This is a genomic window from Pseudomonas sp. ML2-2023-3 (assembly GCF_037055275.1).
Lineage (GTDB): Bacteria > Pseudomonadota > Gammaproteobacteria > Pseudomonadales > Pseudomonadaceae > Aquipseudomonas.
The window spans coordinates 3,806,954-3,863,977 of record NZ_CP146343.1 but is presented as its reverse complement, the minus strand read 5'-3'; the positions used below and the strand labels follow the sequence as shown (position 1 = coordinate 3,863,977).

General features: G+C 59.1%; 52 protein-coding genes (2 of these 52 only partly in view). 28 read left to right on the top strand and 24 right to left on the bottom strand.

Annotation, left to right across the window (positions count from 1 at the left end; translation table 11 throughout):
* Positions 1-1,463, top strand: partial view of a malate dehydrogenase (quinone) gene (gene mqo / locus V6P94_RS17695; protein ID WP_019828430.1) — the 3' portion only. The gene continues 184 nt to the left of window position 1, outside the view; only the last 1,463 of its 1,647 coding nucleotides appear in the window; the start codon falls outside the window, past its left edge; the stop codon is at positions 1,461-1,463.
* 99 nt (positions 1,464-1,562) lie between these two features.
* Here the strand turns inward: mqo and V6P94_RS17690 are convergent, their stop codons facing one another.
* The 7 genes from V6P94_RS17690 to V6P94_RS17660 all read right to left on the bottom strand — a co-directional run bounded on the left by V6P94_RS17690 (position 1,563) and on the right by V6P94_RS17660 (position 6,251).
* Positions 1,563-2,414: a CAP domain-containing protein gene (locus V6P94_RS17690; RefSeq protein WP_019828428.1), complete on the bottom strand. Its 852-nt coding sequence runs from the start codon at positions 2,412-2,414 to the stop codon at positions 1,563-1,565.
* A gap of 49 nt (positions 2,415-2,463) precedes the next feature.
* Positions 2,464-3,144: a GNAT family N-acetyltransferase gene (locus tag V6P94_RS17685; protein WP_338647941.1), complete on the bottom strand. Its 681-nt coding sequence runs from the start codon at positions 3,142-3,144 to the stop codon at positions 2,464-2,466.
* A 142-nt stretch (positions 3,145-3,286) separates the two neighbouring features.
* Entirely contained in the window at positions 3,287-3,841 is a 555-nt protein-coding gene (locus tag V6P94_RS17680) for a UPF0149 family protein (protein ID WP_046808643.1), read from the bottom strand.
* Positions 3,842-3,902: 61 nt separating this feature from the next.
* Positions 3,903-4,247 carry a hypothetical protein gene (locus tag V6P94_RS17675; RefSeq protein ID WP_338647938.1) on the bottom strand — a complete coding sequence of 115 codons (345 nt, stop codon included), beginning with the start codon at positions 4,245-4,247 and terminating at the stop codon, positions 3,903-3,905.
* Positions 4,248-4,372: 125 nt separating this feature from the next.
* Complete coding sequence (locus V6P94_RS17670) at positions 4,373-4,774, bottom strand: hypothetical protein (RefSeq protein WP_322149496.1); 402 nt, start codon at positions 4,772-4,774, stop codon at positions 4,373-4,375.
* Between the two features lie 26 nt (positions 4,775-4,800).
* The gene (locus tag V6P94_RS17665; RefSeq protein WP_326397761.1) at positions 4,801-5,256 is read right to left on the bottom strand and encodes a GNAT family N-acetyltransferase; all 456 of its coding nucleotides are present in this window, start codon (positions 5,254-5,256) and stop codon (positions 4,801-4,803) included.
* A 23-nt stretch (positions 5,257-5,279) separates the two neighbouring features.
* On the bottom strand, positions 5,280-6,251 hold the full coding sequence (locus V6P94_RS17660; RefSeq protein WP_338647935.1) for a threonine dehydratase: 972 nt from the start codon (positions 6,249-6,251) through the stop codon (positions 5,280-5,282).
* Between the two features lie 85 nt (positions 6,252-6,336).
* Between V6P94_RS17660 and V6P94_RS17655 the strand changes: the two genes are divergently transcribed.
* The 3 genes from V6P94_RS17655 to V6P94_RS17645 all read left to right on the top strand — a co-directional run bounded on the left by V6P94_RS17655 (position 6,337) and on the right by V6P94_RS17645 (position 8,828).
* A complete protein-coding gene (locus V6P94_RS17655) occupies positions 6,337-7,674 on the top strand; it encodes a PLP-dependent aminotransferase family protein (RefSeq protein WP_326397762.1) in 1,338 nt (445 codons plus the stop codon).
* Between the two features lie 218 nt (positions 7,675-7,892).
* Positions 7,893-8,117 carry a hypothetical protein gene (locus V6P94_RS17650; protein ID WP_338647933.1) on the top strand — a complete coding sequence of 75 codons (225 nt, stop codon included), beginning with the start codon at positions 7,893-7,895 and terminating at the stop codon, positions 8,115-8,117.
* A gap of 108 nt (positions 8,118-8,225) precedes the next feature.
* Positions 8,226-8,828 carry a hypothetical protein gene (locus tag V6P94_RS17645; protein ID WP_019828415.1) on the top strand — a complete coding sequence of 201 codons (603 nt, stop codon included), beginning with the start codon at positions 8,226-8,228 and terminating at the stop codon, positions 8,826-8,828.
* Between the two features lie 45 nt (positions 8,829-8,873).
* Here the strand turns inward: V6P94_RS17645 and V6P94_RS17640 are convergent, their stop codons facing one another.
* The 3 genes from V6P94_RS17640 to V6P94_RS17630 form a co-directional block, all read right to left on the bottom strand.
* Positions 8,874-9,536 carry an RES family NAD+ phosphorylase gene (locus V6P94_RS17640; RefSeq protein WP_326399047.1) on the bottom strand — a complete coding sequence of 221 codons (663 nt, stop codon included), beginning with the start codon at positions 9,534-9,536 and terminating at the stop codon, positions 8,874-8,876.
* Positions 9,537-10,286: 750 nt separating this feature from the next.
* Complete coding sequence (locus tag V6P94_RS17635; protein ID WP_338649456.1) at positions 10,287-11,363, bottom strand: DUF1615 domain-containing protein; 1,077 nt, start codon at positions 11,361-11,363, stop codon at positions 10,287-10,289.
* A 65-nt stretch (positions 11,364-11,428) separates the two neighbouring features.
* Complete coding sequence (locus V6P94_RS17630) at positions 11,429-11,770, bottom strand: FKBP-type peptidyl-prolyl cis-trans isomerase (RefSeq protein WP_326397763.1); 342 nt, start codon at positions 11,768-11,770, stop codon at positions 11,429-11,431.
* Between the two features lie 304 nt (positions 11,771-12,074).
* Here V6P94_RS17630 and V6P94_RS17625 point away from each other — a divergent pair, with 304 nt between their 5' ends.
* The 4 genes from V6P94_RS17625 to V6P94_RS17610 all read left to right on the top strand — a co-directional run bounded on the left by V6P94_RS17625 (position 12,075) and on the right by V6P94_RS17610 (position 16,626).
* Entirely contained in the window at positions 12,075-14,333 is a 2,259-nt protein-coding gene (locus tag V6P94_RS17625; RefSeq protein WP_019828409.1) for a FepA family TonB-dependent siderophore receptor, read from the top strand.
* 130 nt (positions 14,334-14,463) lie between these two features.
* Positions 14,464-14,754, top strand: a complete 291-nt coding sequence (locus V6P94_RS17620) for a hypothetical protein (protein ID WP_019828408.1) — start codon at positions 14,464-14,466, stop codon at positions 14,752-14,754.
* Positions 14,751-16,289 (top strand): PepSY domain-containing protein, encoded by a 1,539-nt coding sequence (locus tag V6P94_RS17615; protein ID WP_048351655.1) that lies wholly within the window; start codon positions 14,751-14,753, stop codon positions 16,287-16,289. The genes V6P94_RS17620 and V6P94_RS17615 overlap by 4 nt, the downstream gene beginning before the upstream one ends.
* A gap of 1 nt (position 16,290) precedes the next feature.
* On the top strand, positions 16,291-16,626 hold the full coding sequence (locus tag V6P94_RS17610) for a DUF3325 domain-containing protein (protein WP_326397764.1): 336 nt from the start codon (positions 16,291-16,293) through the stop codon (positions 16,624-16,626).
* Between the two features lie 43 nt (positions 16,627-16,669).
* On the opposite strand, the gene V6P94_RS17605 is transcribed toward V6P94_RS17610, so the two are convergent.
* The 8 genes from V6P94_RS17605 to V6P94_RS17570 all read right to left on the bottom strand — a co-directional run bounded on the left by V6P94_RS17605 (position 16,670) and on the right by V6P94_RS17570 (position 26,303).
* A complete protein-coding gene (locus V6P94_RS17605) occupies positions 16,670-17,344 on the bottom strand; it encodes an amino acid ABC transporter permease (RefSeq protein ID WP_338647926.1) in 675 nt (224 codons plus the stop codon).
* Between the two features lie 3 nt (positions 17,345-17,347).
* On the bottom strand, positions 17,348-18,076 hold the full coding sequence (locus tag V6P94_RS17600) for an amino acid ABC transporter permease (protein WP_326397766.1): 729 nt from the start codon (positions 18,074-18,076) through the stop codon (positions 17,348-17,350).
* Between the two features lie 134 nt (positions 18,077-18,210).
* Positions 18,211-19,017: an ABC transporter substrate-binding protein gene (locus tag V6P94_RS17595; RefSeq protein WP_046808650.1), complete on the bottom strand. Its 807-nt coding sequence runs from the start codon at positions 19,015-19,017 to the stop codon at positions 18,211-18,213.
* A gap of 425 nt (positions 19,018-19,442) precedes the next feature.
* Entirely contained in the window at positions 19,443-20,465 is a 1,023-nt protein-coding gene (locus tag V6P94_RS17590; RefSeq protein ID WP_326397767.1) for an ABC transporter permease, read from the bottom strand.
* The gene (locus V6P94_RS17585; RefSeq protein WP_338647922.1) at positions 20,465-21,535 is read right to left on the bottom strand and encodes a microcin C ABC transporter permease YejB; all 1,071 of its coding nucleotides are present in this window, start codon (positions 21,533-21,535) and stop codon (positions 20,465-20,467) included. Before V6P94_RS17585 ends, V6P94_RS17590 begins: the two co-directional genes overlap by 1 nt.
* A 1-nt stretch (position 21,536) precedes the next feature.
* Positions 21,537-23,411 carry an extracellular solute-binding protein gene (locus tag V6P94_RS17580; protein ID WP_405046697.1) on the bottom strand — a complete coding sequence of 625 codons (1,875 nt, stop codon included), beginning with the start codon at positions 23,409-23,411 and terminating at the stop codon, positions 21,537-21,539.
* An 842-nt stretch (positions 23,412-24,253) separates the two neighbouring features.
* A complete protein-coding gene (locus V6P94_RS17575; RefSeq protein ID WP_326397768.1) occupies positions 24,254-25,642 on the bottom strand; it encodes a HAMP domain-containing sensor histidine kinase in 1,389 nt (462 codons plus the stop codon).
* A complete protein-coding gene (locus V6P94_RS17570) occupies positions 25,620-26,303 on the bottom strand; it encodes a response regulator transcription factor (protein WP_019826485.1) in 684 nt (227 codons plus the stop codon). Before V6P94_RS17570 ends, V6P94_RS17575 begins: the two co-directional genes overlap by 23 nt.
* Positions 26,304-26,521: 218 nt before the next feature.
* Between V6P94_RS17570 and V6P94_RS17565 the strand changes: the two genes are divergently transcribed.
* The 9 genes from V6P94_RS17565 to V6P94_RS17525 all read left to right on the top strand — a co-directional run bounded on the left by V6P94_RS17565 (position 26,522) and on the right by V6P94_RS17525 (position 38,599).
* Entirely contained in the window at positions 26,522-27,877 is a 1,356-nt protein-coding gene (locus V6P94_RS17565; RefSeq protein ID WP_019826483.1) for an MATE family efflux transporter, read from the top strand.
* A gap of 635 nt (positions 27,878-28,512) precedes the next feature.
* The gene (locus V6P94_RS17560; RefSeq protein ID WP_326397769.1) at positions 28,513-29,493 is read left to right on the top strand and encodes a YCF48-related protein; all 981 of its coding nucleotides are present in this window, start codon (positions 28,513-28,515) and stop codon (positions 29,491-29,493) included.
* Entirely contained in the window at positions 29,490-31,916 is a 2,427-nt protein-coding gene (locus V6P94_RS17555) for an RND family transporter (RefSeq protein ID WP_019826479.1), read from the top strand. Before V6P94_RS17560 ends, V6P94_RS17555 begins: the two co-directional genes overlap by 4 nt.
* A gap of 158 nt (positions 31,917-32,074) precedes the next feature.
* Positions 32,075-33,319 carry a helix-turn-helix transcriptional regulator gene (locus tag V6P94_RS17550; RefSeq protein WP_019826478.1) on the top strand — a complete coding sequence of 415 codons (1,245 nt, stop codon included), beginning with the start codon at positions 32,075-32,077 and terminating at the stop codon, positions 33,317-33,319.
* Between the two features lie 93 nt (positions 33,320-33,412).
* A complete protein-coding gene (locus tag V6P94_RS17545; RefSeq protein ID WP_019826476.1) occupies positions 33,413-34,180 on the top strand; it encodes an SDR family oxidoreductase in 768 nt (255 codons plus the stop codon).
* 16 nt (positions 34,181-34,196) lie between these two features.
* Positions 34,197-35,030 (top strand): SDR family NAD(P)-dependent oxidoreductase, encoded by an 834-nt coding sequence (locus V6P94_RS17540; RefSeq protein ID WP_046808653.1) that lies wholly within the window; start codon positions 34,197-34,199, stop codon positions 35,028-35,030.
* Between the two features lie 232 nt (positions 35,031-35,262).
* The gene (locus tag V6P94_RS17535) at positions 35,263-36,300 is read left to right on the top strand and encodes a Rieske 2Fe-2S domain-containing protein (protein WP_046808654.1); all 1,038 of its coding nucleotides are present in this window, start codon (positions 35,263-35,265) and stop codon (positions 36,298-36,300) included.
* 28 nt (positions 36,301-36,328) lie between these two features.
* Positions 36,329-37,504, top strand: a complete 1,176-nt coding sequence (locus V6P94_RS17530; RefSeq protein ID WP_322149489.1) for an MFS transporter — start codon at positions 36,329-36,331, stop codon at positions 37,502-37,504.
* 81 nt (positions 37,505-37,585) lie between these two features.
* Complete coding sequence (locus tag V6P94_RS17525) at positions 37,586-38,599, top strand: AraC family transcriptional regulator (RefSeq protein ID WP_326397770.1); 1,014 nt, start codon at positions 37,586-37,588, stop codon at positions 38,597-38,599.
* Here V6P94_RS17525 and V6P94_RS17520 read toward each other — a convergent pair.
* Positions 38,585-40,114, bottom strand: coding sequence for a SulP family inorganic anion transporter (locus tag V6P94_RS17520; RefSeq protein WP_046808657.1), 1,530 nt, complete (start codon positions 40,112-40,114; stop codon positions 38,585-38,587). The two genes, V6P94_RS17525 and V6P94_RS17520, sit on opposite strands and share 15 nt — an antisense overlap.
* Positions 40,115-40,197: 83 nt before the next feature.
* Positions 40,198-40,926 carry a carbonic anhydrase gene (locus V6P94_RS17515; protein ID WP_019826465.1) on the bottom strand — a complete coding sequence of 243 codons (729 nt, stop codon included), beginning with the start codon at positions 40,924-40,926 and terminating at the stop codon, positions 40,198-40,200.
* A gap of 1,031 nt (positions 40,927-41,957) precedes the next feature.
* Between V6P94_RS17515 and ltrA the strand changes: the two genes are divergently transcribed.
* Positions 41,958-43,325: a group II intron reverse transcriptase/maturase gene (ltrA, locus tag V6P94_RS17510; protein WP_326397458.1), complete on the top strand. Its 1,368-nt coding sequence runs from the start codon at positions 41,958-41,960 to the stop codon at positions 43,323-43,325.
* Between the two features lie 343 nt (positions 43,326-43,668).
* Here ltrA and V6P94_RS17505 read toward each other — a convergent pair whose 3' ends face one another.
* A complete protein-coding gene (locus V6P94_RS17505; protein WP_046808658.1) occupies positions 43,669-44,445 on the bottom strand; it encodes an IclR family transcriptional regulator in 777 nt (258 codons plus the stop codon).
* 170 nt (positions 44,446-44,615) lie between these two features.
* Here V6P94_RS17505 and V6P94_RS17500 point away from each other — a divergent pair, with 170 nt between their 5' ends.
* From V6P94_RS17500 to V6P94_RS17490, 3 genes are read left to right on the top strand one after another with little or no spacing between them, the layout of a single operon-like run.
* Positions 44,616-45,377, top strand: coding sequence for an ABC transporter substrate-binding protein (locus V6P94_RS17500; RefSeq protein WP_046808659.1), 762 nt, complete (start codon positions 44,616-44,618; stop codon positions 45,375-45,377).
* A gap of 59 nt (positions 45,378-45,436) precedes the next feature.
* Positions 45,437-46,093: an amino acid ABC transporter permease gene (locus V6P94_RS17495; RefSeq protein ID WP_048351662.1), complete on the top strand. Its 657-nt coding sequence runs from the start codon at positions 45,437-45,439 to the stop codon at positions 46,091-46,093.
* Entirely contained in the window at positions 46,090-47,382 is a 1,293-nt protein-coding gene (locus tag V6P94_RS17490) for an FAD-binding oxidoreductase (RefSeq protein ID WP_198822413.1), read from the top strand. The genes V6P94_RS17495 and V6P94_RS17490 overlap by 4 nt, the downstream gene beginning before the upstream one ends.
* A gap of 28 nt (positions 47,383-47,410) precedes the next feature.
* On the opposite strand, the gene V6P94_RS17485 is transcribed toward V6P94_RS17490, so the two are convergent.
* Together V6P94_RS17485 and V6P94_RS17480 are read right to left on the bottom strand one after the other, a co-directional pair.
* Positions 47,411-47,632 (bottom strand): YgdI/YgdR family lipoprotein, encoded by a 222-nt coding sequence (locus tag V6P94_RS17485; protein ID WP_046809879.1) that lies wholly within the window; start codon positions 47,630-47,632, stop codon positions 47,411-47,413.
* Positions 47,629-48,567 carry a LysR substrate-binding domain-containing protein gene (locus V6P94_RS17480; RefSeq protein WP_198822414.1) on the bottom strand — a complete coding sequence of 313 codons (939 nt, stop codon included), beginning with the start codon at positions 48,565-48,567 and terminating at the stop codon, positions 47,629-47,631. Before V6P94_RS17480 ends, V6P94_RS17485 begins: the two co-directional genes overlap by 4 nt.
* A 269-nt stretch (positions 48,568-48,836) precedes the next feature.
* Between V6P94_RS17480 and V6P94_RS17475 the strand changes: the two genes are divergently transcribed.
* The gene (locus tag V6P94_RS17475) at positions 48,837-49,775 is read left to right on the top strand and encodes a DMT family transporter (RefSeq protein WP_048351665.1); all 939 of its coding nucleotides are present in this window, start codon (positions 48,837-48,839) and stop codon (positions 49,773-49,775) included.
* A 16-nt stretch (positions 49,776-49,791) separates the two neighbouring features.
* Here V6P94_RS17475 and V6P94_RS17470 read toward each other — a convergent pair whose 3' ends face one another.
* Positions 49,792-50,466: a histidine phosphatase family protein gene (locus tag V6P94_RS17470; RefSeq protein ID WP_046809882.1), complete on the bottom strand. Its 675-nt coding sequence runs from the start codon at positions 50,464-50,466 to the stop codon at positions 49,792-49,794.
* A gap of 259 nt (positions 50,467-50,725) precedes the next feature.
* On the opposite strand from V6P94_RS17470, the gene V6P94_RS17465 reads away from it, so the two are divergent.
* From V6P94_RS17465 to V6P94_RS17440, 6 genes are all read left to right on the top strand, one after another.
* Positions 50,726-51,430 carry a YoaK family protein gene (locus V6P94_RS17465; RefSeq protein ID WP_046809883.1) on the top strand — a complete coding sequence of 235 codons (705 nt, stop codon included), beginning with the start codon at positions 50,726-50,728 and terminating at the stop codon, positions 51,428-51,430.
* A 134-nt stretch (positions 51,431-51,564) separates the two neighbouring features.
* Positions 51,565-52,317, top strand: coding sequence for a histidine utilization repressor (gene hutC, locus V6P94_RS17460; protein WP_046809884.1), 753 nt, complete (start codon positions 51,565-51,567; stop codon positions 52,315-52,317).
* A 318-nt stretch (positions 52,318-52,635) separates the two neighbouring features.
* Positions 52,636-54,312, top strand: a complete 1,677-nt coding sequence (gene hutU / locus V6P94_RS17455) for a urocanate hydratase (protein ID WP_046809885.1) — start codon at positions 52,636-52,638, stop codon at positions 54,310-54,312.
* A 139-nt stretch (positions 54,313-54,451) separates the two neighbouring features.
* On the top strand, positions 54,452-55,612 hold the full coding sequence (locus V6P94_RS17450; RefSeq protein ID WP_198822415.1) for a CaiB/BaiF CoA-transferase family protein: 1,161 nt from the start codon (positions 54,452-54,454) through the stop codon (positions 55,610-55,612).
* Positions 55,609-56,751 carry an acyl-CoA dehydrogenase family protein gene (locus V6P94_RS17445; RefSeq protein ID WP_046809887.1) on the top strand — a complete coding sequence of 381 codons (1,143 nt, stop codon included), beginning with the start codon at positions 55,609-55,611 and terminating at the stop codon, positions 56,749-56,751. The genes V6P94_RS17450 and V6P94_RS17445 overlap by 4 nt, the downstream gene beginning before the upstream one ends.
* Positions 56,752-56,882: 131 nt before the next feature.
* On the top strand, positions 56,883-57,024 hold the start of the coding sequence (locus V6P94_RS17440; RefSeq protein ID WP_046809888.1) for a cytosine permease. It continues 1,286 nt past the right edge of the window; 142 of the gene's 1,428 nt are visible here — the first part of the coding sequence; the start codon lies at positions 56,883-56,885; the stop codon falls past the right edge of the window.

Genomic DNA, 57,024 nt, shown 5'->3' with positions numbered 1-57,024 from the left:
TCGATGGCGTTGCCCAGGAAAGCTCCAACGGCTGGAACAACGCCGGTACCGGTCACTCGGCCCTGGCCGAGTTGAACTACACGCCAGAAGACAAGAACGGCAACGTTGAAATCCCGAAGGCCATTGAAATCAATGAAGCTTTCCAGGTGTCGCGTCAGTTCTGGTCCTGGCAGGTCAAGAACGGCGTTCTGAAAGACCCGCGTTCGTTCATCAACTCCACTCCGCACATGAGCTTTGTGTGGGGCGATGACAACATCAAGTTCCTGAAGAAGCGCTACGAGGCCCTGCAGGCCAGCCCTCTGTTCGCGGGCATGGAATACTCCGAAGACCCGGTGCAGATCAAGAAGTGGGTTCCGCTGATGATGGAAGGGCGTGACCCGGCTCAAAAAGTCGCGGCCACCTGGTCTCCGATCGGTACTGACGTGAACTTCGGCGAAATCACGCGCCAGTTCGTGGCTTACCTGCAAACCAAGCCTCAATTCTCGCTCAAATTGTCGAGCGAAGTTGAAGACATCAAGCGCAATGAAGATGGTTCATGGCGTGTGGTGTACAAAAACCTGAAAGACGGCACCAAAACCGAGACTGATGCCAAGTTCGTATTCATTGGCGCAGGCGGTGGTGCTCTGCACTTGCTGCAGAAGTCCGGCATTCCTGAAGCCAAGGAATACGCAGGCTTCCCGGTTGGCGGCTCGTTCCTGGTCACCGAAAACCCTACCGTTGCTCAGCAGCACCTGGCCAAGGCCTACGGTAAAGCATCGGTTGGCGCACCGCCGATGTCGGTTCCTCACCTGGACACCCGCGTGCTGGATGGCAAGCGCGTGATCCTGTTTGGCCCGTTCGCGACCTTCTCTACCAAGTTCCTCAAGGAAGGCTCGTACTTCGACCTGCTGACCAGCACCACGACCCACAACATCTGGCCAATGACCAAAGTCGGCATCGAACAGTACCCACTGGTTGAGTACCTGGCTGGCCAACTGATGCTGTCTGACGAAGATCGCTTCAATGCTTTGAAAGAGTACTTCCCGAACGCTAAATCTGAAGACTGGCGCCTGTGGCAAGCCGGTCAGCGTGTTCAGATCATCAAGCGTGATGAAGAGAAGGGCGGCGTGCTGAAACTCGGTACCGAGATTGTCAGCGCCAAAGACGGCAGCATCGCAGGTCTGTTGGGCGCATCGCCTGGTGCATCCACCGCTGCACCGATCATGCTGACCGTGCTCGAAACCGTGTTCAAGGACAAGGTTGCGACGCCAGAGTGGCAAGCCAAGCTGCACCAGATCGTGCCGAGCTATGGCACCAAGCTGAACGGTGATCCTGATCGCGTTGCTCAAGAGTGGGCCTACACAGCTGAAGTCCTGCAATTGACTCCGCCGCCGGCGATCCCGGCTGCAACTCACACTGCAGCCCCTGCTGCCGCGCCGGCCAAGCCTGCGCCAAGCAACCCAGCGGCTGACATGGCGCTGTAAAAAAAACGGCCCCACCCGACGCTGTTCGGGTGGGGCTGCTTTACCTCGCACTACCCCCTCCTACATTCGCCTCGCACCATACGCACCGGGTATCGGCCCTTACTGCGTGCCGAACAAGGCCGTCCAGTAAATGCCTGCGTCACTTTTGGGGTCTACCGCGTAGGCTGCGCCGAGCTCGCGAAACTCAGGGTTCATTACGTTGGCGCAGTGGCCAGGGCTGGCCAGCCAGCCGTCGACCAGTTTGCGCGTGGTGTCTTGCCCGGCCGCGATATTTTCGCCGATCTGCTGGGCGATATAGCCCGCCAGTTCAGCACGGTCGCCTGGTGTCGAGCCGTCGCGCCCCTTGTGGTCAAAATAGTTGTTATTGGCCATATCCCGCGAATGGGCTTCAGCGGAGGTTGCCAGGGTGGCATTCCAGGTCAGCGGTCCGGCCGGGGCAAAGGCCTGTGTGCCGCATTGACGGGGCTGGTTGCGGGCGCTGTTGAGCATCTCAAGGACTTTCTGGCCTTCGGCCTGCCAGTCACCCAAGCGTGCCGCCAGCAGAGGGCGGGCCAGGACGATGCGCCATTCGCGCTGGTCATGGCTGACGCCGATATCGACGAACTGCGGGTCCAGCACCACGCGGCAGAAGCTTTCCTGCACCGCTTTCATGGCGGCCTGCGCATCACGGGGGCCGGAGAGATTGATCGCCTGTACGTTTACCATCGGGTATGCCGCCCGGCCAAGGGCTTGCTGCAAGTCGCCGAAGCTGCTGGCGGGCAGTATCAGCCGGGTATCAGCGGACAGCGGCGGCAACTCTTGCGAAGCCTGGCCTGCGCACAACTGGATCTGGCTGCGATACGCGTTGATCGAATCGATCAATTGCGATTCTTCGCTGGCGAGGGCCGGAACGCTGAACGCCAGCCCCAGGGTCAAGGCACCAAGACGGGCCAGGGTTAAGTGAGTACGCATATAGGTTCCCTCTAAACGTAATACCCCCATGATGCGTTATTTCGGCTTGTTAGTCTTTTGCCTGGGCCACAAAGGCTTTTGCCCTGGCGGTCAGCTGATCGATCTGGCGGTCGCGCTTTTTCTCGGCGTCGAGCATTGCCTTCTTGCCGTTGCGTTGCAGCAGGTAGGTATGGATCTGGCGCACTTCGGTGGAGTTGTAGATCGCTGCGACATCGAGTACGCCCGTCAGGCCGTCGGTGCTGTGATCACGGGTGTTCATCAACACTTGGGGGCCACGGGTACCGATGACTTGCAGGCCCATGGCTTCAAATGCCGGCACTTTGGTCACGCTGCAGGTCAGTTCGGTATGGGGGTAACGGCGCACCACTTCCTGCACCATTGCCTGGGTTACACCCAAATGACGATGGCTGGCCAGTTCGGCCATGTACGCGATGCCGCAAGCATGCGGATCATCCTTGACGGGCAGGTAGAGGGCGAAGCCGGTCACTTTTTCCGGGTCTTGAGCGTCGGTCGCCACAATCAGCTCAACCGCAATCCCCTTGGAGCCGTCGAGTGCTTGCAGATAAAGGTGCACTTCAAAACCAATTGCATATTGGTAGATGCTGTACAGCAGATTGCTCGGCGCGATTTCCATGGCGCTGATGTCGGTGAGGTGGTCGACGACGATCTGCAGAATCTGGCTGTTGATCGGCTCGCTGACCGGAGTATCGAAGTAGGTAAGGGTGGTCATGGGGCTTTGTCCGCGAGGGAGAGGTGAATCTCTGTGGGAGCGGGCTTGCTCGCGATAGCATCACCTCGGTTTTTGGATAAACCGAAGTGGCGCCATCGCGAGCAAGCCCGCTCCCACACTGGATCTGAGTTTGATCGGGTGATCAGCGCTGGCTTAACCAGAAGTCATGCAGTGCACGTGCCGCTGGTGCAATGGCGGCAACACTGTGCTGATGAGCCGCTACGTCCAGGTCTTCAGGCAGTTCAAAGTTGTCCTGCTCGGCGCATTCGGCAATGGCTTGCAGAAGGTTCGCTTGCGGCAGAGGCAATGCCGGCCAGTTGCAGATAGCGACTGCACGGGTGTAACCGAAGCACCATTCTTCAGCCAGCGTCACGTCTTGACCCAGATGCTCGGTCTGTTCGAAGCGCGGTGAAAATGCAGCGCTGTCCTCGGCCAGTTGCCGTGCAAGGGTATTGATGTGGCGAACGCTCAACTCGATGAACTGCTTGGCTTCTTCCGGGGTTTGCCAGGCCGGATTCTGGCCGCCCCAGATCGCCGGGAACCATTCGGCGATGTCCACTCGAGTCGGGCTCGACACCAGAGCCGTGAAGTAGCCGTCCAGCTCCGAAGGGTTGAGCACAGAGTGATCGTCGCCGTATTTGAGCAGCGTGTTTTCGAGCACGTCAAAGTCGCTGGCGTTCAGGGGTTGCGATTGCATGTTCGGGCTCCTTGGATGGGGCGCTAAAGCGGGCGGTCGATGGCTGACCGCCAGTGCGAAGTCAGTCCACTGAAACGATAGACTCAAGCTCGAAGTATTTGAAGCCGGCTTTGGCCAGGGCTTTTTTGGCCTCTTGCTCAGCGTTGAATCGGCTCAAATCCTTGGAGTCGTGCACAAACTGGGCTTCTTCGCCGTCAAAGACCTTCGTCACACGCATGGTGACGCGAAGAACCGGGCCACTGCGCTTTTTCGGCACAGGTGACTGAGCCTTGGCAGGTGCCGGAGCTTTCTTCGGGATTGGGGTGGTTTTTGCAGGGGCAGGTTCAACTTCAGGTTGAACAGGGGCAGCAGGTATATCAAGGCCGAGCGCTCTGCGCATGTCGTCCTCGGTGAATCCGGCACTCATTGATAAGACTCTTGTAATATAAAAGACGCGCTTATAGGGCAGCGATTCGGGTTATGGCAAGCAAATTTGTTCATAGGCTGCATATTATGGCCTTTTAATGGCTAAAAGTCCTTATCTGAACCGATTCAGGTGTCGCGCAGCAAGTCGTGACCGTCCAGCAACTTGTAGGCAATTTCCGGGCGTTTCTCCAGGGCTCGGCGAATGGCGGCGGGAATGGCCTGCCGGGTTTTTCGGCACAACCCCGGCTGCTCGACAAGGCGGATTGAAATACCGCGCATGGTGCGAACTTCGTTAAACCCCGGGTCAATCTGCACCTCAATCCCCAGTTGCTCGTGCATGCGGCGCTGCATGTGTTCCAGATCGCTGAGGCTTTGAATATTCTCCAGTCGCTCCAGCAGCACCTTTTCGGCCTGGCGGGTCAGGCTGAAAATGCGCAGGTCGGTATCCGGTGTCGCCAACAGTTGTTCCCGCTCGCAGATGCAGGCGCCGGGTGGGCAGGGTGAGCGAGTCGCTGCTATGGGAGTCATGGGGCTCAGCATAGCTGCGCTACGATTTAAGCGTCCAGCCGCAGCGCCATAATCACGGTGCGTTCGGCACCGTGAAACTCATCGCGCACGGAGTGAAAACCCAGTTGTGCGTAGAACGATTCAGCGGTCAGCGAGGAGGGCACCCTCAGCTCTTCGACCTGCGCGGCAATGGCTGCCTCCATAAGGCGGGCCATCAATTGCTGACCAATACCGCGCCCCTGATGGCGCGGGCTGACAAAAACGCTACGCACCACCGCCTGATCGAGGCTGGCCGTACCCACCACATGCTGTTCAACCACTGCCACATACATTTGGCGTTGTTTCATCAGCGCCATGATCGAAGTCGGGCAGAAGTTCTGCTCTACCTGGGCGATCACCTCGGGGGAATAGTCCCGGGCGTTGGATTCCTGCAAGGCGGCAATCACCACCTTGCTGATGGCTTGGGCATCGACCGGCAGGGCGCGGCGAATCTGACACTGCATACAGGCTCCTTGTTTTTCCAGGGTCAGGCTGCGGGGTCAGGGCCTTCGGCCAGAATCCCGGCATACAGCTGACGGTCAATATTGGCACCGCTCAGAATGAGCGCCACCCGACGGCCTTGCTGGCTTGACTGCTCGCTGATCAACCCGGCCAGTGCCGCAGCACCCGCACCTTCGGCGGTGTTGTGGGTGGTTTCATGGTAGACCCGAATGGCGTGGGAGATCTGTTGATCGCAGACCCGAATCACCCGTGCCGCACCTTTGGCGATAATGTCCAATGCCTCGGGCAGCGGCTGACGACAGGCCAGGCCGTCGGCGAAGGTGTGGGCCGAGTCCGTGCACACCACGCGGCCTTGTTCGAAGCTTTGTGCAAAGGCATCGGCATGGGATGACACGACACCCACGATATCTGTATCCAGGCCCAGCAGATCACGGGCCTGAATCAGTCCGCAAATCCCGGAGCCCATGCCGATGGGCACATACACCGTGTCCAGTTCCTCCACCGCTTCCAACAACTCCAGAGCATAAGTGGCGACCCCGCGGATCAGGTCGTGATGGAACGCGGGCACCATATGCCATTGATGGGTGGCGGCCAGTGTGCCGGCTTCGGCCCGCGCTTCGTCGAAGTCCTTGCCGCATTCAATGACGGTTGCGCCCAGCGCCCGCATGGCCGCATTTTTTTCCTGAGAATTACCTACAGGCACCACGATACGGATCGGCAGCCCCATGCGCCGAGCCGCCAGCGCCAGGCTTTGCCCGTGATTACCGCGGGTTGCGGTGACCAGGCCTCTGGTATTCGGTTCCCGTGCCAGCAAGCCCTGGACATACAACAACCCGCCGCGCACTTTGAACGCACCGGTGGGCAAGTGGTTTTCATGCTTGACCCACACCGTGCAGCCCAGGCGCTGAGTCAGCAAAGGCCAGGCCAGTTGCGGTGTTGGCGCCAGGGTCTGGTAAACGGTTTGTGCTGCAAGGCGAAGGGCATTCAAGTCAAACATGGCGCACCGTCATCGAGGGGTTTGACTCGATTCTAGGCACAACGCATTGTATGGGCCGATCCTTATATTGCATGGCCAACAATAAATGTGGATACCGACGCTCAGCGAAAAGGACCAGCCGCGCTATTTGGCGCTGGTCGATGCAATCACCCAGGCCATAGCCTGTGGCGAGCTGCAACCCGGCGCACGTTTGCCGCCACAGCGGCGTCTGGCCTGGGCGCTGGGCTGGAACCCCAGCACGACCATGCAGGCCTATCGCGAGGCGGCACGCCGGCATCTGGTCTCGGGCGAGGTGGGCCGTGGCACTTATGTATTGGCCAGCAGCCAGGAAGCGACCCTGTTCAGGTTGCAACAGGCCGATGAAAACGCCGCGCGCATCGACCTGCGAACCAACGTGCCCGCCATTGATCACCTCGGTGAGCATGATGCGCAGGCGTTATCATGGCTACTCGACAGTCGCCAGGCAATCCGTTTGCAGGGTTACTTGAGCGCGGCGGATTTACTGCTGGCACGGGTGCAGGGCGCGGCCTGGTTCAAGGGGCGCGGGCTGGACCTGAACGTGGATCACATCATGCCGTGTACCGGCGCCCAGCAAGGGCTGTTCACGGTGCTCTTGTCATTGTGCCAGGCAGGCGAGCCGGTGCTGGTCGAGGCTTTTACCGCTCCCGGGATCAAGGCTGCCTGCGCACAACTGCGCCTGCCCATGCACGGTGTAGCGCTTGACCGGGAAGGCATCGTGGAGGAGGACTTCGACCGGATGATTCGAGCGACGGGGGCGCGGATTGCCGTACTGACGCCGACCCTGCAAAACCCTACATCGGCAGTCATGAGCATTGAGCGCAAACAGGCCATTGCCCATGTCGCCCGGCGTCACGGTGTACTGATCATTGAGGATGACGTGTACGGGGCTCTCACCGACAGCCCGCCGTTGTACCGGTTTTTACCCGAGCTATCGGTGCTGGTCAGCAGCTTGTCCAAGACCGTTGCGGCAGGCGTGCGTTTGGGGTGGATTGTCGCAAGTCCTGAATTGCTGGCCCGCATTGATCCCTATGCGCAGTCCGCGCACTGGGGGGTATCGCCCCTGTGCATGGCCATTGCTTGCCAATGGATTGGCGACGGCACTGCGCAAGCGCGTGTGCAGTGGCAAACCGGGGAAGTCGCCCGGCGCTGGCGGCTGGCAAAAAAGATCCTGGGCCCCGGGATGTACCAGACACAAACGCCATCGCCTCATATCTGGCTGACGGTGGCCGACAGTGAGATTCCGCTCGCCGAGGCTTGCCGCGCCGCGGGGGTTGACGTGGTGCCTGCGGACGTATTTACGGTCAAACCCACCGCGACCAATGCAGTGCGCATCAGCCTGACAGCGGCTGCGAGTATCCAGGTTCTGAAGGTGGCGCTGGAGCGGATTGCGGGTAAGTGCTAAAGGGTACTCGCGATCCGTAGCAGCACCTGCGTTCGACCTTCTGTGATGGGCATTTGTGGCGTTCAGGTAATCGAATGGCTACAGCAAAGGCAAAGGCGATAAACAGTAAAAACCCTCGCCCACCCCTCTGCCTGATAAACCGAAGAGGCTTATCTTGTGACCGCTGCGCCCAAAGGTCTTGTGTATCCTTTACCGCCCGAACTGTCCAAGGAACCCTCATGCGCAGAGAAATTGGCTACTGGCACCGAGAAGGTCGCGAGTTGTTCTATTACCTGGAATTCAAGCCCGAAACCGCCGAGTTCTACCTCACGTGCGAACACACGCCCCGGGAAGGCGAGGGCAGCGTCCGTTCGGTGTTGCTCAGCGAAGCCCGGGGTGAGCGCTATTACGAAGATGCGTTGTTGATCATCAAAGAGGAACTGTTCAAGCAATACAACCTCTGAGTGGGGTCGCGATCAATGATCTGGTTTGAGGCCAGGGCAAGATGTGTCGATAATGCCGCGGGCCCGGCAGGTGCCGGGTCAGGAAGTTGCAATTCAAAGGAGCTGTAGATGCGCGTGTTTTATATCTTTACCCTGTTGGGCACCTTGTTGTTGGCCGGTTGCGCAAGCAACCCCATGGACCCGGTAGCTGACCAGACGGTGCAGCCACCTGCGCCAGGCATGTCACAAGTCGTGTTCATGCGCGATGCCTACACCGGCAAAGCCATTGTTTCCTCGCTGTATGACGTGACCGATGGCAAGACCCAATTCATTGGTGTAATGGCCAACGGCACGAAAATCGTTCATCCCGCCACCCCAGGCAAACACACCTACATGGTGGTGTCCGAAGCGGCTGACTTTATGGAAGCCGACCTTGTGGCAGGCAAAACCTATTACGCGCTGGTAACGCCGCGCATGGGTTTGTGGAAAGCTCGCTTTTCACTGTGGCCGATCAGCAATGATCCCGAAGCGTCACACAGCCTGAAGTCCAAGAACTTCAAAGAATGGGTTGAAGACACGGAGATGGTGACCAACTCGCCGAAGTCTCTGGCCTGGTATGAGCGAGTCAAAGCCAGCGTCGAGAAAAAACGCGCTGAATACTGGCCGGTCTGGCAGGAAAAAAGTGCTGACGCAGTTGCCGAGCGTACGCTCAAGCCAACCGATGGTTTGTAACACCTGAGCCGAGGGCAGGGTGGTGTCGTTGACATTGCCCTGCTCTTATCTCACCACTTCACTGACCTGCAACACCCAGGCAATCGCCTGCGTCTTGTCATCCCACACATACCGAAAATGCTGGCCTTGCACCGGTAGCGACAGCGCAGGTGGACGGAACGCGGCCACGCATTCGTGTCCCTCAAGGCGCACGCTCTTGTAGAGCAGCCCCCAGGCGCCGTTTTCCCGCAAAGGCCGGGCGAATGCCTGAGACAGACCATATGCGCACGGTGACGGTTGATGCAGCTGCGGGTCGCCACGCACATCGATCATCGGCTGCACCACGCGGTTGATATAGGTACGCATGGTGATTTCGATACTGGGCTCCTGTGTCGCCCGCCAGAATTGCTCCTGATGAAAACAGGTTTCTGCGATTGCCGCGTCAACGCTGTTGGCGCAGTAGTACACGCCGTAGCTGCCATCGGTAAAACGGCTGGCACGGCCAATATGGGTAAAAGCCGCCATCACGGGCGTTGAGCCTTCTCCACACAGGCGGTCTTCAGGCCGGACCCTGTTCAGCACTCCCGCCTGATCACGCAACCTGTCATTGGTCAGGCTTTCGAGGGCGAAGGCGATCTCCAGATCGGCCGGGTCCAGGGTGTCTTCAAACACTGAAATGGGCGGGAAGGCGCTGCAGGCGACGCGGTTTATGCGAACGATCGCGGTGATGCTTTCGCGAGCAGGCTCGCTCCCACTGGGACTTAAGCGCCCACAGAACTCGAGCCTTGCAGGGATGATTGTGGGAGCGAGCCTGCTCGCGATGCAGGCGACGATGCGAACGATCGCGGTGATGCCTTCGCGAGCGGGCTCGCTCCCACAGGGACTTCGGTGCCCACAGAATTCGAGCCTTGCAGGAATTATTGTGGGAGTGAGCCTGCTCACGATGCAGGGGACGCGGTTTATCCGAATGATCGCGGTGATGCCTTCGCGAGCGGGCTCGCTCCCACAGGGACTACGGCGCCCACAGAATTCTAGCCTTGCAGGGATTATTGGGGGAGCGAGCCTGCTCGCGATGCAGGCGACGCGGTTTATCCGAATGATCGCGGTGATGCCTTCGCGAGCGGGCTCGCTCCCACAGGGACTTCGGCGCCTACAGAATGTGTGCCTTGCAGGGATTGTTGTGGGAGTGAGCCTGCTCACGATGCAGGGGACGCGGTTTATCCGAATGATCGCGGTGATGCCTTCGCGAGCGGGCTCGCTCCCACAGGGACTTCGGTGCCCACAGAATTCGAGCCTTGCAGGAATTATTGTGGGAGTGAGCCTGCTCGCGATGCCGGGGACGCTGTTTATGCGAACGATCGCGGTGATGCCTTCGCGAGCGGGCTCGCTCCCACAGGGACTTTGGCGCCTACAGAATTCGAGCCTGCAGGGATGATTGTGGGAGCGAGCCTGCTCGCGATGGCAGCACAGAACTACCACTCAGTCCATTGGCAAGGCCTTTGCCCGGTTCATGCACCGCGCCCGCCGTTCATCCACCCGCTTGGCAAACCAGGCGGTGGTCAGGTTGCGGGTGATCTTGGGACTTTGCAGAGTGATGCCCGGCAGCACGGCGCGGGGCAGGGGTTTGCCTTGCTGGCGGTCGGCGAGGGCGAAGACGCTCTGGTAAAGGTCCGTGTCGTTAAATTCCAGGCTGTCACCTTTTTCGAGTTGGCGGCGGATGGCGTTGTTGCTTAAGCCCACCTGTTTGCCAAGCGCGCGCACCGCCAATTCGGTGGAGCCAAGTTTGTAGGACCCCGGGATGGTCAAGTCGCCATCCAATGCCAGCGAAATGCCGGACGCGCGGCTAACAGCATTCTGAAAAGCGGCATTGCGACTGGCATACCAGCCCGCATTAAAGTCGGCAAAACGGTACAGCGATTGTGTGTAGTCCACCGGGTAGCCCAGCAAGTGGGCGATACCAAAGTACATACCGCCGCGTCGGGTGAAGACTTCCTGACGGATCGAGTGTGCAACGGGGTAAGGGTAGTCCCGCGCCCGTTGCTCGGCGAAGGCGATGCTGACCTGCATAGGGCCTGCGGTGTGCACCGGGTTCAAGCCGCCAAACAGGCTTTTGCCTAATGGCACCATGCCGATAAAGTCATCAAAAATGGCGCTCAGCTGGCCTTCGGTGCGGGCCGTGTCCAGTCGTTGATTGTAGGTCTTGCCATTGGGCGAGGTGATGCTCAGGGCGCTGCGCACCAAAAACTCGGGGATATGCAGTGTGCTGGCGCGGCGGTTGATTTCCGAGCGGGCGATGGTGGCCAGCCCAGGCACCGGCGGATCAGCTTGAAAGGTCGACTCCTGCTCGGTCACCGCCAGCACGGAGCACAGGTTCTCATCGGTGGGGGCCAGCCCCTGAGTGGTAAACGCGACCTGGATATCCGCCGCCCAGCCCTGGCGGTCCGCGGTTTTCACCGGGAGCAATTGCACAATGCGTGCCCGTGCCTGGTCGGGGGTGATATCCGGGGTTGTCCGCGACCCCTGGGTACCGCAACCCGCCACTACCACCAGGGGCATCACCGATAAAAAACACCTGAAGAATCGATTCACCCGATACAACTCCTTTAAATATGCCCTGCCAATCAATCGTCGCGCATGAGCACTTCCAGCAGTTCGATCTCAAACCGGAGGTTGGAGTTCGGTGTGATGTGCGCGCCCATGCTTCTTTCACCATAGGCCAGGTGTGCTGGTACCTGCAGTGCGCGTTTGCCGCCGACCTTCATGCCCATCAGACCGATATCCCAGCCTTTAATCACGCGCCCTGTGCCGATAACGCACTGGAACGGCTTACCGCGCTCAAACGATGAGTCGAATACCGTGCCATCTTCGAGCCAGCCGGTGTAGTGCGTAGTGATCAATGCACCTTTGGCCACGGCCTTGCCGTCGCCCGGCAAGAGGTCAGTGATTTGCAGTTCGTCTGTCATGGTGGGGGGACTCAAAAAGTAGGATGAACGATTGTTCCGGGCAGGGTTTTTCTCAATTTGAAGGCGGTTTTGCAATTGTTTTGATTCTTTTTATGTAGGAAAAGGCTCTAAAACAAAGGGATCGGGGAACCTTGCAATGAGGATCATTGTCAATTGCGCTTTACTCTCAACTGAGAATGTTTATCATTGCAGCCCTGGCAGTGCCGGGGAACGCTAAACACGTAGGTCCTTTCAAGGTCGTGCGTCAGCAATTTCCAGCCCTTGGCCTGCTGAGCACACTCCATTGTTAAGGGATCAACTGGACATGTCGTCTCGATTCAACCGCAGTCATCTTTCACTGGCTCTCATGGCCGCACTGGCTTCGCCAACCCTGCTCGCCGATGCACTTGAGCGTGAGCGTGACGAAGTACCGGTAGAGGCCGCCGATTTGCCGGTGGATGGCACCCGACAGGCGCTGCAACTTGAAGAAACCCGCGTACTGGGCACCGCAGCCCAGGAACTGAAGCAGGCACCGGGTGTGTCGATCATCACCGCCGAAGATATTAAAAAACGGCCGCCAGCCAACGACCTCTCCGACATCATTCGTCGGGAGCCGGGGGTCAACCTGACGGGCAACAGCTCCAGCGGCGCTCGCGGCAACAATCGCCAGATCGACCTGCGTGGCATGGGCCCGGAAAACACCCTGATCCTGATTGACGGCAAACCATCCTCTTCACGCAACGCCCAGCGCTATGGCTGGAGCGGCGACCGTGATACCCGTGGCGAAACCAACTGGGTGCCGGCCGAAGAAGTCGAGCGCATCGAGATCCTGCGTGGCCCGGCAGCTGCTCGTTACGGTTCCGGCGCAATGGGCGGGGTGGTCAATATCATCACCAAGCGCCCTTCGGACAAACTCAGCGGCTCGGTCACTGCGTACTACATGTCCCCTGAAGACGATTCTGAAGGCGTCAGTAAACGCACCAACTTCAACCTCAGCGGGCCGATCACGGACGATCTGGTGTTTCGTGTATATGGCGGCCTGAACAAGACCGATGCCGATGATCCGGGCATCAACACCGCCGCTCAGGCGTCTCCTGACAGCGTAGTGGCTGGTCGTGAAGGCGTGCGCAACAAAGACGTCAACGGCTTGCTCAGCTGGCAGTTCACCCCGGAGCAGTCACTTGACCTGGAAGCCAGTTACAGCCGTCAGGGCAATATTTTTGCCGGTGACACCATGCTCAACAGCGGTGGTGATTTCGTTAACAGCCTGACCGGTAAAGAAACCAGCGTACTGCAGCGCAGCAGCTTTTCGGCGACCCATAATGGCTCGTTCGACTGGGGCTCCACCATGGCCTCGCTGACCCACGACCTGACCCGTAACGCTCGCCTCAACGAAGGCCTGGCCGGTTATGGTGAAGGTGCGCCGTCTGAAAGCGCGGGCAGATTTGAATCGCGGTTGCGCAACACCCGCGCCACCGGCGAAGTAAACCTGCCGTTGACCCTGGGCACCGCACAAGTGCTGACGCTGGGCGGCGAGTACCTGTACGAATCGCTCAATGACCCGGGTTCGTTGCGGCCGCAAAGCTGGGACCCAGGCACTGACGGCACTCCAGGGCTGCCGGGCACGGACCGTACGCAAACCAAAACCACGGCCAACAGCTATGCGTTCTATGTTGAAGACAATATCGAAGTCGGCGCCAAGACCATCGTGACCCCCGGCGTACGTTTCGATCACCACAGCGAGTTTGGTGCCAACTGGAGCCCGAGCCTCAACGCTTCGCACCAGATCACCGATGAGCTGAGCATCAAGGGCGGTATTGCCCGGGCCTACAAAACCCCGAACCTGTACCAGTCCAACCCCAACTACCTGCTGTACAGCCGTGGTAACGGTTGCAGTTCAGTAGAAGTGAATCTGGGTGGTTGCTACCTGGTGGGTAACCCGGACCTCAAGCCTGAAATCAGCGTCAACAAAGAGATCGGCCTGGCGTACGACAAAGGCACATGGCGCACCAGCGGTACGTATTTCCGCAACGACTACCAAAACAAGATTAATGCCAGCAACGAATCGGCATTCCGCCTGCCAAACGGCCGTCGCGTGCTGCAATGGGAAAACAGCGGCAAAGCCATCGTGCAAGGGATTGAGGGTAATCTGTTCGTCAGCTTGCGCGACGATCTTGACTGGAACACCAACCTGACCTACATGATCGAAAGCAAGGACAAGGAAACCGGTGATCCGCTGAGCATCATTCCCAAGTACACCCTCAACACCATGCTGGACTGGTACGCCACAGAAAAACTGTCATTCCAGGTCAGCGGTACTTATTACGGCAAGCAGGAAGCGCCCAAGCGTAATAACCGAGCCAACGAAGAACTCGACAAATCGGTACAACAGCCGGTTGACCCTTACGGTCTCGTGGGCCTGAGCAGTGGTTATGAGTTCAATAAGAACTTCAGCGTGCGGGTCGGCATCAACAACCTGTTCGACAAGCAGTTGTACCGCAAGGGCAACTCTGACGAAGCGGGAGCGCAAACCTATAACGAAGCAGGCCGTGCCTACTTTGCGTCGGTGACCAGCTCCTTCTGATAAATAACCCGGGCCTGATCGCTGTTACCGGTGCAGGCACATCCAGGCGCGACATCCGTGAATAACGGGTGCCGCGCCGTTGTCGCATCTGGTGCAGGCAAAACGCAGAGCTCGATGAGGAATTGAAAACATGAAACTCGCTACGTCGGCCTGGGCGCCGATTGTGTCCCGCACCCTGGCTGCACTGGTCGGCGGTTATGTCTTTACCTATGCCTTTACCGCTGCATTGGCGCGGCTGCTGCCGCTGGACAATGTGGACTCGATGATCGTCGCCAGTTTGCTGTCGTTTGTGATCTACACCTTCGCCATCCTGTGGGCGTTTGCCGCCCGTCATCAGTGGTCGGCCTGGATGGGCGCGGTACTCGCCGTCCCTTTGGCCGCCATCGGCTTTTGGCCACAACTGCTGGAGCAACTGGGATGAAACAGACCCTGACCCAATCCATGGCCTGGCTGCATACATGGGGCGGCCTGATCGTCGGCTGGTTGTTGTTCGTGATCTTTTTGACCGGCAGCCTGGCGGTGTTCGATCAAGAGATCGACAACTGGATGACACCCGAACTGCCTGCGCACCACTTGACGGATGAGCAAGCCGCGCAACGTGCGCTGGATTACTTGCAAGCACACAAGGCCGACGCCAAGCAGTGGGGTATCCGCCTGCCTTATGAACGTTCGCCGCAGCTGCAGGCTTCGACCGGCGGGCGCCGTGACGGGGTGTCGGTGACACTCGACCCCGATACCGGCGAGGTGATACCGGTGCGCGAGTCGGTGGGTGGACGGTTTTTCTTCCTGTTTCACTTCACCCTGCATATGCCGCGCATGATCGGGATCTATCTGGTTGGCGCACTGGCCATGGGCATGCTTGCAGCGCTGGTCAGCGGGATCGTGATTCACAAAAAATTCTTCAAGGAATTCTTTACCTTTCGTCCTGCCAAGGGTCAGCGTTCATGGTTGGACGCTCACAACGCCAGTGCCGTGCTGTTGTTGCCGTTTCACTTGATGATCACCTACAGCGGGCTGGCTATATTTCTGGTGATCTACATGCCAGCGGCGATGGATGCGTTGTTCGATGGCAACCGCGAGGCCTTTTTCAAAGCCCAGGACGCGGCGCCACCCGCGCTTGAGGTCAAGCGCCCGGCGACGGTCGAACCGGCGCCGCTGGTGGCACTTGGGCCGTTGCTGACCAAGGCCCGTGAGGTGATGGGGCCGTTGAGCGGGGTAAACATCAGCAACCCCGGGCAGAGCAATGCCGAAATTCAGGTTCGACCGATTCTGGGTAACCGCATCGCCCTGACCAAAGGGCAAGGCATGCGCTTCGACGGGGTCACGGGTGAGCAGATTTCCGGGCCGACAGAAATGCGTCCTACAGTGCTGACCCATCGGGTGATTTCAGGGCTGCACTTTGCCCAGTTCGGGGGGTATCCGATGCGCTGGCTGTACTTCGTTTGCGGTCTGATCAGCAGCGCCATGATCGCCAGTGGCCTGGTGTTGTTCACCGTCAAGCGGCGACGTAAATACGCCAGCGAAAGCCGCGTCGCGCAGGTCCTCTACCGTGTGGTTGAAGCGCTTAATATCACCGCCATGGCTGGTCTGAGCCTGGCCTGCATCAGCTTGCTGTGGGGCAATCGCTTGTTGCCCTCAGGGCTGGCAGAACGTGCCGACGCTGAACTGAACGTGTTCTTCGGTGTGTGGGCCCTGAGTCTGGTTCATGCGTTGATCCGGCCACGCATGCAGGCCTGGCGCGAGCAGCTTGGGTTAGCGGGGTTGATGTGCCTGGCCTTGCCACTGCTGAGCATGCTCACGGTCAGTCGGCCTTGGGCGCTGCCTACCAGCATGGGCGTGGAACTGACTGCGATGGCACTGGGTGCCTTGTTGTTGTGGGCGTGCTGGAAGGTATCGCAACCGGCGGTTGAGCGAGTGCCGCGCAAAAAGACCGCTGTCATGGCTGAGGTGAATTGAGATGCTGGCTCATTTTTTTGCTGCGCTGGCGTTCGCCTACCTCGGCATGCTTGCCCTGTGTCAGGGGCTGGACCGCCATTACAAACAGGTGTGGGGCAAACCCCCATCGCCTCGTCTGAGCCGCTTGCTGCGGGTTTCAGGCTGGGCGAGCCTGGGGCTGAGCTTCTATTTTTGCGGGCTGGCCTGGGGCTGGGCGATGGGGCCGGTGGGCTGGCTCGGCATGCTTTCGTTGAGCGGTTTTGGGCTGCTGATGCTGTTGCCGTACAGGCCTCGCCTGGCCGTGTGGTTGCCGATGGGATTTGTGCCGGTTTGGGCGGTGATCGAAACCCTGACGTGAACCCGTAGCAGCTGCCTTGTTCCTTCGGCAGCTGCTACAAGCTTTATGCAGGTTTTCGAACCCAGCGATTGGCAATTACATCCAGACTGCTGCAAAACACGAAATACACAAAGGCGACGAACAGGAATATTTCAGTCGGGTGCACCATCACCCGATTGCTGACCTGGGTGGCGACGAACGAGAGCTCGCCAACCCCGATCACATACGCCAACGAGGTGTCCTTGATCAGTGAAATCCATTGATTGAGAAAGGAGGGCAACATCATGGGCAAGGCCTGAGGCAGGATGATCAGGCGCAGCACTTGCCAGGTGCCCAGGCCCAGCGCCTTGCCTGCAGCCCATTGCCCGGCCGGCAAGCTGCTGATCCCGGCATACACCGAGTGCGCCAGGTACGCGCCACCAATCAACGACAACGCGCACACCACGGTGGCCAGTGCGGGAACATCGACCTTGAACACAATGGGCAGCAGGAAGTAACTCCAGAAAATCAGCATCACCACCGGGATCGCCCGTAAAAAGCCCAGTACGGCAAGCAACAGCCAGCGCACTTTGCCGCGAATCATCACCAGCGCAATACCCAGCACCAGCCCCAGCAGTGCCGAGATGATCCCCGACAGCAGACTCAGCACCAGCGTCAGTGCCGCTCCGCCCAGAGGTCCGTTGGGCCAGGCGCCGAGCATAAAGTACGAAAAATTGTCGCTAATCACCGAAAAGTCCATGTCTTACACCACTCCCTGGCGATACCACTTGCTGCGTGCAATCAGTTGGCCGATCACTTCGATCAGCGCAATGCTGGCCACATACAGCAAGGTGGCAAAGCCAAAGGCCTGAAACGTCTTGAAGGTTTCAGTCTCGACCTGGCGCGAAGCGTAAGACAATTCGGCCAGGCCAATGGCCATGGTCAGCGACGAATTTTTCAGGGCATTCATGTATTGCCCCAGCAACGGCCCCAAAGCCGTGCGCAGTGCCTGTGGAAAGACGATATAGCACCACACCTGTGCAGGCTTGAAGCCCAGCGCCAGACCGGCCGCCCGTTGTTCAATACGCACCGAGCTGATGCCCGCGCGAAACTCTTCACAAATAAAGGCAGCGGTATACAACATCAGGCCCCAGAACCCGGCAATGAACTCAAAGGACGGCCATTCAATTTCAAACAGGCCCACTGACAGGCTGCGCGGCTGGTTGAGCCACATCACCAGCCCTTCGGGCAGCATCGCCGTCACTGCGAAGTACCAGAAAAACAATTGCACCAGCAGCGGCGTATTGCGAAACAGGGCGAGATAAGCCCGTGCTGGCCACGACCACACGCGCGAAGGTGAAATGCGCGCCAGGCACAGCAAAAAACCCAGCCCGGTGGCTACCAGGCAGGTCAGAAGCGAGAGGATCAGGGTGAGGATAAAACCGTCGAGCAGCCAGTGCAGGTAGTGCGGGGCAAGCAGTTCACCAAACATAAAAACAGCGTCCATCTATAAACGAACAAACCCGTCCGGTTATCCGGGACGGGCTGAAGGAGGCAGGAGCCGTGGGAGCGAGCCTGCTCGCGAAAAGCCTTCGCGAGCAGGCTCGCCCTCACACAGGCAGTGGCTCAGCTCTTGTCGCCGATTTTGTACAGGCGAGTCAGCGGGGTCTTGGTGGTCGGACCGAACCAGGCGTCATAAATGCCTTGTGCCTTGCCCTGGGCTTCCAGGTCGGTGAGGGTCTGGTTGACCACTTCGGTCAGGCGCGCTTCTCCTTTTGGAATACCCACACCGATCAGGTCATTGGAAATGGTGAACGGCGGCACTTCGTATTTGTCCTTGTCCGGCACATTGGCCAGCAGGCCGATCAGCTTCGGGCCGTCCTGGGTGATGGCCTGGACGTTGCCGTTGCGCAAGGCGGTGAAGGCGAAAGGGGTGTCATCGTAGGCAACCACTTTGGCACCGGGGAATTTCTCGCGCAGCACACCTTCATTGACAGTGCCCTTGTCCACCCCGACACGCCACTTGTTCAGTTCCTCCGGGGATTTAAGCGTGCCTTTCTTGACGATAAATTGCTGACCCGATGCGAAGTACGGAATGCTGAAGTTCACTTGCTCGGCGCGCTCAGGGGTGATGGTGAAGTTGGCCAGCACCAGATCCACCTTGTTCGCGACCAGCAACGGCACACGGTTGGCCGGGTTGGTCGGTTGCAACTGCAATTTCACGCCCAGCTTATCGGCAATGGCCTTGGCGTAGTCCACGTCCAGGCCTTCAATTTGCTTGCTCTTGGCATCAACAAAGCCAAACGGCGGATTGCTGTCAAAAGACGCCACGCGCAGCACACCGGACTTTTTGATGTCGTCCAGACGATCGGCGTGGGCCAGGCCAGACAAGACAGCCAGGGTCAAAGCGGTGAGGGCAGTGATTTTTTTCATTTCGTTCTCATCATGAGTTGGAAGAGTTATGACGAGAGTCTTGCAGGAAATTTAGCTTTTAAAAAAGAATATAAAACGATTTAAATATTCCTTTAAGGAATATGACGTTGCGATGATCGCTGTGGGAGCGGGCTTGCTCGCGAGGGCACCGCCGAGCCTTGGCGAGGCGTCCGTTGTCACGGGACAGGCCCATGGTTACTTTTTCGGCGTTTGGAAAAAGTGACCCGCCGTAAGGGCGGAACCCGTAGAAAGTCGTGACACATCGAATGGATATGTTCTCGTCTGCTTCCACGGTTTATCAGATATGCCATGCGTACCGGTTTTACGACCGCTGCGCCGCTGCGTCGCAGTGGCGCACTCTCTCAAACGTAGCCTCGTTCTACTCGTCAACTACTACGCAACGGTGTGCGAGGCTGCGCCCAGGTTCACGCCCGTGGATCAAAAGCATCACGGTAGGCTTCGCCGATGAACACCAACAGCGACAGAATCAGCGCCAGGGCACAGAACGCAGTCAGGCCCAGCCAAGGAGCTTGCAGGTTGCGCTTGGCCTGGCCGATCAGTTCACCCAGGGACGCGGTGCCCGGCGGCATGCCAAACCCCAGAAAATCCAGGGCGGTGAGGGTGGCAATCGCGCCGGTCACTATAAAGGGCAGGTAGGTGAGGGTGGAGGTCATGGCGTTGGGCAGGATGTGCCGTCGCATCAGTTCCATATCGCTGAGGCCCAGTGCCCGCGCAGCCTTGACGTATTCTAGGTTGCGCCCGCGCATGAACTCGGCGCGCACCACGTCCACCAGTGCCAGCCAGCTGAACAGCGCCATGATCCCCAGTAACCACCAGAAGCTGGGCGCCACAAAACCTGACAGGATGATCAGCAGGTACAGCACCGGCAGCCCTGACCACACCTCTTGCAGGCGCTGGCCGAGCAAGTCCACCAGCCCGCCGTAATACCCTTGCAGGGCACCGGCGCTGATGCCCACCACTACGCTGATGGCAGTCAGGATCAAGGCGAACAGAATCGAAATCCGGGCACCGAAAATCACCCGCGCCAGTACATCCCGTGCCTGATCGTCGGTGCCCAGCCAGTTTTGACTGCTGGGCGGGCTCGGGGCGGGTTCCTGAAGGTCGTAATTGACCGTGTCGAAGCTGAACGGGATCGGCGCGAAGAGCATCCAGCCATCCTGATCGGTAATCAGCTTGCGCACGTAATCGCTTCTGTAGTCGGGCTCGAAGGGCAGCTCGCCGCCAAACTCGGTTTCAACGTAGCTGGACACCACCGGGAAGTACCAGCGGTCCTTGAAGTGAATGGCCAGCGGTTTGTCATTGGCGATCAGCTCGCCGCACAGGCACAGGACGAACAGCGCGATAAAAATCCACAGCGACCACCAGCCACGGCGGTTGGCCTTGAAACGGGCAAGACGCCGACGGCCCAAGGGGGAAAGATTGAGCATCAAACTTCCCTCCCCGAGAAGTCGATGCGGGGATCGAGGAGCGTGTAGCAAAGATCGCCGATCAGCTTGATCAGCAGGCCAAAAAGGGTAAACAGAAACAGCGTGCCGAACACCACCGGGTAGTCCCGCGAAACGGCCGCTTCGTAGCTCATGCGCCCGATGCCGTCGAGGTTGAAGATGGTCTCAATCAACAGTGAGCCGGCAAAGAACACTTCGATCAGGGCCTGGGGAATCCCTGCGACCACCAGCAGCATGGCGTTGCGCATGACGTGACCGTACAGCACCCGCCGCTCGGTCAGGCCCTTGGCCCGTGCCGTGACCACGTACTGGCGGCTGATTTCATTGAGAAAGCTGTTTTTGGTAAGAATGGTCAGGGTGGCAAAACCGCCGATCACCAACGCCGAGACCGGCAGCACCATGTGCCACAGGTAATCACCGATTCTGGCAAAAAAGCCCAGGCTGTCGAAGTTCTCCGAGACCATCCCTTGCACCGGAAACCAGCTCATGTAGCTACCACCGGCAAATACCACAATCAACAAAATGGCAAACAGAAACGCTGGCATGGCGTAGCCGATGATGATCGCGGTGCTGGTCCACACATCGAACGCGCTGCCGTGGTGGATGGCCTTGCGTATGCCCAGCGGGATCGAGATCAGGTAAGTAATCAGCGTCGCCCACAGCCCCAGTGAAATAGTCACCGGCAGTTTTTGCAGGATCAGGTCTGTAACCTTGGCGCCTCGAAAGAAACTGTTGCCGAAGTCCAGTTGCGCGTAGTTCTTGAGCATCAGCCATAACCGCTCGTGCATGGGTTTGTCGAAGCCGTAGTGCCGGGTGATTTCTTCGACAAGCGCCGGGTCCAGGCCCCGGCTGCTACGGCTGGCAAGGCCGGTGCCGCCTGCCATGTCACGGGCTCCACCGGCGACGGCAGTGCTGCTAAAGCCCTGCAAGCGGGCAATGGCCTGCTCCACCGGACCACCGGGGGCGGCCTGCACGATCATAAAGTTGACCACCAGAATGCACAGCAGGGTGGGGATGATCAGCAGTAAGCGTCGACTGATGTAATGCAGCATTTCAATGCCCCTCCGACGCTGTGCCCGTAGCGTTCATGGCGGCGTTGGTTTGTGCGGTTTTGCTGACTTCCCACCAGGTGTTCAGCCCCTCGTCATACTTGGGCTCCAGCGCCGGACGGGCGAAGCGGTTCTGGTACACGGTCGGGGTGCCCACCGAGTAATAGTTGGGAATCATGTAATAGCCCCACTGCAGGACGCGATCGAGGGCGCGGGCGTAATGCACCATTTCGTCACGGGTGTTGGCTTGTACCAATCCGTCGAGCAGCGTGTCCACTGCCGGGTCGCGCAGCACGAAGGCGTTGGAGGCACCGGGCTGGGTGGCGCTGCGCGAGCCATACATGTCGTAAAGCTCCCGGCCCGGGGAGACAATGGGGTCGCCGCTGCGCGGAAAGCCCACCACGATCATGTCGTAGTCACGGGCATTGAGCCGGTTGACGTATTGCGCCGAATCTATCTTGCGGATTTCCATGTTAATCCCGATCTGCGCCAGGGTCCGTTTGTACGGCAGGATCATGCGGTCGAATCCGCCCTGTCCATCGAGGAATGTGAAGCTCAGCGGCTCGCCCTGTGCATTGACCAAGGTGTTGTTTTTCGCGCTCCAGCCCGCCTCCTTGAGCAGCGCCAGGGCTTGCAGTTGCTTGTCGCGGATGTAACCGCTGCCATCGGTTTTCGGCGCCTGGTAGACCTGCGTGAACACCTCATCTGGAACCTTGCCGCGCAGGGGTTCAAGGATCTCCCGTTCGCGGGCGTCGGGCAGGGCAGTGGCAGCCATTTCGCTTTTCGGGAAGTAGCTCTGCTGGCGCACATAAAAACTGCGCATCATCTGCTTGTTGGTCCATTCAAAATCCCATAACAGGCTGAGCGCCTGGCGTACCCGGCGGTCCTGGAAGAACGGATTTTGCAGGTTGAAGGCAAAGCCCTGTGCCGCCCCCGGCTTTTGCTTGGCGAATACCCCTTTTTGCAGGCGGCCATCGGTCAGCTTGGGGCTGTCGTAGCCGATGCTGAACCCGGTGGCCGAGAATTCGCGGTTGTAATCGAAGGCTCCACCCTTGAGCAGTTCGCGGGCCACGTCCGTGTCACCGTAAAAATTCACGGTCAGGCGGTCAAAGTTGTATAGCCCCTTGCTGACCGGCAAGTCCCTGGCCCACCAGTTTTTGTTGCGCTCAAAGCTGATGCTGCGCCCAGGATCGACCTGGGACACCGAATACGGGCCGCTGCCCAAAGGGGGCTCAAAACCGCCACCGTTGCTGAAGTCACGGGTTTCCCACCAGTGTTGCGGCAGGATGCGCATGCTCGCCAGATCCAGCGCCAAGGTTCGGTTCTGGTTGCTCTTGAAGTCGAAGCGCACTTGCAGCGGGCCTTCGACCTCCATGCCCTTGACCTCGCCATAGAGCATGCGAAAGCCCAGGCTGCCCTTGGTCATCAGCAGGTTGTAGGTGTAGGCGACGTCCCGGGCGGTGATTGGTGTGTCGTCCGCGAAACGTGCCTTGGGGTTCAAGTAAAACCGTACCCACAGTCCTTCGGGGTCGCGCTCCATTTTTTGCGCTACAAGGCCGTATACGGTGTAGGGCTCATCCAGTGAACGAAAGGCCAGTGGCGAGTAGACCCAGTCGTTTACTTGAGCGACCCCGGTGCCTTGATCGACGTAGGGCGTGATGTAGTTGAACTGGCCGATTTCCATGGCCGCCCGGCTCAGGGAGCCGCCTTTGGGGGCGTTCGGATTTACAAAGTCGAAGTGCTGGAAGCTGGCCGGGTATTTGGGCGCTTCGCCATAGACGGTCATGGCCTCGCTGGGTGCTGCACTTACGTTCAGGCACATGCAGGCCAGTACGGGCGCCAGCATGGAGCGGAGCAGGGGCAGGAATCGTAAAGGCATGCCGGGAGATCCTTGTGCCGCGCGTTGAAAACCCCCACACCCGCACAGCCAATGCTGTTCATTTAAACGAGCGGTGTTTTTGTGGGAGCGAGCCTGCTCGCGAAGGTCATTCACGATAGCGCGTATCCACTGGATAATCGCGTCGCTTTTGAGACCTTCGCGAGCGGGCTCGCTCCCACTTCAACTTTGGCGCCCTGAAGAGTTGAGCTTGCAGGGGTTACTGTGGGAGCGAGCCTGCTCGCGATGCAGGCGATGTGGTTTATCCGAACCATCGCGGTGCTGCCTTCGCGAGCGGGCTCGCTCCCACTTCAACTTTGGCGCCCTGAAGAGTTGAGCTTGCAGGGGTTACTGTGGGAGCGAGCCTGCTCGCGATGCAGGCGATGCAGTTTATCCGAACGATCGCGGTGCTGCCTTCGCGAGCGGGCTCGCTCCCACTTCAACTTTGGCGCCCTGAAGAGTCGAGCTTGCAGGGATTATTGTGGGAGCGAGCCTGCTCGCGATGCCGGCGATGCGGTTTATCCGAACGATCGCGGTGATGCCTTCGCGAGCGGGCTCGCTCCCACTTCAACTTTGGCGCCCTGAAGAGTTGAGCTTGCAGGGATTATTGTGGGAGCGAGCCTGCTCGCGATGCAGGCGATGTGGTTTATCCGAACGATCGCGGTGCTGCCTTCGCGAGCGGGCTCGCTCCCACTTCAACTTTGGCGCCCTGAAGAGTTGAGCTTGCAGGGGTTACTGTGGGAGCGAGCCTGCTCGCGATGCAGGCGATGTGGTTTATCCGAACCATCGAGGTGCTGCCTTCGCGAGCAAGCTGGCTCCCACACTATTGCTAATTAAATAAAGGATTACCCGGGGTTAATCAGCCTTTGTCGACAGTGCAGGGTCAACCAGGCGCCGCCGCTTTCGCGGTTGCTGACGTCCAGGCTAAAGCCGTGCAGGTTGACGATGGCGGCTACGATGGACAGGCCCAGGCCAAAACCGCCGTGCGTGTCATCGCAGCGGTAAAAACGCTTGAACACTGCCTCCCGCTCGGCCTCGGGGATCCCGGGGCCTGTGTCTAGCACTTCAATGCGCGGGCTCCCGTTATCGTTTGTGGCTCGCAGGGTCACTTCGCCGCCGGGGGGGGTGAATTTGATCGAATTGCTCAGCAGATTGGCCAGTGCCTCAAACAGCAATGCGCGATCGCCCGTCAGGCTGGGCAATGTCGGCTCCGTGTCGAGAATCAGGGTGACCTGGCCTTCTTCAGCCAGAGGCAGGTAAAAATCGTACAGCTCCTGCAGCAAGGGCAGCGGATCGAGCTGCAGGAAGCCCGAGCGTCGTTGATGGTCTTCCAGCTCGGAAATGCGCAGCAATCCGCGAAAACGTGCCATCAAGGTGTCGGTTTCGCCGATCACTTCGTCCAGTTGCAGCGCCTCGGCGGAGCCCTCGACAGCATGCTGGCGCATCCGGTACAGCTGGGCCCGCAAGCGGGTGAGGGGGGTACGCAGGTCGTGGGCAATGTTGTCGCACACCCCTTTGACCTCGTGCATCAACAGTTCGATGCGATCGAGCATGGCGTTGACGATGGCGGCCAGCATGTCCAGCTCGTCACGTCGATTGGACAACGGCAGGCGGCAGGTTAAATCCCCCGCGATAATCGCTTCGGCACTGGCCTGAATCGCCCGAATGCGTTGCAAGGGGCGTCGGCGCAGCAAGTGCCAACCGGCAATGCCCGGGATGATGGTCAGTGACAAGCCCCAGAGCAGCGCGTGCAAAATGATCCGGGTGACGGCAAACAGCGAACCGTTGTCGCGTACCAATACCAGCCAGCGGCCGTCGTTGGTCTGTGTGGCGATGGCATCGCAACTGTCCTGGGGCAGGTCGGGGTTGTCAGAGTCGATGCAGGTGCTCAGGGCATGGATCTGGCCATCCAGCGGCAAACCCGCAGGGAGTGATCGAATGGGGCCACTCAGGGGCTTGTGTTGGGCATCGAACAGGCCATAGGCATCCACTGCGCGCATGTCGAAGGTCATGCTGGTGGCAAGCGCTTCGTCCAGTTGTTCGCCTTCAAAGCGGGCAAACAAATGCTGGCGTTGCATGAGCGAGTGCTTGGCCAGATTGCCCAGGTAATCTGACACCTCGTAATAAAGCACCCCCATCAGGATGCAGCTCCAGGCTACGAACAGAAAACTGTACAGCGCCAGCAGTCGGCTGCTGGAAGAACGCCAGCCCTTAGAGGGGTTCGGCAATGACATAACCCGAGCCTCGGACAGTGCGAATCAGAGGCACCTGGCCCGCAGGATCGATTTTTTTGCGCAGGCGACCGATATGCACGTCGATCAGGTTGGTGCCAGGGTCGAAGTGATAGCCCCAGACCTCTTCGAAAATCATCATGCGCGAGAGGATTTGCCCGGTGTTGCGCATCAGGAACTCCAGCAACTTGTACTCGGTGGGCAGCAGGCTCAGCTGTTGTTCGCAGCGACTGGCCTCACGGGTGATCAGGTTGAGTTCAAGGTCCGCGACGCGCAATGACGTTTCGTATTTGTCGACCGGGCTTTTGCGCCGCAACAGGACTTCAACCCGGGCCGCCATTTCGTCGCTGGCAAAAGGTTTGGTCAGGTAGTCATCACCCCCTGCGCGAAGGCCGCGTACACGCTCGTCGACATCGGACAGGGCGCTGATCATCAGAATCGGTGTACTCACGCCAATGGTGCGCAGGGTGGTCACAATCGCCAGGCCATCCAGTTCGGGGAGCATGCGGTCCAGTGTGATCAGGTCGTAGTCACCACTGACTGCGCGCACCAAACCTTCGCGACCATTGGCTACCCAATCGACCTCAAGGCCGTGGCTGGTCAATTCAGCCACGATTTCTTTCGCCGTTACGGCATCGTCTTCAATGGTCAAAATACGGGTCATACCGTCACCTGATGGGCTCTTTCAGCGTTGAGCACATTTTGCCCGCAAAAAGCTGAAACGTTTCTGAATATTTCTTCATGTTCAGCAAGTCGTCAGAAAGCGTAGTCCAAATGCCCCTGATGAGACCCTCAAGCCGGGTCGTTGATCCTGCTCTTCAGGAATATCTGGATACATTTGCGGTATAACTCCCGTTGTTCATTTTTTCAGGCGCTGTGTTCATGCAAACCCCTTCGCAACAGCCGCTGTGGCGGATCTACCTGATCTTTCTCGCGCCCATGGTGCTGTCCAACTTCCTTCAGAGCTTCTCCGGTACCCTGAACGGGATTTATGTCGGGCAACTGCTGGGTACTCAGGCGCTGGCCGCGGTATCGGGGATGTTTCCCATCGTGTTCTTTTTTATCGCGCTGGTCATTGGTCTGGGGGCGGGGGCTTCGGTGCTGATCGGCCAGGCCTGGGGCGCGCGGGAAACCACGATGGTCAAGCAGATCACCGGGGCCACCTTGACCCTTGGGGCGCTGATCGGGCTGCTTGCTGCGGTGCTGGGCAGCCTGTTGGCGCGCCCCGCCTTGCAAGCGCTGGGCACGCCGGTTGACGTGCTGGAAGAGGCCGTCGGTTATGCCCGGGTGATGATGTTGATCATGCCGTTGCTGCTGGTATTTATTTTGTTCACGCAAATTCTGCGCGGGGTCAGTGATACGGTTTCGCCATTGCTGGCACTGATGGTCTCAACGGCGGTGGGTTTACTGTTGACCCCGGCGCTGATCCTGGGCTGGACCGGTCTGCCACCCATGGGTATTCAAAGTGCTGCCTATGCGGGGCTGGTGGGCAACGTGCTGGCCATGCTGTTTTTGGTGCTGCGCCTGCGCCACAAAAACCATGTGATGGCACCAGATCGCGAGCTCTGGCTTGCACTGCGCCTGAACCGGGAAATTCTGGGTAAGGTGTTGCGCATCGGCCTGCCGACGGGCGTGCAGATGGTGGTGTTGTCACTGTCGGAGCTGGTGATTCTGGCGCTGGTCAACAGTCACGGCTCCCAGGCGACCGCGGCCTACGGGGCCGTGACCCAGATCGTCAACTACGTGCAGTTTCCGGCGTTGTCGATTGCAATCACCGCCTCGATCCTTGGCGCCCAGGCCATTGGCGCCGGGCGCATTGAGCGCATCGGGCCCATCCTGCGCACCGGGCTGCTGATCAACCTGTGCCTGACCGGTTTCCTGATTGTGCTGGGCTATGTGCTTTCCCACTGGTTGCTGGGGCTGTTTATTACTGACGTTGACGCACGGGTCCGGGCTGAGCACCTGCTGCATATCATGCTGTGGAGCGTTCTGGTGTTTGGTTTCCAGGCGGTGATTGGCGGGATCATGCGAGCCAGCGGGGTGGTGTTGGTGCCTATGGGGATCACGATTTTCTGCGTGTTGTGCATCGAGTTGCCGGTGGCTTATGCACTCAATGCGCACTTTGGTCTCGAAGGGGTGTGGATGGCGTTCCCTGTGACCTATATCGCCATGCTGGGGTTGCAAGCCGCGTATTACCGGTTTGTGTGGCGGCATAAGCAGATTCAGCGACTAGTTTGAGTGTGTGATGCTGCGTTTGGGGCTTCGGGTGATAACGGGTGTACCGGGTACATATCCGGCATTCGCTTCGCTCAGGAGTCCCTCGCGCAGGTGCGGTCAGATCAAAAGCATTGCACCCCGTGGCGTCCGACCTGGTTGGTGGGTTGTACTCACGACCCGTAGCAGCTGACGAGTAGCACGAGGCTGCGTCCGGCTGCGAAGCAGTCGTGAAGTCGGCTTGCACGGTTAATCAGGCACACCGCGTGTACCGGTTTTGCGACCGCTGCGCGATCGAACGTAGCCTCGTTCTACTCGTCAACTGCTACGACGGGGGTAAGCGTGAATCTGTAGTCGCTGACGAGCCGTGCGAGGCTGCGTCCGGTTTGGTGCGCCCCTGCGCCCCTGCGCGCTCGATCGCAGCCTCGTTCCACTCGTCAGCGACTACAGGCGCAAAACTATTCTCCATGGCCGTTTTTTCACTCCTCCATCCGGGCTAGGCCATTTGGACGATGTGTCTGTGACTGACCAGTCCGATGATCGAAGCCAGGTTCTGGATACCTCTGCGAGGAGTAATCCAGAGCATCCAAGATAATAAAAAAGAGGACTGGCTGCATGAACTCTGCCCAGCAACTGAATCGTGCAGCGAGGCATCAACCATGCGCTCAATGATCGGCTATCTGGTTTGCCTGATTGTCGCTGCAACCATCGCGTTTACCTTCTCCCCCCGCCCTGCATCGACCGTCGCTTCTGCTCAGTTGCGGCCTGACCGCCTGCAAATCAACGGCATGCTGTACCTCGACAAGCGTGTGGTAGCGGTGGGTGAGCGCGGCAATATTTTGCTCAGCGATGATCAGGGGCAGTCCTGGAAGGCCGCCGCGGTCAAGCCACAACGTGATCTGACCCTCACCGCCCTGGTAGCCCTTGAAGACAAGAGCCTGCTGGCGGTGGGTCATGATGGCTGGATCCTGCGCTCCGAAGATGAAGGCGCAAACTGGTCCGAGGTCCGCTTTGATGGCGACATCGCCGAGCCTTTGCTGGGTGTCTGGAGTGCTGGCGGTAATCGCGTGCTGGCGTTCGGCAGCTTTGGCAAGTTTTACCAGTCCGATGATGACGGTCGCACCTGGCAAGCCCAGCCGCTGGAGGTGGACAGTGCTCACCTCAATGGCATGGACGGCGGTGCCGATGGTCGGCGGATGGTGGTGGGTGAGCAGGGGCTGGTGTTGCGCAGTGACGACGCGGGCCTCAGCTGGAAGAAACTGGAACCGTTCTACAACGGCTCATTGTTCGGTGTGGTGCGCCTGACCCCCGACCGTTGGGTCACTTACGGCATGCGCGGGCATGTGTTCGTCAGCCAGAACTTTGGCCAGACCTGGGAACCTGTGAAGGTGGGCAATCAGTTGCCGCTCTACGGGCATGCACTCTTGCCCAATGGCGGCGGTCTGCTGATTGTGGGTGCGGGCAGTTCTGTGGTTCGCCTGGACGGCAATGGTCGTCTGGTCAGTGCCACACGCCTGCCAGGGCTGGGTACGTTGACTTCAGCTGTATTGATCGGCGCCCAGCGCTTGCTGGTGGGGGGGGAGCGCGGTGTGTTTCAGGGGGCCAATGACGGCGTTGCTGCGCTCGGAGGTGCCCAGTGAGTAGCGAAAAAAGTGCAGTAAATCGCGCGGTCGAGCACGTTGCCGATCTGTTGATCAAATGGCGCAAAAGCTTGCTGGCGCTGTTTGTATTGCTGACGCTGGCCCTGGGTTACAGCGCAACGCACACCCAGCTGGATCCGGGTTTTAACAAGCAGATCCCGGTGCGCAATGCGTTCATGGTCAACTTCCTCAACTTCAGCCAGTACTTCACCGGCGCCAACCGCTTTCTGGTCAGCGTGAAGTGGAAGGGTGAGGGCGATATCTATAACCGCCAGTACCTCGATACCTTGAGCAAGGTCACGGATGACGTGTTCTTCATCAATGGTGTCAGCCGCGCCAGTGTGACCTCGTTGTTTACTGCCAATGTGCGGTACATCGAAATCACCGAAGACGGCTTTTTTGGCGATGTGGTCGTGCCGCCGCGCTTTATCGGCTCGGGCGAAGATCTGTCCCAGGTGCGCAATAACGTTGCCCGGTCGGGGCAGATCGGACGCCTGGTGGCCAATGACCTGACTTCGTCGATGGTGCGCGCCGACTTGCAGGATATGGACCCGCAAACCGGCAAGTCGGTGTCGTATGCAGAGGTGGCCCAACGGCTTGAGGATATCCGCGCCAAATACAGCAACGATGACATCGAAATCAATATCGTCGGCTTTGCCAAGTTGGTAGGGGATGTGGTCGAAGGGCTGACCACGGTGATCGGCTTCTTTGTGATTGCCTTTGTCATTACGGCCCTGATGCTGTGGGTGTATTCACGCTCATGGCGCCTGACGATTGTCGCTCTGGCTGTGGCGCTGCTGCCGGTCGTCTGGCTGCTGGGGCTGCTGCCTTTGCTGGGGCTCGGGATCGACCCGATGTCGATTCTGGTGCCGTTTTTGATTTTCTCGATTGGCGTGTCCCATGCCGTGCAGATGACCAATGCCTGGAAACAGGACGTGCTGGGCGGCAGCTCTTCGGTGCAGGCGGCGCAGGGGGCCTTTTGCAAGATATTCATTCCGGGCTCCCTGGCCTTGCTGATGAACGCCCTGGGCTTTGGCGTGATCATGCTGATCGACATTCCCATTGTGCATGAACTGGGTGTGACCGCCTGTATTGGTGTGATGCTGATGATCATCACCAACAAGCTGATGCTGCCGATCATCCTGTCGTACTTGAAACTCGAACCGAGCGCTTTGGCTCAAGGCCTCAAGGTTCAGGGCAAGCACGCATTGTGGTGGCGCCTGTCGGCACTGGCCGAGCCGAAACCGGCGCTGGCCGTGTTCGTGGTCAGCCTGTTGCTGCTCGGCGTGGGCGCCTGGAAGGCCCGGGACCTGGCGGTGGGCGATATTGGCGTCGGCGCGCCGGAACTGCGGGCAGACTCGCGCTACAACCAGGACAACCAGAAGATCATCAACAGCTATTCCATCGGACTGGATGTGATGTCGGTGTTTGTACGGGTCAAAGGCATTGAAGAGGGTTGCCTGGCGCCTCAAGTGATGCGCGCGATCGAGTCGTTCGACTTTCAGATCCGTAGCGTCGAGGGCGTGCAGTCGGTACAGAGTGTGGCGGGCATGGGCAAAACCGTGATTGCCGGCAATAACGAAGGCAACCCGCGCTGGTCGGCGATCCCGGGTTCCGAGCGTGGTTTGAGTCAGGGCTCCCGGGCGTATATGCCGGACGACGGATTGGTGACCGAAGGCTGCCAGCGGATGCAGATCCTGGTGTTCCTCACCGACCACGAGGGGGCGACGGTGAGTCATGTGGTCGACGAAACCCAGCGCATCATTGCCGGTTTGCAAGGGCCGAATGTGGAGTTTCTGATGGCGGGCGGCAACGTGGGCGTGATGGCTGCGTCCAACGAAGCGGTCAAACAGGCCGAGGTGGTGATGCTGGCAGCCCTGTTCGGTTCGGTGGCGCTGTTCTGCTGGCTGACCTTCGGCTCATTGCGGGCAGTGCTGTGCATTCTGGTGCCATTGGCGATTGTCGCCATTCTGTGCAACGCCTTGATGGCCACCCTGGGCATCGGCCTGAAGGTTGCCACGCTGCCGGTGATGGCGTTGGGTGTGGGGGTCGGGGTCGATTACGGGATCTATCTTTACGAGCGTATTGCCCATGAGATGGCCGACGGCAAAGACCTGCGCAACGCGTTTTACCAGGCCATGTGCCAACGCGGAACGGCGGCGGTGTTTACCGCTTTGACCATGTCCATCGGGGTCTGTACCTGGGCTTTTGCACCGTTGAAGTTCCAGGCTGACATGGGCGTGCTGCTGTCCTTCATGTTCCTGGTCAACGTGCTCGGAGCCATCTTTCTGCTGCCAGCGCTGGCCGCCTGGTTCAATTTGGGTCGCCCGTTGGTCAGGGTTAAAACCCACGTCCGGGACGTACCTGCAGGGCATTACCCGCTCAAGCAGAGCGTTGCCGCCAAGGACGCTTCAAACCGCTGAAACAGACAGCTTGCCGGGCTTGTATGACGGTGAACATAAAGAGACACTGAGGCGTTTTTGCGCAGCTGCGGTTGCAGTGGCTGCGCAGAGACAACCGCTAGTAATAAGAACAATAAAAAGGGCAGGTCTTGAACCTGACCCAATGCGAGGATACGTCCGTGGATACAGTGACCCTGAACCACCAAACCCTGGCCAGTCTGGGGCTCGAACTGGCCGATTACGATCAAATGGTCGGTAACTTCTACGACGGTGCGCTGGACCCGAAAGTGATGGGTCGTACCTTGTGTGCCGTTCGCAGCATGTTCAAGGCCAACTACGCGACCCTGATTCTGCGGGTGCCGGATCAGCCCGATCTGGGCTTGATGATTGTGGCTGGTGATATCGAAGGCGAGGGTGAGTTGACGTATCAGACCTACCCGCAAGCCAACACTCCGTTCGCCGGGCAGGCGCTTGATCAGGTGTTTACGGTTGAAGACCTGATGAGCGAGTCCGAGTGGGTGCAGTCGCCGTATTTCAAAGCCTACTGTGCCAAGCAGGATGTCTATCATGTGATGGGCGCCGATATTTCGACTCCCGACGGCGGCAAGCTGCGCTTTCGTCTTACCCGGCCCAAAACGTCTCCCAAATTCTCCAGTGCCGAGCGAGCATTGTGCAGCAGTTTCTTGCCGCATCTGCGCCGGGCCCTGCACCTGCACAACCTGCTCGATCGCAGCGAGTCCATGAGCGAACTTTACGCGCAGGCCATCAGCCGCCTGTCCGTGGCCACCATCGTGCTCGACGAAACCGGCAAGGTACTGCGCCTTAACCCGGTTGCTGAAGAAATCCTCAAGAATGCTGATGGCTTGAAACTGGTGGGCGGCCGGCTGGAGGCCACTTACCCCAGCGATAACCGTGAGCTGCAGCGTCTGGTCAAGCACGCCTTTAGCCAGGAAGTACGCGACGGTGGGGTGACGGCCGATGCAATGTCCGTTACTCGGCCATCGGGGCAGGTCAGCCTGGGCCTGGTGGTCGAGGCGATTCCTTCGCTCGAGTGGGCGGAAGGCAAAAGCAAGCCTGCGGCGGTGATCTATATCCGTGATTCGGTCGGCAAGTCGCTGGCCAGTGAAGTGGTGACCAAGCAGCTGTTCAACCTGACTAAAGCCGAAACGGCGCTGGCGATGGAGCTGGCGAACGGCTTGTCACTGGAAGAAGCCGCCGAAAACCTGAATATCAGACGCAACACCGCACGGGCGCACCTGCGTTCGATCTTCTCCAAGACGGGGGTGCGCCGTCAGACTGAACTGGTAAGGATTTTGCTGAACAGCGTGGTCGCCTTGGGAAAGCCCAAGTGCGCCTTGCGAGCGGCTGAGTCCGTGGTGGTGCCAGCACCCCAGTTGGCGCGACCCGTTCGCAAAAGCGCTTAAGGAATGAATACAGGCTGGCAGTAGCGATTGAGCGCCACTGCCAGTTGCCCTTCAGTCAGGCCAACCAGCGCCTGAATCATCAAGGAAAGTCTTATGCCAGTTACAGCTGTCAGTGGTTCCGCTTCCGGGATCGGCGCCGCCGTGTGCGCGGTATTACGGGCTGCGGGGCACCGCATTATCGGGATTGACCGGGCCAATGCCGAGGTGGTCGCCGACCTGTCCACCCGTGCCGGGCGCGAGGCCGCCGTGGCGCAGGTGCTTGAACAGTCGGGCGGTGTGCTCGACGGCCTGGTGTGTTGCGCCGGGCTCGGGGTGACGGCGTCTTCCAGCAGCCTGGTGCTGGCGGTGAACTACTTTGGCGTCAGCGAATTGCTTGATGGCCTGGCCGATGCGCTGGCCAAGGGGCAACACCCGGCCGCGCTGGTCATTGGCTCGGTGGCCGCCACCCAGCCCGGCGCGGATCAACAACCGATGGTCGCAGCCTTGCTGGGCGGTGACGAGACCCTGGCGCTGGAGTTGGCCAATGCACTGGGCCAGCCCCACATCGCCTATGCCAGCTCCAAGTACGCGGTGACCTGTGAAGCGCGGCGCAAGTCGGTGCAGTGGGCGGCGCAAGGTATTCGCCTGAACGTGGTTGCGCCGGGCGCAGTAGAAACCCCGCTGCACCAGGCAGCCAAGGAAGATGAGCGGTTCGGCAAGGCGGTGCGTGAATTTGTGGCGCCATTGGGCCGTGCGGGTACGCCTGAAGAAATCGCCCGGGTGGTTGCTTTTCTGCAATCGAGCCAGGCCAGTTTTGTGACCGGCAGCGTAGTGTTCGTCGATGGTGGTATGGACGCAATGGTGCGTGCGCAGCGCTTCTGACCTTAAAGGAGTCCTTATGAACAAAGTGGCATTTATTACGGGCGCCAGTCGCGGTATTGGTCGTGAAACAGCGTTGGCGTTTGCCCGTGCAGGTTTTGATCTGGCCATCAGCGCCCGCAGCCTGGAAGAAGGTGAAAACCACACCCACGGTTTGCGCAACCCTGACGGCACGGCGTTGCCCGGCAGTTTGAACGCAACCGCCGCAGCCATTCGCGAACTGGGCCGCAAGGCCTTGGTGGTGCGCATGGACCTGCTCGACAGTGAGTCGGTGCTTGCGGCCAGTCAGGCGGTGTTTGCGGAATATGGCCGGGTGGATGTACTGGTCAATAACGCGATTTATCAGGGCAGCGATCTGAACGCGCCCTTTATGGAGTTGCAGCCAGAGACCCTGGAGCGGGTGTTTCAAGGCTACATGATGACCCCGTTCCTGCTGACCCGGGCCGTGGTCAGCCAGATGCTGGAGCAGGGCGGCGGGGTAGTGATCAATGTCACCTCCGGAGCGGGTGAAACCGATCCGCCGGTGGCGGCAGGCAAGGGCGGCTGGGGTTATGCCTATGGTGCGGGCAAGGCTGCGGTGTCGCGGCTGTCGGGGATTTTGTCGGTGGAGTTCGGCGATCAGGGGATTCGCGCCTACACCCTGAACCCGGGCGTGGTGACCACCGATGCCTTGCGCGCCACCATCGGTGACAAGGGCGTGATTGCCTTGCGTGCAGGCTCTGCACCGCCCGAGGTGCCGGCAGCGGTGATGCTGTGGCTGGCAACCAATGAGGCTGCAGTCGATCATCAGCGCAAGACCATTCAATGCCAGCCGTTTGCCCGGGAACACGGGATTGTTGAGGATTGGCGTTAACAAGGATTTTGAACACTCAAATCCTGTAGTCGCTGTCGAGGCACGAGGCTGCGATGGGCTGCGCAGCGGCCCCGGTTTTTTGAAGGTCCTGCGGCCCTTATCGCAGCCTCGTGCCTCGGCAGCGACTACAACACCTCTGTGTTCTAGTCCATCTGAACGATGAGCCTGTTTCTCACCTCGGTGAAGATCTCTCAGTAAAGCGCCCTGGCCCTTAACCTGAGGAATAATAAAAATGACTAAACTCGCTGAAATTCACGTCGAGAACGCTTTGTCGCCGCGCTTTGGCCGTGGTTGGCATTGTCTGGGCGAAGCGGATGAGTTCCGTGATGGCAAGCTGCATACCCTGAATGTGTTTGGCTCGCGACTGCTGGCGTTTGCCACGTCCAAGGGCGAGATCAGCGTGCTGGACGCCCACTGTCCGCATATGGGCGCCGACCTGTCCCAGGGCACGATCGAGAATGACCGCGTGGTTTGCCCCTTCCACCACTGGCAGTACGATGCCAGCGGCAAGTGTGTCGAGATCCCTTACTGCAAACGCATACCGCCAAAGGCCAAAACCCGCGCCTGGCAGACCTGTGAAGTGAACAAGCTGCTGTTCGTGTGGAACAACCCCGAAGGCAAGCCGCCTGCCGAAGACGTGGTGATTCCCCATCTGCCCGAAATGGACAGCGATGAGTGGCTGCACAGCTGGCACATGGACAAGCTGATCATCAACACCAACCCCCGCGAACTGGTCGACAACCTAGTGGATGCCCAGCATTTCGGCCCGGTGCATGGCACACCGACCAAGTATTTCCATAACGTATTTGAAGGGCATATCGCTCAACAGATCTTCCATGGCGACTCTGAGCGCCTGGGGGGTGATCTGGTGGCAGAGTCGGCCTATTACGGCCCTGCGACTCACCTGACCCGCATGCGCGCGGTGTTCGAAGGGCTGGAAATCAAGTCCATCCTTCTTAACTGCCACGTGCCGATCGGACCCAACAGCTTTGAGCTGCGTTTTGGCTGCATGGTCAAAAAAGTACCGGGCTGGACAGAGGAGCAGAACGAAGCGCTGGCGGTGGATTACGTGCAACGTAACCGGGATTCCTTCTATCAGGACGTTGATATCTGGACCCACAAGGTTCGGGTCAACAATCCGGTATTGGCTGAAGGTGATGGCCCTGTGTATCAACTGCGCGAGTGGTATCAGCAGTTCTTTACGGACGAAGCCGGTGTGCCGGCGAGCATGGCCGAGCGCCGTGAAATCACCACCGTTGATAACCGCTGATTGATTGCTTGAACGAAGGGTACTGCCAATGTTGCTGAACCAACGTAAAACCCTGACTTTTATGTTGGCTGCGAGCCTGGCCTCAACCATTGGCGGCTTGCCCTTCAATACGCTGCCTATTTTGCTGGGCTCACTGGCGGACAGTTTCGGTTTCGCACCGACGCAAATCGGTTTGCTCGGCTCTGTTTGCTTCACTGGCTATCTTGCAGGAACGCTGGTAGCGGTGGGCTTTATTGACCGCTGCAACTGGCGCGCCCTGACCTTTGGTTGTGCGTTGGGTGCGGCACTGGCGTTGCTGGCATCATCACAACTGCCGGCGCCTGCACAGTTGCCGTTGTGGGCCCTGATCGGTTTTTTTGCCGCGCTCATGACGTGTCTCGGGTTGCGAATAATGGCCGAGATGCCCAACAAGGAGCGGGCGTTCGGTATGCGTCAGGGGATTGAGCTGGGGTTGGTGGCGTTGGTGTTGTTTGTGCTGCCATCGCTGGTGATCAGCAATTTTCACTACGCCGGTGGCGCGCTGGTGCTGGCGGCAATGATTCTGTTACTGAGCCTGAGCGCCTTCGCGTTGCCTCGGCGCAGTGACTTCGCGGTGCATGCAGATTTGGCTAAAGACAGCTCCCTTCAAGGGCGTTTTCGCTTCCCGGTGCCCGCCTATTGGGCGCTGGGGTTTTTTTTCGTATTTGGTGCCGGACAGATTGGTCTATGGGCGTTTCTTGAACGTCTCGGGCACGGGCTGGACGTGGCCCCGGCGCAGATGGGCGTGGTTTTTGCGGTGCTTAAACTGCTGGGCGGTGGGGCGGCCCTGACCCTGGCGCTGGTTGGCGATCGCCTCGGTTCGCGCTGGCCGCATCTGCTGGTGCTGGCTGTCATCGGTACGGGCTTGTTGCTGTTGGCCTATGCCCAGGGATTTGTGATGTATGCCCTGGGTGCCTGGATCTGGGAAGTGGGTTTCTGCTGGGGGTGCATCTACCAGACCGCCGCCGTGGCCCGGCTCGATCCGAGCGGTCGCTCGATCATGCTGATTCCTGCCGCGTTTGCCTTGAGCTCAATGGTGGGGCCAGCGCTGGCGGGACAACTGGTGGCAGACGGTTTTGCCGGACTGCTGTGGCTGGCACTGGCCACGGCTGTGGTGCCGGTGGTGGCCTTTGCCGGGCTATTGGCCAGACGCCTGTCATCACCGCCGCTGGCGTTGCCCGTATAAGCCTAAGGTACTGCTGGCTTTTTGATCCGTGCTGCTTAAGATGGCCGTCAACGACACGTCATCGGGCTTGGAACACGGCCAATGTTGAACAAGGACACCATCTCCATTCATCTGGTGCGAGAGGCGCTGCTGCAGAGCTGTGCGCCAGGTAGTGCCACGGATGAAGTGCTGCACAAGGTCGGCATTGCCCCCCAGTTGCTCAACGAGCCGGATGCCCGTGTACCTGCGATGGTTTATGCGCGGATGTGGCGTCTGTTGGCGCGACGCCTGGATGACGAGTTTTTTGCCATGGATCCGCGCAAGCTGCGGTCTGGCAGCCTGGAGTTCATGTGCCGCACGGCCATGGCTCAGCCTACCCTGGCGCAGGGGCTGGAGGTGGTGCTGGGTTTCCTGTCCTTGATGCTTGAGCGTTTGCCGGCGCAATTAGTGCGCCAGCAAAGCCTGGCGGAAATCGTCTTGCAGGAGCCTGATCAACCAGCGAACCGTGGTTTTACCTACTTCACCTACTGGATGATCGTGCACGGTATTGCCTGCTGGCTGGCCGGGCGGCGAATACCGATTCTGGCCATTGAGTTGCGCTGTGCAGCGCCCGACTATTGCGAAGACTACGAGGTGATGTTCTCCGAGAATCTGCGCTTTGAGCGGCCACGCACGCGGATGATTTTTGCCGCCGACTGCCTGGATGCACCGATCAAGCGCAACGCTCAGGAGCTGAAGCGTTTTCTGGCCGAAGCGCCTGCCAATATTCTGGTCAAATACCGGGATCCTGAGAGCCTGGCCAGCCAGATCAAACAGGACTTGCGCCAACTGCCTGCCGTGCAGTGGCCTGAAACCCCGGGGATGGCGCAAAGCCTGTGCATGTCGGCATCGACCCTGCGCCGTCGGTTGGCGGAAGAAGGGCAAACCTTCCAGGGGATAAAGGACGGCGTGCGCAAGGAACTGGCAATTGGCTGGCTGGCCGAACCCGACCATAGCTATGCCGACATCGCCCTGCGCTTGGGCTTTGCCGACACCAGCTCGTTTTACAAAGCCTTTCGCAAATGGTCGGGAACCAATCCCGGGCATTACCGGGGTTTGATTTTAGGCGGTGGCTGAACCCAGGCCACGGGTGGTGCGCAGTCGGCCTTCCAGGCGTCGCTTCAACCCCTGAGGTTCAATGATCAGCTTCGAACCCTTGGCGGCATTGGCCCGCCCCCATTCTTCAAACAACTCCAGGCAGGAGTGATCGATATAGCTCAGGTTATTGAGGGGCACATGCACGATGCTACCTGCCGGTACGCGAGCCAGCACTTGAGTCAATGCCGGTACTTTGAGAAAGGTCGCCGAGCCATTGAGCCGCAACTCCATTTCGCCGTTTTGGGGCAGATCAATCAGGCTGATTTTCAGGCGTGCGGCCTTCCAGGCCAGATTGGCCAGGGTCAGGCCGAAACCCAGCAGTACACCGGTCAGTAAGTCCGTGAAGATGATTGAGAGGGCGGTCGCCGCATAGGTCAGCATCGGGATGCGGCCATAGCGCGCCAGGCCGCGAAAAGCCTTGATGTCTACCAGCTTGATGCCGGTATACACCAGTACGCCCGCCAGGCTCGCCACCGGAATGCTTTGCAGCACGCTGGACAGCAATAGCACAAAAGCCAGCAGCCAAAGGCCATGGAACATTGCCGAAAGCCGCGTGGTGGCACCTGCCTGAACGTTGGCCGAACTGCGCACGATCACGCCGGTCATTGGCAGCGCACCCACCACACCACAGAGCATGTTGCCGACCCCTTGGGCCGTCAGCTCCTTGTCAAAGTCGGAACGTTGGCCGTTGTGCATGCGGTCAACGGCCGCTGCGGACAGCAAGGTTTCTGCGCTGGCAATAAAGGCTACCGCAAACGCCGCGATCAACAGATTGGGATCGGCAAAGCTCAGCAAATCGGCCGGGCGCAACCAGTCGATGGCATCCGCCAGGTTTTCCGGGACTTCGACGCGCTTGACCTGCAAGGCCATGACCAGGCTGACCGCCGTGGTCAGGCCCACACCGAGCAGGGCGCCGGGGACGAAACGCAATTTTTGCGGGCGCAGCTTATCCCACGACCACATCACCACAATGGTTGCCAGGCCCAGCAGGCCAGCCTGCCAGCCAAGGGTTGGAATGGCTTGCGCCACCGCCTGCGGGAAACCTGCAAGGTTATCGAGGCCTGAGGGCTTTGGCGCGCCGTCGAGCATCACATGTATTTGCGACAGCACAATCAGCACCCCGATCCCGGCAAGCATGCCGTAGACCACTGCCGGGGCGGTAACACGGAACCAGCAGCCCAAGCGCAAACGTCCGGCCACCAGTTGTAAAAATCCTGCCAGGAGCAGGATCGGCCCCAGCATGGCCATACCATGCTGGCGCACCACTTCAAAGACCAGCACGGCCAGACCGGCTGCCGGGCCACTGACTTGTAGCGGCGATCCCGCCAGCCAGCCTACGACCAGGCCACCGATAATGCCGGTGATCAAGCCTTTGGCCGGTGGCATCCCGGAGGCGATCGCGATGCCCATGCACAAAGGCAGGGCGACCAGAAACACAACCACAGAGGCCAAAAGCTCCCGTGGCAGGACTGCTTTTAATTGCGCAGCACGCATGATGATTCTCCCTGGGGGGGGCTTGGGGCGTGGCAAGGCCTGGCGTCATGCCTGGCCGCCACTGCTACCTCATTGGGACAGGTTTAGAAGCGCGCTTTAGGTGTCGCGCAAGGGATTGTCTGGAGATTGTCCAATGGCAGGAAACTGCCAGATTCTGCGTCGTAGGCTTTGATTTGGCTGGTTTCGATGTTGTAGACCCAACCATGGATAAACAACTGGCCGCTGGCCATGCGCGAAGCGACTGAGGGATGGGTACGCAAGTGCTGCAACTGAGCAATCACGTTTTCTTCGGTGAGCACGTGCATGCTTTCAGCTTCATTGGCGCAGGAACAGTTTTCCTGAACCATGCTTTTGGCCACTTCGGCATGGCGCAGCCAGGCTTTGACCGTGGGCATTTTCTCCAGGCTTTGCGGGTTAAGTACTGCGCGCATGGCACCACAGTCTGAGTGCCCACAGACGATGATGTGCTGTACGCCCAGTGCCAGGTTGGCGTATTCGATCGCCGTGCTGACCCCGCCATTCATCTCGCCATAAGGCGGTACGACGTTGCCGACGTTACGGGTGACGAACAAATCGCCAGGAGCGCTTTGGGTAATCAATTCGGGGACGATTCGAGAATCGGCGCAAGCGATAAACATTGCCCTTGGGCGTTGAGCGGTGGCCAGTTTTTTGAACAGGTCTTTCTGTTGTGGAAAGACCTCACGATGGAAGTGCAGAAAACCTTCAACAATGAGCTGCAGTGCTGCACCAGCCTGTTCCGTTTCAGGAGGGGCAGTAGCTGCAGCCGAGCGCTGTGTGACCTTGATATCCATCGTTCATCCTCTGTGGTAGAGCAGGGGAAAAGCTAATGCGAGTCATTTGTGACTCGTCGGTCACGTTAGCGCCCGAAACTTAACTGAACCTTAATTGACTGCTCTAGCACGGGCTTTATATGAGGATGCTACCTATTGCGGGAGGGGGTTTTGTTGCCATGCAACGACAGCGGCTGTGGTGATTTAGGGCGACCACGATCACTGATTCCACGACTGCTACGTCGCAGTGGCGCACCAAACCTGACGCAGCCTCGTTCCTTCGGTGGCTACTTGTATGTTGGCGCTAAACCGTTTTTCGTAGGGTTCAGTGACGTCTGCGATGCTTTTTGCTTTTGCTGGAGCCATACGAATGTCCAGACGACGCGAATGCCCATCACAGAAGGCCGAACGCAGGTGCTGTTATGGGGGGGCGCGGCAGGACGCCGCGCCTGGGCGAGGCGGCCGTATGGTAGGGCAAGCCTTTTTGGTTGCTTTTTCGGCGCTTGGAAAAAGTGACCCGCCGTAAGGGCGGAACCCGTAGAGAACCGTGACACATCGAATGGATATGGACTCGGCATCGCTGCGGGCGCTTCGCAAAACAACGGGCACACGGGGTACATATCCGGCATCCGCAGTTAACTGAAATGATGGTTTCGCTCTTACAGCGAGTCACTTGTGCGCCCAGCATGGGCGCCATCCTAGAGGTGAAAGTCCTCTCTTGAGCTGGCCACAGCGAATGAAGCGAAGCGCAACTGCATGAGGGTGACCAAGTGTGGGAAGGAAGCGTGGAGCATAAACCGCGAGCCGAGGTACACAAACCGCATCTGAGGCATCTCTGGTCAGGGCGAGCAGGCAAGTGACTGCGAAGCTCTTGTGGCCAAAGCACCGGGGATGTAAATGCGGCGGTTGTGCGGTGAAGGATGGCGTTCTTACCTGGGGAGATCTCGCCTCATGCCTGAAAGGGCGACGGCGCAAGCCGGAGCGAGAAGTCAGCAGAGGCCGTAGTAGCTTCGTTGCAGTGAAGGGCCAAACGAGAAGGAGTGAGGTTCACCATGGCGATACAGCAGGCCTTGCATCAGATGCCCGGGAAACCGGGGCGGGACGGAGCTGCGACGGGTGAAACCCGACGCGAAGCGTCCAGCGATGAAGCCGGCGGTCCGCGTCATGACCCGAACCACATGGGGTCAGGACTTCTGCAAGAAGCCCTGACCAGAGAAAACCTGCAATTAGCGCTCAAGCGAGTCCGGTCAAATAAAGGTGCTGCGGGCGTCGACGGTCTTGGGATCGATGAGACGGTCGAGCATCTGTTAACGGCCTGGCCCGTGATACGGGCGCAGTTGCTGGCGGGAACGTACCGGCCAAGTCCGGTGCGTAGAGTTCTGATTCCCAAACCCGACGGAGGCGAGCGCAAGCTGGGCATCCCAACGGTGACGGACAGATTGATTCAACAGGCGCTATTACAAGTTTTGCAGCCTCTGTTGGACCCGGTATTCAGTGATCATAGCTATGGTTTTCGTCCCGGTCGCAGCGCTCATCAAGCGGTATTGGCAGCGCAGCAATATATTGATTCGGGGCGGGACACTGTGGTGGACGTTGATCTGGAGCAGTTCTTTGATCGCGTTGATCATGACCTGTTGATCGCTCGACTGAGCAGAAGGGTAACCGACCGAGGCGTTCTGCGTCTGGTCCGGGCCTACCTGAACAGCGGGACGTTGATCGACGGCATAGTGGTAGCCAGTAAACGAGGGACGCCGCAAGGCGGCCCACTCTCACCATTACTGGCCAATGTATTGCTGGACGAGGTGGACAAGGAGCTGGAGCGACGAGGCCATTGCTTCGTCAGGTACGCGGACGATGCGAACGTTTACGTACGCAGCCTGAAGGCCGGTCAACGGGTAATGGCAGTGCTCCGTCGCCTTTATGATCGACTTAGACTGCAAGTGAACGAGAGCAAGAGTGCGATTGCCAGTGCGTTTGGCCGCAAGTTTCTGGGCTACGGCTTTTGGCTGTCTGCTCAAGGCGAGGTCAAACGCTGGGTGGCAAGCAAAGCGCTACAGGCGTTCAAAAGCCGCATCCGTCAGCTGACTTCTCGTAATGGAGGACGAAGCATGTCGCAGGTGGTGGAAGGTCTGAGACTGTACCTGCTGGGTTGGAAAGCGTACTTCGGTTTATCGCAAACGCCTCGCCTCTGGCACCGGTTCGATGAATGGATCCGCCGACGACTCAGGGCTATCCAGCTCAAACAATGGAGAACCGGAAGGAGGACGTACCGTGAGCTACGCAAACTTGGAGCAGGACCTGACTTGGCAGCGGCGATAGCCAGCAACAGCCACAGGTTCTGGCACAACAGTGTCGGTCTGATCCATGGAGTGCTTACGGTGGCGTGGTCCGACCGGTTGGGTCTACCTCGACTCTGCTGACCTCAACTTCTCGAACCGCCCGGTGCGGACCCGCATGCCGGGTGGTGTGGCAGGGGCGCGGCCAGATGGCCGTCCCCTATGCCGATTGCAAAAGCGGCAAAGTAACCAAAGCGCTTTCGCCCCCGCGTACGGCCTCCCGAAGGGCAGGCAGATCAAAAACCAGTGCAAAAACAAGATCAACGGCCCGCCGAGGCGGCCTACAGGCCGACCTGTTTAGCGAAGCACATTTCTCTAAACAGGCCGGTTGGCAACAGAGCATCTACAAGGAATACGTAGCAGTTGACGAGCTGTGCGAGGCTACGTCCGGCTGCATCGCGAGCAGGCTAGCTCCCACCGGGGACCGCTACAAGGTTCTGATCGAATTGCTGATCCCGCGGGCACACTGGATAACGGTCGAGGCCAATTTATCTTCGGCTTCTTCCATGCTCCAGCGACTGCTCGGCACTACCACATGCACGGCCGCAACCGGCAGGCCGTTGCTGTTGAATATCGGTGCGGCAATGGTCATGTCGCCCAGGAACATTTCTTCCTTGTTGGTGGCATAGCCCTGATTGCGGCTGGTGATCACACGCTCAAAAATGGCGGTGGCATCAGTCAGGGTGTAGCGGGTCAGCTCAGCCAGCGTGCTGTCTTGCAGCACACGGCGAATTTCGTCATCCCCCAGGCCACTCAGATAGGCTCGACCGCCCCCGGTGCAATACATCGGGATTCGACTGCCGATGGGCATGTGGATCGGGATAAATTTGGGTGCCACAAAACGCGAGACATAGACCATGTCCAGGCCGTCCGGCTCCGTCAGGTTGACCGTCTCGCCCGTGAGCTGGTTGAGCTCGGCCAGGTAGGGGTTTGCGACATCGACCAGTATGTCGGCTGCTAAATAGTTGTAGCCGATTTCCATAACCTTGGGCGTTAACTGGAAACGTCGGCTTTGCGGGTGCTTACGCACATAGCCGAGTTCTTCAAGGGTATGCACCATGCGCTGGGCCGAGCTTTTGCTGATGCCCGCAACCTGCGCGATATCCGCCAGAGTCATGGTGCGCCGCGCTGCCCCGAAGCCGCGTAGTACGGCCAGGCCCTTTTCCAGTGACTGGTTGAAAAGAGGGTTGTTGCTATCGCTCATGGCGCATCCTTGGCTTTTTTTAGAGTCATGAATATCGATATGCGATATTTATAAATCTCTTTACGATTTAAGTAAATTGGTTATAGTCGATGGCGGCATTTTGTACCAGAGGGTGCAAGGGTGTTAAATGCTGCCCCGCAACAATAAAAGCGACCACAGGGAGATTCGCTATGCACAAACCTTTTCAAGTACTGACGCTTGTATGCGCAATGGCAGCCGGACTGATTGGATCAGCCAGTGCTGTTGCAGAGCCTGTCTATAAAGTCGGTGCAACGGCGACAGGTATCCCGTTCACCTTCCTCGATATCAAGAGCGGAAAAATCCAGGGCATGATGGTCGACGCCGCTGAAGCCGTCGGCAAAGCAGGGGGGTTTGACACCGAGATCCAGCAAACCACGTTTGCCGCGCTGATCCCTTCGCTGACCACCAACAAAATTGACCTGATCTCCGCTGCCATGCTCAAAACCCCTGAGCGTGAAAAGGTTGTGCAGTATTCCGATCCGATTTTCAGCTATGGCGAAGGCCTGATCGTCCAGACTGACGATCCCAAAGAATACAAGACCATGGATGACCTGGCCGGTGAAGTGGTCGGTGCTCAAGTGGGCACGGTATTCCTCGACGCCCTGAACAAGCACGGCGGCTTCAAGGAAGTGCGCAGCTACGACTCTATTCCTGACCTGATGCGTGACCTGAAACTGGGTCGCATCAAGGCTGCTTTCGGCGATCGCCCGATCATCGCCTACCAGTTGGCCCAGGGTAAAAACCCGGACGTGAAACTGTCGAGCACCTATGTGCCGGTAGTGATGGGTGATGTGTGCCTGGTCATGCGTCAGGGCGACGCCGAGAAACTGGCACAGGTCAACAAGGGCATTGCAGCCATCAAGGCTGACGGCTCGCTGCAGCGCATCATCGAGAAGTGGAAGCTGAACTGATGATTCTGTGGCCCCCGCTCTGCGGTGGGCCACTTCTTGTAGCGGTGTGCAGGTAGTTTATGTTTCTCCAGGACGCGTTGGACTTTCTTCCGATTCTGCTCAAAGGGGCAGTGGTCACTGTGCAGGTCACGGCGGGTTCGTTCCTGCTCAGTTCAGTGATTGGCCTGATGTTCGCGCTGATGATGGTTTCAAAAATCCGCGCCATCGCATTGTTCGCCATTGGCGTGGTCAATGTGATTCGCGGGTTGCCGATCATCGTGCAACTGTTCTACATCTATTTTGTCTTGCCCGACTTCGGCATCCAGCTCAGCGCCATGCAGGCCGGTGTGATTGGTCTGGGGATTGCCTATTCGGCCTATCAGGCCGAGAACTTCCGGGCCGGGATTCAGGCCATCGACATTGGCCAGATCGAGGCCGCCGAATCCTTTGGCATGCGTGGCCTGATGATCATGCGCCGCATTGTGCTGCCCCAGGCGTTTCGCATTGCCTTGCCGCCCTATGGCAACACGCTGGTAATGATGCTCAAGGACTCCTCGCTGGTGTCGACCATCACCGTGGCCGAGATGACGCGCCAAGGGCAACTGATCGCTTCCTCGACCTTTGAAAACATGACGGTCTACACCCTGGTTGCCTTGCTCTATCTGTCGATGAGTTTGCCGCTGTCTTATGGCTTGCGTCGTCTGGAAGGCCGTTTTGCGCTGCGGAGGCGTACATGAAAGCAACGTCGAAACTCACCTTGCCGCCTTCGCTCTGGTCCGCCACGGCTCGCACCGCTGCGATGACCCAGCCACTCGCGCAAAACAAGCGGGTGGACGTGGCAATTGTCGGCGCCGGGTACACGGGGCTTGTGACTGCACTGCGCCTGGCCGAGTCGGGTGTCAGCGTGTGCGTGCTGGATGCAGGAGAGCCTGGCTGGGGTGCTTCGGGGCGCAACGGCGGGCAGGTGATTCCCGGGCTCAAATACGATCCTGACCAGTTGATCGAACGTTTTGGCGCGGCGCGCGGTGAAAAGATTATCGAGGCGTGCGGCGGGGCGGCTGACGAAGTGTTTTCGCTGGTTCGTGAGTACGGCATCGCCTGCGATGCAACACGCAAGGGCTGGATTCAACCCGCGTACTCCAGTGCCACGATGAAAACCCTGGAGCACCGCGCCCGGCAATGGCAGCAGCGTGGTGTGGCTGCTGAGTTGCTGGACGGCAATGCCGTTTGCCAGCGCATCGGCACGCAAAACTATGTGGGCGGCTGGGTTGACCCTCGTGCCGGGAGCCTGCACCCGCTCAATTATGCCCGTGGACTGGCCCGGTCGGCGTTGGGCCGTGGGGCGATGATTCACAGCGATAGCCGGGTGACCGATTTGCGGCGCATCGGTACGCAGTGGCAACTGAGCACTGCACAAGGTCACACCGTGACGGCCGAGCGGGTGGTGTTGGCCACCAATGGCTATACCGATGGTTTATGGCCCGGTTTGCGGCAAACCGTGCTGGCGGCCAACAGCTTTATGATCGCGACTCGACCGCTCTCGCCGGAACTGCGCAAAACGATTTTGCCGGGTGGAGAAGTGTGTTCGGATGCACGGCGCCTGTTGCTGTACTTCAAGCAGGATGCTCAAGGGCGAGTGCTGTTGGGTGGCCGTGGGCCGTTTTCCGAGCCGGGCCGCAACGAAGACTGGGCGCATCTGGAGCGCTCGCTGATCAACGTGTTCCCGCAGTTGGCAGGCGTTGCGATTGAGTACCGCTGGAGCGGTCGCGTGGCACTCAACCACAGCGTGCTGCCGCAACTGCACGAACCGCAACCGGGCCTGTCAATCCTGATGGGCTACAACGGGCGCGGCATTGCGATGTCTACCACCCTGGGCAAACACCTCGCGGCCCGCATCTTGGGAACCAGCGATGACTTCCCGTTCCCGGTGACGCCGATTCGCAGAATTCCCTTTCATAGCTTGCAGCGTTTGTACGTGGCAGCGGGCATCAGCTACTACCGGTTGCTGGATGCCTTGCATGGGTGACGGCTGGCCTGGTACCTGGCGCTAACCTTCAATCAGACTTGATTGTCGAGACATCCGCTGCCCTGACTTTGATGTGTTTGCCTGCAATGTCCACAAACTCATAGAGACCGTCCTTGTTCGTGGTCTTTGGCAGGTCTTTGGTCAGGTACTGCGTGCCGTTTTGCAGGGTTACAACGCTCGGGGTCGCGCAACCTGCCAGTCCCAGCAAGGCAACCACAAGCAGGGGTAAACCGATAGCGTTGATTTTCATGGGTGTACCTTGAGCTCTTGGCAATGTGGAGAGTGTTCGCGCCGGGCGTCGTCGAGCAGCCAGCGCTGGAAAGTTAGTGCTGCATCTGACAGCGTTTTATGGCGAGAGTGCGCCAGATAGTCCGCGTTAGAGCTGAAAAATTCAAATGGACCCACGCGGCGCAGTTCGCCCTTGTCGATTTTGTCCTTGACCATAAAGTCCCATCCCAGCCCCACGCCCATGCCTTGCACGATTGCCTGATAGGCGAGGGTGACCTGATTGAAGGTCGGCCGCTTCGCATCGGGCTTGTGCTCCAGGCCGAAATGCGCGAACCAGTCGCGCCAGTCCATGCAGTTCCATTGCGAGGCGTCCAGTTCAATCAGGGGCAAGTCCTGAAGGTCTGAGGGCTCATTGACGCGGTTCAATTTCAAATCAGGTCGGGCAACAGGGTAGACCCTTTCGGCAAACAATGGCTCAGCATTCAGGGATGACCAGTGACCGGCGCCGTATAAAATCGTGAAATCGTAATCTGCGACGCTGGATTCGTGGATGTCGTTGCTGGCGTGAATATTCACCGTGATGGACGGATGCTCGGTATTGAACGCGAGCAATCGCCCAAACAGCCAGAACTGCGCCACGGCATGGGTGCAGAGCACCGTGACCGAGTTGGGGGCATGGGCCGTCTTGATCCGGTTGACGCCGTGCAGCAGGCGTTCAAGCAGAGTAGTGACTTCGCTGAGCAGACTTGCTCCGGCCTGCGTCAGGCAAATGCCCCGCGCCTGGCGTTCAAACAAGGTCAGTTTGAGGTTGTCTTCCAGGGCCCGGATTTGTTTGCTGATCGCGCTTTGGGTCAAGCACAGCTCGCTTGCCGCACGGGTAAAGCTGCCATTGCGTGCGACCGCTTCGAAGGTGATCAGGCTGTCCAGAGGTGGCAGGTTTTTCGAATAGCGATTCATGTTGCCTCTCGTCACTGGAATGCCGCGCAAATGCTGTAGTTACTCTGTTGCCAGTCAACCCTCCCACAGTTGAAGTTTCCTTCAGGCCCTGTAGCTGCTGAGAATCTGGTTTTGCTGGCCGACCGGATACCTGTCCGGCACGGCTATCCTGCCGCGGGGTGACGGTATAAGGCATTCCTGCACGGAATACCAGCATGCCAAATGATCTTTTGTGACAAATCGCAGGGCCGCTTACGCTCACTCGATACTGAACTGTTTGAGAGTGTTGAATGAAGCGCGGAATAGTCTATGCAGGCATGGCAGGGGCAGTGTGGGGGCTGGTGTTTCTGGTGCCCAAGCTGTTGCCGGAATTCAGCCCGCTGTTGCTCAGCTGCGGGCGTTTTATTGTGTACGGGGCCGTATCGCTGCTTTTGTTGCTGCCCCATGCGCGGCGTTTGCTGGGCCAGCTCACCCGGCGCGATGTGCTCACACTGGTCAAGTTCGCACTGCTGGGCAACCTGGTTTACTACATGCTGCTGGCGGCATCGATTCAGTGGGTAGGCATTGCGGCCGCCTCTCTGATTGTGGGGGTGTTGCCCCTGAGCATTACCTGGCTGGGGCGCCGCGATGCCGGAGCGGTGCCACTGGCGAGGCTGGCCTGGCCGCTGCTTCTGGTGCTGGGCGGCGTGCTTTGCATCAATCTTGAAGCCTTGTTCGGCGGCACTTCGCAGCAGCCGCTGGGGGACAAGGTTCTGGGCGTGCTGTGCGGGCTCGGCGCCTTGCTGTGCTGGAGCTGGTTTGCGATCGAGAATGCGCGTTATTTGAAACACAGCCAGTTTGACAGTGGTGAGTGGTCGACACTGTGGGGCGTCACCACGGGTGTGCTGGGTCTGATGATCTGGGGTATGGCCCATGTACTGTCCCTGGACGCAGTGACGGTCGAGGTCAGTGATCAGCGCTGGCAGATGTTCTGGATGGTTAATCTGGCGTGTGCGGTGCTCGGTTCATGGTTTGGCAATCGCATGTGGAATGCTTCGTCCCGCCGCCTGCCGCTGACCCTGAGCGGGCAGTTGATTGTGTTCGAAACGGTGTTTGCGTTGTTCTATGGCTTTGTTTACTTGCAGCGCTGGCCGACTTTGACCGAAGCCGTGGCGGTTGTATTGCTGCTTGGGGGCGTGAGTTGGGCGGTGCGCCGCCATGCCCCGGCGCGGACAATGCTCGCGCCGTGATCCATGTGCGGGCCAATCAGCTAGGGCAGGTATGAGCCCCATTGTTGAGGTCCTGTTTTTCGGCGCGACTGAGCAGGGTGGCCTTGCCATCTTTCCAGGTCAGGGTCAGCACGTACAACGAGTCGAAATCACTGCCGGGCCAGTCTTCGGTCAGTGAAGTCTTCTTGCCCAGGGCCTGGCTGGCGACGTTGTTGATCAGCTCCGGCAAATAGCCGTGCGACCACGCGGTGTAGATGGTGGAGTTGTGATACTGGTCGTCGGTCAGTTCCTTGGCCAGTGCGCGGGTGTCGTTGGCTGAGTACTCCAGATTGATCGGCAAGCCCAGTTTGATGGCGCTGGGGTTGATGGTCATCATCGGGCGCACGTAGCTGTAGGCATCGTCATCAGCGCCTTCTTCCACTTGCCGTGAAGGGTTGGCGGCAAACACGTAGTCGGCCTTGCCATAGCGTTGCGGCAGCAGGGTGGCCAGATCAATTGCGCGGTTAAGTCCCTGGCAGGTGAGCTGGCCAAGGCCGTCGGCCGGTTTTTCGGCGTGACGCATAAATACCAGGGTTTGTACGCCATCAACCGGCTGGGCAAACACATCATCTGCATGCACGGCCAGCGTCACGGCGCCTGCAATCAGTAACAGCGGGGCTGCCGCCAGTGCGTAGGTTTTGAGTCGGAATTTATTCCAAACAGACTGAGTCATGGGGCTCTTCTACATACAGCATTAAGGCTGACTGGCCTGGCACATCGAGCACATCGCGCGTGTGTTTATCCCTGTCATTACTACACAACCTGTGTTTCTCATCCTTGTTCCAAGCAATCATTAGATGCCATTTTCAAATTTGGTTCGATTTTACCTGCGCTAGATTGGGAATGGTCCTACAGGTCGAGTGCTATGGTGGCTTTTTTGTATGACAAAATCGTTCTCTCTTTAGTCGAGTCACTCTTCAGAGGCTTACACCATGCTTCCAGCCCCCCTCAGAAAACCGAGCAATCCCGTGCATCTGCGTGTTCGTGCCTGGCGCGGGCGAGTGGGGCTGGCAATGGTTGCCAGCCTGTCGGTGCTGGCGGGCATGACTGACGCCATTGGCTTTCTGGCCACCGGTGATTTCGTTTCATTCATGAGCGGTAACACCACCCGCCTGGCGGTAGCCATTGGCGAGGGCGACTTGAGCCTGGTGGTGCGCCTGTTATTCGCGGTGCTGGCGTTTATTGTCGGCAACGCCCTGGGGGTTTTGCTGGCGCGCTGGGGAGGGCGGCGCGCACTGCCGTTGATGCTGGTGATTGCGGGTCTGCTGTGCACAGCGGCACTACTGCCGTTCGCCACCCAAGTGCCGGCGTTGCTGGCCGCCATTGTGGCCATGGGCATGCTCAATGCGGCGGTGGAACAGGTCAATGGACTGCCGGTGGGCCTGACCTATGTAACCGGGGCGTTGTCACGTTTTGGCCGGGGCCTTGGCCGATGGGTGCTGGGCGAGCGTCGCAGTGGCTGGCGCGTGCAGTTGGTGCCATGGACGGGAATGCTGCTGGGCGCGGTCATGGGCGCACTGCTGGAGGCACAGTTCGGGCTCAAGGCCATGCTCTTCAGTGCCGGTTTTGCCGCCGTCCTCGGGCTGCTTTCGTTGAGAATCCCGCGCCGCTGGCAGCGCGATTACATGCCGCGTTAAACGCCCGTTTTGCTTCGCTCACGCTGCGCGTAAACTGCTCCGGCGCACGAGGGTGTGTTTTCAATCCGTTTGCTCACGGCGTGCAAACTGATCAAGCCCCCCTGGCATGCCCACCCCCACGAACAGGAGTCGTTGTGTCTAAGTCAGTCGATGACAATTCATCCCTTGAGTCATTTTCCATCGAGAGTCCTGCGCCGCTGTACGCGCGCGTAAAGCAGGCCATTGCGCAAAAAATTCGTTCAGGTGCCTGGCTGCCCAACTCCAAGCTGCCCTCCGAGAGTGAGTTGCTTGCCCTGTTGGGCGTGAGTCGCATGACGATCAACCGCGCACTGCGTGAACTGACAATCGAAGGGCTGCTGGTGCGCATGCAAGGGGTGGGGACGTTTGTTGCGGTGCCCAAAGGCAATGCGGCGTTATTCGAAATCCATAACATTGCCCAGGAAATCGCTGACCGTGGCCACGTGCATCGCTGTGAAGTCATCGTGCTCGAAGAGGTCCCGGCCAAGGTCACGCCTGTCATGCCGTTCGCCCTGGACGGCATCAAGCGGTTCTTTCACTCGGTGATGGTGCATTACGAAAACGAAGTGCCCGTGCAAATTGAAGAGCGCTACGTGAATGCCGAGATTGCCCCTGAGTACTTGCAGCAGGATTTCACTCGCACCACGGCCTATGCCTACCTGATGAACCTAGCGCCATTGACCGGCGGCGAGCATGTGGTGGAAGCGATCCATGCAAAATCTGCAGAGTGTCGCCTGTTGCACGTCAAGCGAAACGAGCCGTGCCTGCTGATTCGCCGCCGCACCTGGGCGGCTCAAGGGATGGTGGGGTGCGCCCGGCTGGTGTACCCGGGAACGCGCTATCGCCTGCAGGGTCAGTGCGGCAACTGAGTGGCCCCTCGTAGCGGGTAACGATGTGTTACTCGCGTTACTTTTGGTGCGTATTTGTTACCTTCCCGCCTGTTTATGCACAAAGTTGCGGCACTTTTTTTGCAGCTTTTCCGTGCGTGATGTTCTTTCATTAAAAAACGTAAGTTTTTTAACTAATTGATTTAAATAATATTTATATCGATTCAGACACCTTTTCGCGCGCGGGTGTTTGCGTGTTGGCCCTTCACTTGCATTCACTTGTACATACAGGTTGGTATAAGTGCGCACCTATCGCACTTCACCGTATGACGTTGATGCCATTTGATGAAGGACTGCCCCATGACCACTGCTCACACCCGTCACCGTGATGGTGAAATCCGCGCCGCCCGTGGCACCCAGCTCACTGCTAAAAGCTGGATGACCGAAGCGCCGCTGCGGATGTTGATGAACAACCTCGACCCGCAAGTGGCCGAGAACCCGACCGAGCTGGTGGTGTATGGCGGTATTGGACGGGCAGCGCGTAACTGGGAGTGCTACGACAAAATCGTCGAAAGCCTGACCAACCTCAACGACGACGAAACCCTGCTGGTGCAATCGGGCAAGCCGGTCGGCGTGTTCAAAACCCACAGCAACGCGCCACGGGTCCTGATCGCCAACTCCAACCTGGTGCCGCACTGGGCCACGTGGGAGCACTTCAACGAACTCGACGCCAAAGGCCTGGCCATGTACGGCCAGATGACCGCCGGCAGCTGGATCTACATCGGCAGCCAGGGCATCGTCCAGGGCACCTACGAAACCTTCGTCGAGGCCGGTCGCCAGCACTACAACGGCAGCCTGGTCGGTAAATGGGTGCTGACGGCCGGTTTGGGCGGCATGGGCGGTGCCCAGCCTCTGGCCGCCACCCTGGCCGGTGCCTGCTCGCTGAACATCGAATGCCAGCAAAGCCGCATCGATTTCCGCCTGGCCACTCGCTATGTCGACGAGCAAGCCGCGGACCTGGATGACGCGCTGGCCCGTATCGCCAAATACACCGCCGAAGGCAAAGCAATTTCCATCGCCCTGTGCGGGAACGCCGCTGAGTTGCTGCCAGAAATGGTTCGTCGTGGTGTACGCCCGGACATGGTCACTGACCAGACCAGCGCCCACGATCCACTGAACGGCTACCTGCCTAAAGGCTGGACCTGGGAGCAGTACCGCGACCGCGCCGTGACCGATCCGGCAGCCGTGGTCAAAGCCGCCAAAGCCTCGATGGGCGAGCACGTTGAAGCCATGCTGGCCTTCCAGAAAGCGGGCGTGCCGACCTTCGACTACGGCAACAACATTCGTCAGATGGCAAAAGAAGTAGGCGTAGAAAACGCCTTCGACTTCCCGGGCTTTGTACCGGCTTATATCCGCCCATTGTTCTGCCGTGGTGTAGGCCCGTTCCGTTGGGTCGCGCTGTCGGGTGATGCCGAAGACATCTACAAAACCGACGCCAAGGTCAAGGAACTGATTGCCGACGACGCGCACCTGCACAACTGGCTGGACATGGCCCGCGAGCGCATCAGCTTCCAGGGTCTGCCGGCCCGTATCTGCTGGGTAGGCCTGGGTCAACGCGCCAAGCTGGGCCTGGCCTTCAACGAAATGGTCCGCAGTGGCGAGCTGAAAGCCCCGATCGTGATCGGCCGCGACCACCTGGACTCTGGGTCGGTATCGAGCCCGAACCGCGAAACCGAGTCAATGAAAGACGGCTCGGACGCTGTGTCCGACTGGCCATTGCTCAACGCTTTGCTCAATACCGCGAGCGGCGCGACCTGGGTGTCGTTGCACCACGGCGGCGGCGTAGGCATGGGCTTCTCGCAGCATTCGGGGATGGTGATCGTGTGTGACGGTACCGACGAAGCGGCTGAGCGCATCGCCCGTGTCCTGCACAACGATCCGGCAACCGGCGTGATGCGCCACGCGGATGCGGGTTATGACATCGCCATCGACTGTGCGAACGAGCAGGGCCTGAACCTGCCGATGATTAACGGCTGACCCACGGGTACGAATCCTGTGGGAGCGGGCTTGCTCGATGCTGACGCCTCGGTGCTTCAGGCGATACGAGGCGATTCAATTGCAGGCAGGCCCGGCGACACAGGACGGGTTTGTTTGCGGATATCTAGAGGGTGTGAGCATGAACAACAGTCCGTTTACCCAACAACTGCAAGGCGTTCGTGTGCTGGACATCAGCCGCGTACTGGCCGGACCGCATTGCACCGCGATGCTCGCTGACCTGGGGGCCGATGTCATCAAGTTTGAAGTACCCGAGGAGGGCGATGATGCCCGTCATCTGGGGCCGTTCCTGGACGGTGAAAGTGTTTACTTCGGCTTGATAAACCGCGGCAAGCGAAGCGTTGAAATCGATTTTAAAAACCCTGCGGACCGTCAGCGCTTCTATGAGCTGGTAGCCGATGCCGATGTAGTGGTGGAGAACTTCCGCCCCGGTGTCACTCAGCGCCTGGGCATCGATTTCGATAGCCTCAAGCAGCACAACCCGCGCCTGATCTACGCCAGTATTTCCGGCTTTGGCCAGGAAGGCCCGCTGTCCAGGCGTCCAGCCTACGACATCGTGGCGCAGGCCATGTCCGGCCTGATGAGTGTGACCGGCTTTGCCGCGACCGGCCCGACTCGCAGCGGTGAGGCCATCGGTGATCTGTGCGCTGGCGTCTATGCCGCCTGGGCAATCAGCTCGGCACTGTTTGCCCGCGAACGGCATGCGCCGGGGGCGCAGTACATCGATGTGGCCATGTTTGACGTGTTGTTCAGCCTGCAAGTGACGGGCTTGTCCAACCTTTACGCCAACGGTGTGGCGCCCGGGCTGGTCGGTAATCGGCACCCGGTATCGACGCCTTTCGACACATACCGTGCAGCGGATGGCCTGGTGGTAATTGCGGTGGCGAGCAATCGCTTGTTTGAACGTTTGTGCCAGTGCATGGGCCAACCGGAGCTGGCGACGGATGCGCGTTTTATCAATGACACTCAGCGCACCCTGAACGAGCCTGCGTTACGCGCCACCATTGAATCCTGGACCGCGCAACACAGCGTTGAGCACTTGTGCGATGGCCTGCTCGATGCTGGTGTGCCGTCCTCTCCAGTGTGGGATCTGGCCGAAGCCGCAGGCAGCGAACACGCCCGCGTCCGCCAGTTGCAGTTTCAGCCAGAGGGCGCAGCGCTGCCGCTGGTACCGCAACCGGTGTTCTTCAACGGCCACAAACCCCACGCGTCCACCATTGCCCCACGTTTGGGCGCAGACAACGCCGCATTTGGCTTGAACAAAGCAGGAGCACACGCATGAACTTCGAAATGACTGCAGAAGAATTGGCAGTGATCGACAGTGCCGAACAAGTCGCCCGCGAGGTCATTCAACCACTGGCCCAGCACTACGACGAAACGGAAACCTTCTGTCTGGCGAGCATCAGGGCCCTGGGGGATTTGGGCTGCATGGGCATTAACCTGCCAGAAGAATATGGCGGCCTGGGCATCGGCAGTCTTGCCATGAGCCGTGTGGTAGAAGCGGTGGCGGGCGCCTGTGCATCCACGGCATCGGCCATGACCGCGCACTTTTTGGCCACTGACTCGATCCTGCTTGGCGGTACAGAAGAACAAAAGCAGGAATGGTTGCCACGGGCGGCCAGCGGCGAGTTGCTGGCAGCGTTTGCCCTGACTGAACCTGCGGCGGGTTCCAATCCGGCCGACATGCGCAGCCGCGCAGTGCGAGAAGAGGGCGGCTGGCGTGTGCGGGGCAGCAAGCACTACATCACCAATGCCAAGGAAGCGGATTTCATCGTCCTCTATGTCAAGACGGACCCAGACGCCGGTCATAAAGGCATCAGTGCATTTATAGTGCCCCGTGGAACGGCGGGTATCAGCTTCTCAAGCCCGGAAAAAACCATGGGCCTGCGTGGCAGTACCATCTATGAGCTGTCGCTGGACTGCTGGCTGCCGGAGTCGGCGCTGCTCGGTGTTGAGGGTCAGGGCTTCAACACGGCAATGGCGGTGCTGGATCGCGGACGGGTGGAAGTGGCGGCCATGTCGCTTGGCATTGCCAATGCCGCACTGCAAGCCAGCCTGAGTTGGGTGCGCGAACGTCAGATCGGGCCCAAGCCGCTGGCGGCTTATCAAGGTACCCAATGGCGGCTGGCAGACATGTACGCACAGCTTGAAAGCGCACGCATGTTGACCATGAAAGCTGCCGCGCGGCGTGACAGCGGCGAGCGCTTCAGCCTGGACTCGGCCACCGCCAAACTGGTCGCCGCCGAGTGTGCCGGGTTTATCACCGATGCCGCTCTGCAATTGCACGGCGGATATGGTTACAGCCGGGACTTGCCGTTGGAGCGTTACGTGCGTGATGCACGGATTTTGCGGATTTTTGAAGGCACTTCCGAGGTGCAGAAAATCATCATCTCCCGCGCCTTGCTCGACGCAGCCAAATAATCGGTTTGCGGCAGGTTCGTAATAGAGCCTGCCCGTTGTTGCATGGATGCACTGAGGTTCGGTCAAGGATTGGAAAAGTCTTTCCCAAAACAACACGGCGCACCTTGGGTGCCAGCCTGAAGGAACTGCTTATGTCCACGCACAACCAGGATTCACAACGGGCCTCACTGGTCGAACAACGCTCTATTGATTACATCCCTGAGTCGGAGCGCCACGGGCGCCTGTTCAGTCAGTTCACCCTGTGGTTCGGGGCCAACCTGCAAGTGACCGCGA

Bases quoted from the DNA above. Each gene is read 5' to 3' on its own strand.
- V6P94_RS17690 (WP_019828428.1), bottom strand. From the start codon at position 2,414: ATGCGTACTCACTTAACCCTGGCCCGTCTTGGTGCCTTGACCCTGGGG.
- V6P94_RS17685 (WP_338647941.1), bottom strand. From the start codon at position 3,144: ATGACCACCCTTACCTACTTCGATACTCCGGTCAGCGAGCCGATCAAC.
- V6P94_RS17680 (WP_046808643.1), bottom strand. From the start codon at position 3,841: ATGCAATCGCAACCCCTGAACGCCAGCGACTTTGACGTGCTCGAAAAC.
- V6P94_RS17675 (WP_338647938.1), bottom strand. From the start codon at position 4,247: ATGAGTGCCGGATTCACCGAGGACGACATGCGCAGAGCGCTCGGCCTT.
- V6P94_RS17670 (WP_322149496.1), bottom strand. From the start codon at position 4,774: ATGACTCCCATAGCAGCGACTCGCTCACCCTGCCCACCCGGCGCCTGC.
- V6P94_RS17665 (WP_326397761.1), bottom strand. From the start codon at position 5,256: ATGCAGTGTCAGATTCGCCGCGCCCTGCCGGTCGATGCCCAAGCCATC.
- V6P94_RS17660 (WP_338647935.1), bottom strand. From the start codon at position 6,251: ATGTTTGACTTGAATGCCCTTCGCCTTGCAGCACAAACCGTTTACCAG.
- V6P94_RS17655 (WP_326397762.1), top strand. From the start codon at position 6,337: ATGTGGATACCGACGCTCAGCGAAAAGGACCAGCCGCGCTATTTGGCG.
- V6P94_RS17650 (WP_338647933.1), top strand. From the start codon at position 7,893: ATGCGCAGAGAAATTGGCTACTGGCACCGAGAAGGTCGCGAGTTGTTC.
- V6P94_RS17645 (WP_019828415.1), top strand. From the start codon at position 8,226: ATGCGCGTGTTTTATATCTTTACCCTGTTGGGCACCTTGTTGTTGGCC.
- V6P94_RS17635 (WP_338649456.1), bottom strand. From the start codon at position 11,363: ATGCCCCTGGTGGTAGTGGCGGGTTGCGGTACCCAGGGGTCGCGGACA.
- V6P94_RS17630 (WP_326397763.1), bottom strand. From the start codon at position 11,770: ATGACAGACGAACTGCAAATCACTGACCTCTTGCCGGGCGACGGCAAG.
- V6P94_RS17625 (WP_019828409.1), top strand. From the start codon at position 12,075: ATGTCGTCTCGATTCAACCGCAGTCATCTTTCACTGGCTCTCATGGCC.
- V6P94_RS17620 (WP_019828408.1), top strand. From the start codon at position 14,464: ATGAAACTCGCTACGTCGGCCTGGGCGCCGATTGTGTCCCGCACCCTG.
- V6P94_RS17615 (WP_048351655.1), top strand. From the start codon at position 14,751: ATGAAACAGACCCTGACCCAATCCATGGCCTGGCTGCATACATGGGGC.
- V6P94_RS17610 (WP_326397764.1), top strand. From the start codon at position 16,291: ATGCTGGCTCATTTTTTTGCTGCGCTGGCGTTCGCCTACCTCGGCATG.
- V6P94_RS17605 (WP_338647926.1), bottom strand. From the start codon at position 17,344: ATGGACTTTTCGGTGATTAGCGACAATTTTTCGTACTTTATGCTCGGC.
- V6P94_RS17600 (WP_326397766.1), bottom strand. From the start codon at position 18,076: ATGTTTGGTGAACTGCTTGCCCCGCACTACCTGCACTGGCTGCTCGAC.
- V6P94_RS17595 (WP_046808650.1), bottom strand. From the start codon at position 19,017: ATGAAAAAAATCACTGCCCTCACCGCTTTGACCCTGGCTGTCTTGTCT.
- V6P94_RS17590 (WP_326397767.1), bottom strand. From the start codon at position 20,465: ATGCTCAATCTTTCCCCCTTGGGCCGTCGGCGTCTTGCCCGTTTCAAG.
- V6P94_RS17585 (WP_338647922.1), bottom strand. From the start codon at position 21,535: ATGCTGCATTACATCAGTCGACGCTTACTGCTGATCATCCCCACCCTG.
- V6P94_RS17580 (WP_405046697.1), bottom strand. From the start codon at position 23,411: ATGCCTTTACGATTCCTGCCCCTGCTCCGCTCCATGCTGGCGCCCGTA.
- V6P94_RS17575 (WP_326397768.1), bottom strand. From the start codon at position 25,642: ATGTCATTGCCGAACCCCTCTAAGGGCTGGCGTTCTTCCAGCAGCCGA.
- V6P94_RS17570 (WP_019826485.1), bottom strand. From the start codon at position 26,303: ATGACCCGTATTTTGACCATTGAAGACGATGCCGTAACGGCGAAAGAA.
- V6P94_RS17565 (WP_019826483.1), top strand. From the start codon at position 26,522: ATGCAAACCCCTTCGCAACAGCCGCTGTGGCGGATCTACCTGATCTTT.
- V6P94_RS17560 (WP_326397769.1), top strand. From the start codon at position 28,513: ATGCGCTCAATGATCGGCTATCTGGTTTGCCTGATTGTCGCTGCAACC.
- V6P94_RS17545 (WP_019826476.1), top strand. From the start codon at position 33,413: ATGCCAGTTACAGCTGTCAGTGGTTCCGCTTCCGGGATCGGCGCCGCC.
- V6P94_RS17540 (WP_046808653.1), top strand. From the start codon at position 34,197: ATGAACAAAGTGGCATTTATTACGGGCGCCAGTCGCGGTATTGGTCGT.
- V6P94_RS17535 (WP_046808654.1), top strand. From the start codon at position 35,263: ATGACTAAACTCGCTGAAATTCACGTCGAGAACGCTTTGTCGCCGCGC.
- V6P94_RS17530 (WP_322149489.1), top strand. From the start codon at position 36,329: ATGTTGCTGAACCAACGTAAAACCCTGACTTTTATGTTGGCTGCGAGC.
- V6P94_RS17525 (WP_326397770.1), top strand. From the start codon at position 37,586: ATGTTGAACAAGGACACCATCTCCATTCATCTGGTGCGAGAGGCGCTG.
- V6P94_RS17520 (WP_046808657.1), bottom strand. From the start codon at position 40,114: ATGCGTGCTGCGCAATTAAAAGCAGTCCTGCCACGGGAGCTTTTGGCC.
- V6P94_RS17515 (WP_019826465.1), bottom strand. From the start codon at position 40,926: ATGGATATCAAGGTCACACAGCGCTCGGCTGCAGCTACTGCCCCTCCT.
- ltrA (WP_326397458.1), top strand. From the start codon at position 41,958: ATGGCGATACAGCAGGCCTTGCATCAGATGCCCGGGAAACCGGGGCGG.
- V6P94_RS17505 (WP_046808658.1), bottom strand. From the start codon at position 44,445: ATGAGCGATAGCAACAACCCTCTTTTCAACCAGTCACTGGAAAAGGGC.
- V6P94_RS17500 (WP_046808659.1), top strand. From the start codon at position 44,616: ATGCACAAACCTTTTCAAGTACTGACGCTTGTATGCGCAATGGCAGCC.
- V6P94_RS17495 (WP_048351662.1), top strand. From the start codon at position 45,437: ATGTTTCTCCAGGACGCGTTGGACTTTCTTCCGATTCTGCTCAAAGGG.
- V6P94_RS17490 (WP_198822413.1), top strand. From the start codon at position 46,090: ATGAAAGCAACGTCGAAACTCACCTTGCCGCCTTCGCTCTGGTCCGCC.
- V6P94_RS17485 (WP_046809879.1), bottom strand. From the start codon at position 47,632: ATGAAAATCAACGCTATCGGTTTACCCCTGCTTGTGGTTGCCTTGCTG.
- V6P94_RS17480 (WP_198822414.1), bottom strand. From the start codon at position 48,567: ATGAATCGCTATTCGAAAAACCTGCCACCTCTGGACAGCCTGATCACC.
- V6P94_RS17475 (WP_048351665.1), top strand. From the start codon at position 48,837: ATGAAGCGCGGAATAGTCTATGCAGGCATGGCAGGGGCAGTGTGGGGG.
- V6P94_RS17470 (WP_046809882.1), bottom strand. From the start codon at position 50,466: ATGACTCAGTCTGTTTGGAATAAATTCCGACTCAAAACCTACGCACTG.
- V6P94_RS17465 (WP_046809883.1), top strand. From the start codon at position 50,726: ATGCTTCCAGCCCCCCTCAGAAAACCGAGCAATCCCGTGCATCTGCGT.
- hutU (WP_046809885.1), top strand. From the start codon at position 52,636: ATGACCACTGCTCACACCCGTCACCGTGATGGTGAAATCCGCGCCGCC.
- V6P94_RS17450 (WP_198822415.1), top strand. From the start codon at position 54,452: ATGAACAACAGTCCGTTTACCCAACAACTGCAAGGCGTTCGTGTGCTG.
- V6P94_RS17445 (WP_046809887.1), top strand. From the start codon at position 55,609: ATGAACTTCGAAATGACTGCAGAAGAATTGGCAGTGATCGACAGTGCC.